This window comes from Stenotrophomonas sp. YIM B06876 (assembly GCF_030711595.1).
Taxonomy (GTDB): Bacteria; Pseudomonadota; Gammaproteobacteria; order Xanthomonadales; family Xanthomonadaceae; genus Stenotrophomonas.
In genome coordinates, this window is the sequence record NZ_JAUJUJ010000011.1 from 1 (window position 1) to 57,671 (window position 57,671).

49 protein-coding genes and 1 pseudogene (1 of these 50 running past the window's edge) are annotated in these 57,671 nt (G+C 63.4%); 16 read left to right on the plus strand and 34 right to left on the minus strand.

Annotated features, from left to right (window positions below):
- The 10 genes from QZH66_RS06540 to QZH66_RS06585 form a co-directional block, all read right to left on the minus strand.
- Window positions 1-350: rod-binding protein (locus QZH66_RS06540; RefSeq protein ID WP_305805155.1), on the minus strand; the 350-nt coding region annotated here is incomplete at its 3' end.
- A 1-nt stretch (window position 351) separates the two neighbouring features.
- Window positions 352-1,470 (minus strand): flagellar basal body P-ring protein FlgI, encoded by a 1,119-nt coding sequence (locus QZH66_RS06545; RefSeq protein WP_305805156.1) that lies wholly within the window; start codon window positions 1,468-1,470, stop codon window positions 352-354.
- Window positions 1,471-1,478: 8 nt separating this feature from the next.
- Complete coding sequence (flgH, locus tag QZH66_RS06550) at window positions 1,479-2,171, minus strand: flagellar basal body L-ring protein FlgH (protein ID WP_305805157.1); 693 nt, start codon at window positions 2,169-2,171, stop codon at window positions 1,479-1,481.
- Window positions 2,172-2,194: 23 nt separating this feature from the next.
- Window positions 2,195-2,980 (minus strand): flagellar basal-body rod protein FlgG, encoded by a 786-nt coding sequence (flgG, locus tag QZH66_RS06555; protein WP_305805158.1) that lies wholly within the window; start codon window positions 2,978-2,980, stop codon window positions 2,195-2,197.
- A 99-nt stretch (window positions 2,981-3,079) separates the two neighbouring features.
- The gene (locus QZH66_RS06560; RefSeq protein WP_305805159.1) at window positions 3,080-3,829 is read right to left on the minus strand and encodes a flagellar basal body rod protein FlgF; all 750 of its coding nucleotides are present in this window, start codon (window positions 3,827-3,829) and stop codon (window positions 3,080-3,082) included.
- Between the two features lie 34 nt (window positions 3,830-3,863).
- Entirely contained in the window at window positions 3,864-5,087 is a 1,224-nt protein-coding gene (flgE, locus tag QZH66_RS06565; RefSeq protein WP_305805160.1) for a flagellar hook protein FlgE, read from the minus strand.
- Window positions 5,088-5,119: 32 nt separating this feature from the next.
- Window positions 5,120-5,791: a flagellar hook capping FlgD N-terminal domain-containing protein gene (locus QZH66_RS06570; RefSeq protein ID WP_305805161.1), complete on the minus strand. Its 672-nt coding sequence runs from the start codon at window positions 5,789-5,791 to the stop codon at window positions 5,120-5,122.
- Window positions 5,792-5,817: 26 nt separating this feature from the next.
- The gene (gene flgC, locus QZH66_RS06575; protein ID WP_305805162.1) at window positions 5,818-6,225 is read right to left on the minus strand and encodes a flagellar basal body rod protein FlgC; all 408 of its coding nucleotides are present in this window, start codon (window positions 6,223-6,225) and stop codon (window positions 5,818-5,820) included.
- Window positions 6,226-6,228: 3 nt separating this feature from the next.
- A complete protein-coding gene (flgB, locus tag QZH66_RS06580) occupies window positions 6,229-6,627 on the minus strand; it encodes a flagellar basal body rod protein FlgB (protein ID WP_305805163.1) in 399 nt (132 codons plus the stop codon).
- 218 nt (window positions 6,628-6,845) lie between these two features.
- Entirely contained in the window at window positions 6,846-7,790 is a 945-nt protein-coding gene (locus QZH66_RS06585; RefSeq protein ID WP_305805164.1) for a chemotaxis protein, read from the minus strand.
- 124 nt (window positions 7,791-7,914) lie between these two features.
- On the opposite strand from QZH66_RS06585, the gene flgA reads away from it, so the two are divergent.
- The 4 genes from flgA (at window position 7,915) to QZH66_RS06605 (ending at window position 10,581) form a co-directional block, all read left to right on the plus strand.
- Window positions 7,915-8,559 carry a flagellar basal body P-ring formation chaperone FlgA gene (gene flgA, locus QZH66_RS06590; protein WP_305805219.1) on the plus strand — a complete coding sequence of 215 codons (645 nt, stop codon included), beginning with the start codon at window positions 7,915-7,917 and terminating at the stop codon, window positions 8,557-8,559.
- Window positions 8,560-8,623: 64 nt separating this feature from the next.
- Window positions 8,624-8,929 (plus strand): flagellar biosynthesis anti-sigma factor FlgM, encoded by a 306-nt coding sequence (flgM, locus tag QZH66_RS06595; protein WP_305805165.1) that lies wholly within the window; start codon window positions 8,624-8,626, stop codon window positions 8,927-8,929.
- Between the two features lie 2 nt (window positions 8,930-8,931).
- Window positions 8,932-9,264: a flagellar protein FlgN gene (locus tag QZH66_RS06600; protein WP_305805220.1), complete on the plus strand. Its 333-nt coding sequence runs from the start codon at window positions 8,932-8,934 to the stop codon at window positions 9,262-9,264.
- A 165-nt stretch (window positions 9,265-9,429) separates the two neighbouring features.
- A complete protein-coding gene (locus tag QZH66_RS06605) occupies window positions 9,430-10,581 on the plus strand; it encodes an ATP-binding protein (protein ID WP_305805221.1) in 1,152 nt (383 codons plus the stop codon).
- Between the two features lie 8 nt (window positions 10,582-10,589).
- On the opposite strand, the gene QZH66_RS06610 is transcribed toward QZH66_RS06605, so the two are convergent.
- Complete coding sequence (locus QZH66_RS06610; protein ID WP_305805166.1) at window positions 10,590-12,314, minus strand: EAL domain-containing protein; 1,725 nt, start codon at window positions 12,312-12,314, stop codon at window positions 10,590-10,592.
- A 4-nt stretch (window positions 12,315-12,318) separates the two neighbouring features.
- The gene (locus tag QZH66_RS06615; protein WP_305805167.1) at window positions 12,319-14,361 is read right to left on the minus strand and encodes a PAS domain S-box protein; all 2,043 of its coding nucleotides are present in this window, start codon (window positions 14,359-14,361) and stop codon (window positions 12,319-12,321) included.
- 195 nt (window positions 14,362-14,556) lie between these two features.
- On the opposite strand from QZH66_RS06615, the gene QZH66_RS06620 reads away from it, so the two are divergent.
- Window positions 14,557-17,352 (plus strand): EAL domain-containing protein, encoded by a 2,796-nt coding sequence (locus QZH66_RS06620; protein WP_305805222.1) that lies wholly within the window; start codon window positions 14,557-14,559, stop codon window positions 17,350-17,352.
- A 694-nt stretch (window positions 17,353-18,046) separates the two neighbouring features.
- Here the strand turns inward: QZH66_RS06620 and QZH66_RS06625 are convergent.
- The 6 genes from QZH66_RS06625 to QZH66_RS06650 form a co-directional block, all read right to left on the minus strand.
- The gene (locus tag QZH66_RS06625) at window positions 18,047-18,325 is read right to left on the minus strand and encodes a hypothetical protein (protein ID WP_305805168.1); all 279 of its coding nucleotides are present in this window, start codon (window positions 18,323-18,325) and stop codon (window positions 18,047-18,049) included.
- Between the two features lie 82 nt (window positions 18,326-18,407).
- Window positions 18,408-19,598, minus strand: coding sequence for a methyl-accepting chemotaxis protein (locus tag QZH66_RS06630; RefSeq protein WP_305805169.1), 1,191 nt, complete (start codon window positions 19,596-19,598; stop codon window positions 18,408-18,410).
- Window positions 19,599-19,711: 113 nt separating this feature from the next.
- Window positions 19,712-20,326 carry a high frequency lysogenization protein HflD gene (gene hflD, locus QZH66_RS06635; RefSeq protein WP_305805170.1) on the minus strand — a complete coding sequence of 205 codons (615 nt, stop codon included), beginning with the start codon at window positions 20,324-20,326 and terminating at the stop codon, window positions 19,712-19,714.
- 14 nt (window positions 20,327-20,340) lie between these two features.
- Window positions 20,341-21,462, minus strand: coding sequence for a tRNA 2-thiouridine(34) synthase MnmA (mnmA, locus tag QZH66_RS06640; protein ID WP_305805171.1), 1,122 nt, complete (start codon window positions 21,460-21,462; stop codon window positions 20,341-20,343).
- Entirely contained in the window at window positions 21,459-21,920 is a 462-nt protein-coding gene (locus tag QZH66_RS06645) for an NUDIX hydrolase (RefSeq protein ID WP_305805172.1), read from the minus strand. Before QZH66_RS06645 ends, mnmA begins: the two co-directional genes overlap by 4 nt.
- A 1-nt stretch (window position 21,921) precedes the next feature.
- A complete protein-coding gene (locus QZH66_RS06650) occupies window positions 21,922-22,395 on the minus strand; it encodes a YbjN domain-containing protein (protein WP_305805173.1) in 474 nt (157 codons plus the stop codon).
- A 96-nt stretch (window positions 22,396-22,491) separates the two neighbouring features.
- Here QZH66_RS06650 and clpS point away from each other — a divergent pair, with 96 nt between their 5' ends.
- Both clpS and clpA read left to right on the plus strand, forming a co-directional pair.
- Complete coding sequence (gene clpS, locus QZH66_RS06655) at window positions 22,492-22,812, plus strand: ATP-dependent Clp protease adapter ClpS (RefSeq protein WP_305805174.1); 321 nt, start codon at window positions 22,492-22,494, stop codon at window positions 22,810-22,812.
- A gap of 566 nt (window positions 22,813-23,378) precedes the next feature.
- Window positions 23,379-25,658 (plus strand): ATP-dependent Clp protease ATP-binding subunit ClpA, encoded by a 2,280-nt coding sequence (gene clpA / locus QZH66_RS06660; protein WP_305805175.1) that lies wholly within the window; start codon window positions 23,379-23,381, stop codon window positions 25,656-25,658.
- Between the two features lie 235 nt (window positions 25,659-25,893).
- Here the strand turns inward: clpA and infA are convergent, their stop codons facing one another.
- From infA to trxB, 4 genes are all read right to left on the minus strand, one after another.
- Window positions 25,894-26,112: a translation initiation factor IF-1 gene (infA, locus tag QZH66_RS06665; RefSeq protein WP_005409596.1), complete on the minus strand. Its 219-nt coding sequence runs from the start codon at window positions 26,110-26,112 to the stop codon at window positions 25,894-25,896.
- Window positions 26,113-26,197: 85 nt separating this feature from the next.
- The gene (gene aat, locus QZH66_RS06670; RefSeq protein WP_305805176.1) at window positions 26,198-26,947 is read right to left on the minus strand and encodes a leucyl/phenylalanyl-tRNA--protein transferase; all 750 of its coding nucleotides are present in this window, start codon (window positions 26,945-26,947) and stop codon (window positions 26,198-26,200) included.
- Window positions 26,944-28,080, minus strand: coding sequence for a GNAT family N-acetyltransferase (locus QZH66_RS06675; RefSeq protein WP_305805177.1), 1,137 nt, complete (start codon window positions 28,078-28,080; stop codon window positions 26,944-26,946). The genes aat and QZH66_RS06675 overlap by 4 nt, the downstream gene beginning before the upstream one ends.
- 69 nt (window positions 28,081-28,149) lie before the next feature.
- A complete protein-coding gene (trxB, locus tag QZH66_RS06680) occupies window positions 28,150-29,115 on the minus strand; it encodes a thioredoxin-disulfide reductase (RefSeq protein WP_305805178.1) in 966 nt (321 codons plus the stop codon).
- A gap of 287 nt (window positions 29,116-29,402) precedes the next feature.
- Between trxB and QZH66_RS06685 the strand changes: the two genes are divergently transcribed.
- The 9 genes and pseudogenes from QZH66_RS06685 to QZH66_RS06725 all read left to right on the plus strand — a co-directional run.
- A complete protein-coding gene (locus QZH66_RS06685) occupies window positions 29,403-31,766 on the plus strand; it encodes a DNA translocase FtsK (RefSeq protein ID WP_305805179.1) in 2,364 nt (787 codons plus the stop codon).
- A 188-nt stretch (window positions 31,767-31,954) separates the two neighbouring features.
- Entirely contained in the window at window positions 31,955-32,596 is a 642-nt protein-coding gene (gene lolA, locus QZH66_RS06690; RefSeq protein ID WP_305805180.1) for an outer membrane lipoprotein chaperone LolA, read from the plus strand.
- 120 nt (window positions 32,597-32,716) lie between these two features.
- Window positions 32,717-34,018 (plus strand): replication-associated recombination protein A, encoded by a 1,302-nt coding sequence (locus QZH66_RS06695; RefSeq protein ID WP_305805181.1) that lies wholly within the window; start codon window positions 32,717-32,719, stop codon window positions 34,016-34,018.
- Between the two features lie 89 nt (window positions 34,019-34,107).
- Window positions 34,108-34,512: a fluoride efflux transporter CrcB gene (crcB, locus tag QZH66_RS06700; RefSeq protein ID WP_305805223.1), complete on the plus strand. Its 405-nt coding sequence runs from the start codon at window positions 34,108-34,110 to the stop codon at window positions 34,510-34,512.
- A gap of 246 nt (window positions 34,513-34,758) precedes the next feature.
- Window positions 34,759-35,871 (plus strand): site-specific integrase, encoded by a 1,113-nt coding sequence (locus tag QZH66_RS06705; protein WP_305805182.1) that lies wholly within the window; start codon window positions 34,759-34,761, stop codon window positions 35,869-35,871.
- A gap of 19 nt (window positions 35,872-35,890) precedes the next feature.
- On the plus strand, window positions 35,891-37,402 hold the full coding sequence (locus QZH66_RS06710; protein ID WP_305805183.1) for a site-specific integrase: 1,512 nt from the start codon (window positions 35,891-35,893) through the stop codon (window positions 37,400-37,402).
- Window positions 37,399-39,732, plus strand: coding sequence for a hypothetical protein (locus QZH66_RS06715; protein ID WP_305805184.1), 2,334 nt, complete (start codon window positions 37,399-37,401; stop codon window positions 39,730-39,732). Before QZH66_RS06710 ends, QZH66_RS06715 begins: the two co-directional genes overlap by 4 nt.
- Window positions 39,725-40,204 (plus strand): hypothetical protein, encoded by a 480-nt coding sequence (locus tag QZH66_RS06720; protein WP_305805185.1) that lies wholly within the window; start codon window positions 39,725-39,727, stop codon window positions 40,202-40,204. The genes QZH66_RS06715 and QZH66_RS06720 overlap by 8 nt, the downstream gene beginning before the upstream one ends.
- 192 nt (window positions 40,205-40,396) lie before the next feature.
- Window positions 40,397-40,639: pseudogene (locus tag QZH66_RS06725) on the plus strand (integrase core domain-containing protein); the annotation flags it as partial.
- A gap of 61 nt (window positions 40,640-40,700) precedes the next feature.
- Here the strand turns inward: QZH66_RS06725 and QZH66_RS06730 are convergent.
- The 12 genes from QZH66_RS06730 to QZH66_RS06785 form a co-directional block, all read right to left on the minus strand.
- Window positions 40,701-41,810, minus strand: a complete 1,110-nt coding sequence (locus QZH66_RS06730; protein WP_305805186.1) for an SIR2 family protein — start codon at window positions 41,808-41,810, stop codon at window positions 40,701-40,703.
- Window positions 41,791-43,434 (minus strand): restriction endonuclease subunit S, encoded by a 1,644-nt coding sequence (locus QZH66_RS06735; protein ID WP_305805187.1) that lies wholly within the window; start codon window positions 43,432-43,434, stop codon window positions 41,791-41,793. The genes QZH66_RS06730 and QZH66_RS06735 overlap by 20 nt, the downstream gene beginning before the upstream one ends.
- Window positions 43,431-44,906, minus strand: coding sequence for a class I SAM-dependent DNA methyltransferase (locus tag QZH66_RS06740; RefSeq protein ID WP_305805188.1), 1,476 nt, complete (start codon window positions 44,904-44,906; stop codon window positions 43,431-43,433). Before QZH66_RS06740 ends, QZH66_RS06735 begins: the two co-directional genes overlap by 4 nt.
- 3 nt (window positions 44,907-44,909) lie before the next feature.
- The gene (locus tag QZH66_RS06745; RefSeq protein ID WP_305805189.1) at window positions 44,910-47,273 is read right to left on the minus strand and encodes a DEAD/DEAH box helicase family protein; all 2,364 of its coding nucleotides are present in this window, start codon (window positions 47,271-47,273) and stop codon (window positions 44,910-44,912) included.
- A gap of 53 nt (window positions 47,274-47,326) precedes the next feature.
- Window positions 47,327-47,575 carry a DUF2188 domain-containing protein gene (locus tag QZH66_RS06750; RefSeq protein WP_305805190.1) on the minus strand — a complete coding sequence of 83 codons (249 nt, stop codon included), beginning with the start codon at window positions 47,573-47,575 and terminating at the stop codon, window positions 47,327-47,329.
- A 26-nt stretch (window positions 47,576-47,601) separates the two neighbouring features.
- On the minus strand, window positions 47,602-48,738 hold the full coding sequence (locus QZH66_RS06755) for an XRE family transcriptional regulator (protein ID WP_305805191.1): 1,137 nt from the start codon (window positions 48,736-48,738) through the stop codon (window positions 47,602-47,604).
- Window positions 48,701-49,339, minus strand: a complete 639-nt coding sequence (locus QZH66_RS06760) for a hypothetical protein (protein ID WP_305805192.1) — start codon at window positions 49,337-49,339, stop codon at window positions 48,701-48,703. The genes QZH66_RS06755 and QZH66_RS06760 overlap by 38 nt, the downstream gene beginning before the upstream one ends.
- Before the next feature lie 303 nt (window positions 49,340-49,642).
- Entirely contained in the window at window positions 49,643-50,323 is a 681-nt protein-coding gene (locus QZH66_RS06765) for a hypothetical protein (protein WP_305805193.1), read from the minus strand.
- Window positions 50,324-50,481: 158 nt separating this feature from the next.
- Entirely contained in the window at window positions 50,482-50,751 is a 270-nt protein-coding gene (locus tag QZH66_RS06770) for a hypothetical protein (protein ID WP_305805224.1), read from the minus strand.
- 554 nt (window positions 50,752-51,305) lie between these two features.
- Window positions 51,306-52,727 (minus strand): efflux transporter outer membrane subunit, encoded by a 1,422-nt coding sequence (locus QZH66_RS06775; RefSeq protein WP_305805194.1) that lies wholly within the window; start codon window positions 52,725-52,727, stop codon window positions 51,306-51,308.
- Window positions 52,724-55,939 (minus strand): efflux RND transporter permease subunit, encoded by a 3,216-nt coding sequence (locus QZH66_RS06780; RefSeq protein ID WP_305805195.1) that lies wholly within the window; start codon window positions 55,937-55,939, stop codon window positions 52,724-52,726. The genes QZH66_RS06775 and QZH66_RS06780 overlap by 4 nt, the downstream gene beginning before the upstream one ends.
- Window positions 55,936-57,671 carry the 3' portion of an efflux RND transporter permease subunit gene (locus tag QZH66_RS06785; RefSeq protein WP_305805196.1) on the minus strand. Its footprint extends 1,348 nt past the window's final position, so the window shows 1,736 of its 3,084 coding nt (coding positions 1,349-3,084); its start codon lies beyond the right edge, outside the window — the gene reads right to left on this strand; its stop codon occupies window positions 55,936-55,938. The genes QZH66_RS06780 and QZH66_RS06785 overlap by 4 nt, the downstream gene beginning before the upstream one ends.

Below are 57,671 nucleotides of genomic sequence, written 5' to 3' on the forward strand. Positions count from 1 at the left end.
GGGGCCGGCGACGCCAGGCGATAGGCGCGAGCCGCGGCAGCCGGACGCACCAGCGAGGGGTCGGTTGCCGGGGTGCTGGCGGACGCATCGCCGCCGAGCTGGCGCGCGATCATGCTCGACAGGCCCAGCCCGCGGCCTTTGGTCATCGCCTCGGCCAATTGCTTGTCGTACATCTCGCGGAACATCTGGTTCTCGCCGGTGAACAGCGAGTCGCCGAAGCTGGCATCGCGCATGCTCTTGATCAACATCTGCGCGAACTGGCCTTCCAGCTGGCGCGCGACCTTGTCGATCTTGGCCGGGTCGGTGGCGGTAGCCGGGTTCAGCTCCAGTGGCGAGGCGGAAATGCGCATGTCAGATGACCTCGAGCTCGGCGCTCAGCGCGCCGGCCTGCTTGAGGGCTTCCAGGATGGCGATCAGATCGCCCGGTGCGGCGCCGACTTCGTTCACCGCACGCACGATTTCATCCAGCGTGGCGCCGCCGTCGAAACGGAACATGCGGCTGCCTTCGTTGCTGGCGGTGATGGTGGACTGCGGTGCGACCACGGTCTGGCCAGCACCGAATGCATTGGGCTGGCTGATGCTGCTCGATTCGCTCACGGTCACCGTCAGCGAGCCGTGCGCGATCGCCGCCGGACTGACGTGGACGTGCGAACCGATCACCACGGTGCCGGTGCGCGAGTTCACCACCACCTTGGCCGGCGCGCTGCCGGGGGACAGTTCGATGTTTTCAATGCGCGCCAGCAGGCCGATACGGGCGCCGGGATCGGTGGGTGATTGCACGGCAACGGTCACACCATCCACCGCCCGCGCCGCGCCTGCACCGAACGCGTTGTTCAGCGCGGCGACCATGCGCGAGACGGTGGTGAAATCGTTCTTGTGCAGGTTCAGGGTGATCTCGCCGCCAGCCCCGAACACGTCGGGCAGCGCACGTTCCACGGTCGCGCCGTTGGGAATGCGGCCGACACTGGGAATGTTGACCGACATCCGCGAGCCGTCCTTGCCCTGCGCACCGAAGCCGCCCACGATCAGGTTGCCCTGGGCGATGGCATAGACCTCGCCGTCGGCGCCCTTGAGCGGCGCCATCAGCAGCGAGCCGCCGCGCAGCGAGACCGCGTTGCCGATCGAGGACACGGTGATATCGATCGGCTGGCCGGGTTTGGCGAACGGCGGCAGTTCGGCATGGATCGCCACGGCGGCCACATTCTTCAGCTGCGGATTGACGTTGGCCGGAACATTGACGCCCAGCTCACCGAGCAGGTTTTTCAGGCTCTGCACGGTGAACGGCGCCTGGCTGGTGCGGTCACCGCTGCCGTCCAGGCCGACCACCAGGCCGTAACCGACCAGCGCGTTGCCGCGCACACCACCGACCTGGGCCAGGTCCTTGATGCGTTCGGCATGGGCCGGTGCGATGACGCTGGCCGCAAGCAGGAACGCGGCGGCGATGCGCAAAGAGAGGGAGGACAGGTTCATGTCGTGGCTCAGAACGGCGTCAGCGCCGAGTTGAAGAAGCGTCCCAGCCAGCCGATGGCATTGGACTGCGCGACCGGGCCGCGACCGCCATAGGCGATGCGCGCGTCGGCAACCTTGCTGGAGGGAATGGTGTTGTCCGGCGCGATGTCGGCGGCGCGGACGATGCCCTGGATCTGCACCATCTCGTCACCCTGGTTCAGGCGCAGGTTCTTCTGCCCCTGCACCACCAGATTGCCGTTGGGCAGACGCTGGATCACGGTGACGGTGACGCTGCCCTGCAGGCGGTTGCTCTGCGCGCTGTTGCCCTTGCCCTTGAAGTCGCGCTCGGCGCTGGCTTCGGCGCTGAGGATGTCCTTGCCGCCGAGCGTGACCGGCGCGCCGAACAGGGTCGGGGTACCGATGCCGACCTGCGACTGCTTGCTGATCGCGGTGGTGGCGGTGGTGGTGGCGGTGGTGTTCTCGGTCAGGGTGATGGTCAGCAGATCGCCGACCTCACGCGCACGCCGATCGCCATACAGGTTCAAAGCGGGGCCGGCGGCGTAGATCGCGCCAGCGCTGGGCGCGGCGGCCGCTGCCATCACCGGCACCACCGGCGCCATCAGCGGGTAGGGCCGTACGTCGCCGGCGACCACGCAACCGCCCAGCAGCACGAGGCTGCTGGCGGCAATGGACAGGCGGAACAGGGAGCACAAGCGCGACATGGCGGTATCCGGAATCAACGCGGTCAGACGTTGTTGTTGAGGTAGCCGAGCATCGAGTCGGTAGTGGAGATGGCCTTGGCGTTCATCTCGTAGGCGCGCTGGGTCTCGATCATGCTGACCAGCTCTTCGACCACGTTGACGTTGCTGCCCTCCAGCGCGCCCTGGACGATGCTGCCCACGCCATTGAGGCCGGGGGTGCCGTTCTGCGCCGGACCGGACGCGGTGGTTTCCAGGTAGAGGTTGCCGCCCTTGGACTGCAGGCCGGCCGGATTGATGAAGTCGGTCAGCGTCAGCGAACCGACTTCCACCGAGGCCGCTTCACCGGCCATCTGCACGCTGACGGTGCCGTCGCTGCCGATGGTCAGCGACTGCGCGCCCTCGGGAATCTGGATGCCCGGCTGCACCGGATGACCGCTGTTGGTGACCAGCTCGCCCTGGGCATTGATCTGGAAGGTGCCGTCGCGGGTATAGGCCGAGGAACCGTCGGGCATCATCACTTCGAAAAAGCCGCGACCGTTGACCATCACGTCCAGCGCGCGGCCGGTCTGCTGCTGGCTGCCCTGCTGGAAATTCTTGGAGGTAGCCACCACGCGTACACCGGTGCCCAGTTGCAGGCCGGTGGGCAGCTGCGTCTGCGCCGAGGTGGAACCGCCGGGCTGGCGCACCTGTTGGTACAGCAGGTCCTCGAAGCTGGCGCGGTCCTGCTTGAAACCGGTGGTGTTGGTGTTGGCCAGGTTGTTGGAAACAACCGACATGCGCATCTGCTGCGCATCCAGTCCGGTCTTGGCGACCCACAATGCCTGATTCATGGAACGGTTCCTCTGCTGATACCGGCCGCGGCGGGCGGCGTTCAAACGGGTAGATGCATGGCGCGTGCCAAAACGGCGCCGGATTGCTGACGGGCGGCCTCAGCCGTTGAGACGCAGCAGGCTGTTGGCGCTGCGCGCGTTCTCGTCGCCGTGCTTGATCACCTTCACCTGCATCTCGAACTGCCGCTGCAGCTGGATCATCTGCACCAGGGCGCCGGCGGCATCGACGTTGCTGCCTTCCAGCTGGCCGCTGTCCAGCGCCTTGCCGGTGGCTTGCGCGAACGGCTGCTGCGGATCGGTATTGCGCATCAGGCCGTCGAGCCGCCGTTCCAGCTGTGCATCGGGTGCCTGCACCACGCGCAGGCGGCCGATCATCGCCATCGTCTGCGGGCCTTCGCCCTGCGGAATGATCGAAATGGTGCCGTCGCTGCCGATCTCGATGGCCTGGTGTGGTGGGATCGCCATCGGATTGCCGTTGTCGTCCAGCACCGCATTGCCTTCGGCGGTGACCAGTTGGCCATTGGGCGTGAGCGCCAACGCACCGCCGCGGGTATAGGCCTCGCCGCCCTCGGGCACCTGCACTGCCAGCCAGTTGCCGGGCTGCAGCGACAGGTCCAGCGCGTTGCCGGTGACCAGTTGCGCGCCGACGCGGCGGTTAAAGCCGGCGTCGACATGCAGGGCATCCACACGCGAGGGATAGCCCGGGCCCTGGATGCGGAACGCCTCGGTATTGGCCAGCGCTTGCTTGAAGCCCGGCGTATCGGCGTTGGCGAGATTGTGCGAGACCGTACCCTGCGCCTGCAGCGAGGCGCGGGCGCCGGTCATGGCGACGTAAAGGGCCTTGTCCATCAGTGGTTTTCCGTGATGTGGTCAGCAGCCGTCATCAACGGATGTTGATGATGGCCTGGGTGATCTGGTCCTGGGTCGAGAGCATCTGCGAGTTCGCCTGGAAGTTGCGCTGCGCGGTGATCATGTTGACCAGCTGTTCGGTCAGATCGACGGTGGAGGCTTCCAGCGAGCCGGCCTGGATCTGGCCGAAGTCGGAGCTGTCCGGTGTGCCGGTACGCGGCGTGCCGGAGGTGTAGGTTTCCGACCAAAGGTTGCTGCCCTGGTTCTTCAGCCCTTGCGGGTTGTTGAAGTTGGTCAGTGCGACCTGTCCCAGACCCACATCCACGCCATTGGAATAGCGTGCATACACCACGCCTTCTTCGGAGATGCTGACTTCATTGAGCTTGCCGGAGGCATACCCGTCCTGGGCGGTGTTGCGCAGCGAAAATTTCTCGCCGTACTGGGTCGAACCCGTGATGTTCAGCGACATGGTCAACATGCCGGCCCCGGTGCTGGGGGTGAACGGGTCCATCATGATCTTGCCGTCGGCCGGAGCGGTCAATACGCCGTTGTTGGAGAACTCCAGCGTGGTCGGCGCGCCAGCGGCGACGCCATCGACGTAGTTGTAGACCTGCCACTCGTTGGGGTTGGCGGTCTTGACGAAGTAGGACGTCTGGGTGTGACTGACACCCAGCGAGTCGTATACGGTGACGCCGCCGCTGGACTGGCTGTAGCTGTTGGAGTCAGCCGGATCGAACGGGGTCACTGTCGGCACTTTGGCATTGGCCGGCAGGGTGAAGGCCAGTTCGACATTGCTGGTCGGGCGCGGCGGGCTATCGGTGGTCAACAGGCGCAGATCGATCAGTTGTCCTGTCTCGAAACCGGTGCCGTCGCCATTGGGGGCGAACACCTGCAGGCGTGCACCCTGCGGGTTGACCACGTAGCCATTGCTGTCGGTCTGGAAGTTGCCCGCGCGCGAATACACGCGCGAGCCGTTCATGCTCAGGGTAAAGAAGCCCTCGCCGGCGACAGCCAGATCCAGGCTGCGGCCGGTGGTATCGATATTGCCCTGCGAGAACTGCTGGGCCACGTTGGTGACGCGCGTGCCCGAACCGACGGCGGTGGAGGACAACCCGTAGCTGGTGGAGTTGAACAGATCGGCGAACTCGGCGCGCGATTCCTTGAAGCCGGTGGTGTTGACGTTGGCGATGTTGTTCGCCGTTACGTTGAGATGCGCGTTGGCGGCATTGATACCGGACAGCGAGATATTGAAGCCCATTGGAATGTCCCTTCTGGTGTCGGTGGGGCGGCTCAGCTGATGCGGAGCACGTAGTCGAGCGGGGCCGTGCCCAGGCCCTTGAGGTTGAGGTAGAGCCCGTCGGAACCGACGGTCACGCTCTCCACGGCGGCCTGTACGTAGGTGTTGAGCTTGCTTTGCTCACCGCTGCTGCCGGTGTGGTGGGCGGTGATGCTGTAGCTGCCTGCGGGCATGCGCTTGCCATCGGCGTCGGTGCCGTCCCACTGGAACGCGACTTCGCCGGCGGCGCCGGCGTCAACGCTGATCTGGTTGACCTTGAGGCCGTTGGCATCGGTGATGTCCACGGTGACAAACCCCGGTCCGGGCGCTGCCACCGTACCGCTGACCGCGCCGCTCTCCTCGAGCGCAAGCTTGCTGGACGGCACCAGTACTTCATGGCCGACAAGGGCCGCGCCGCGCAGGATCTGGTCGCCGGACATGGATTGCTGGAATCCCTGCACCGAGGCGTTCAACTGGTTGATGCCCTGGACCGTGGACAGCTGCGCCATCTGCGCCACCATCTGGCTGTTGTCCATCGGCTTGAGCGGATCCTGGTGCTGCAGCTGGGTGGTCATCAGCCGCATGAAGTCGGCCTGGTCCAGCACGTCCTTCTTTCTGGTCTGGGGGCTGGCCGGGTTGCTCAGGCCAAGCGAGCCATAGATATCGGTATTGACGGTGGTGCTCATAACGGGAATATCCGGAGGCGAGGGGGTCAGCGACCCATGGTCAGCGTGGCCAGCGCCAGTTCCTTGGCGGTATTGAGCATCTCCACGCCGGCCTGGTAATTGCGCGAGGTGGAGATCAGGTTGACCATCTGCGCGACCGGATCGACATCGGGCGAGTAGACGTAGCCGTCGCCGTCGGCCAGCGGATGGTTGGGCTCATAACGCTTGATCGGCGCAGCGTCGCTCTGGTGGATTTGCTTGACCTGCACCGAGGTCAGGTTGGGGTCCTGGCGGCTGGTGACGGCCTGGAAGATCGGCTCCAGCGGCTTGTAGACGGCCTCGGCCGAACCGGCCACGGAGTCGGCATTGGACAGGTTGGAGGCAATAGTGCTCATGCGCACCGACTGCGCCTGCAGCGCGGAGCCGGCGATATCGAAGATCGGCAGATTGCTCATCGCTTATTGCCCCGTGATCGCGGTGAGCAGGGTGCGCACCTTGGATTCGACGAAACTCAGCGAGGCGCGATACTCCAGCGCGGCGCGGCCGTAGGCGGCGCGCTCGATATCCGGATCGACGGTGTTGCCGTCCAGACTGGGCTGGTTGCCCGGACGCAGGATCTGGAACGGATTGAGGCCGTCACCGCCAATCTGGTAGTGCTGCTCGGCGGTCGTGGCCAGCCCGCCGTTGCCATTGCCGCCTTGCGCGTGGCGCAGCGCGGCGTCGAAGTCCAGATCCTTGGCCTGGTAGCCGGGGGTGTCGGCATTGCCCAGGTTGCTGGCAATCAGCTTCATCCGCTGCTCGCGCAACGGCATGGCCTGGGCATGGACACCCAGATAGTTGGAAATCAGATTGGGCATGGCGCGCTTCCCGCGGAACGATGCCGGGGTACAGGCAAGCGGCGTGCCAGAACGGTGGGCCGGGACGGGCAGGGTGGCTCAAAGCCGGAGCGGCCACGGACGATTGCCGTGGCGGCCGGTATCCGCCCGCTGCAGGAGTGACGTGAGTCGCGATGTGGCCTTGCTGTATTGCCGGGTCGCGACTCACGTCGCTCCATTAAGGCCCGCGCGGCGGCGGATCAGGCCGCGGCGGCGACCTGTTTCAAGCGGTGCAGCACGAAGTCGGCCAGTTCATGCGGGCTGTATTTGGCGACAAAGGCATTGGCACCGACGCGCTCGACCATGGCGTTGTTGAACACGCCCGACAGCGAGGTGTGCAGCAGCACGTAGAGCCCGGAAAGCCCGGCGTGGCGCCGGATTTCCGTCGTCAGCGTATAGCCGTCCATGGCCGGCATCTCGATGTCGGAGATCACCATCGCATAGCGGTCAGCCGGGTTTTCCCCGGAGGCATGGATCTGCAGCAGGTGATCCAGCGCCTGCCTGCCGTCGGACAGCAGGGTGGCGGTCACCCCGAGCTGGTCGAGCACGTTGCGGATCTGCTGGCGTGCGACCCGCGAGTCATCCACCACCAGTACCTGCATCGGCGGCGCGTCGGCCGGCAACGCCATCGACGGGTCGAGCACGGCTTCGCCGCGGATCTGGGCGATGTCGGCCAGCACGCTTTCCACGTCGATGACCTGGATCAGTTCGCCCTGGAAGCGGGTGACCGCGGTCAGGTAGCTGGATTCGGCTCCCAGTTCCGGCGGCGGATGGATGTCTTCCACGGCGATATTGACGATCCGCTCCACCCCACTGACCAGAAACCCCTGGATCGAGCGGTTGAACTCGGTCACCACCAGATAGCCCGGGGCGGTATCGGCGTCCGGTTCGCGTTCGGGATGGCCGATCGCCAGGCCCAGGTCGAGCACCGGCACCGATCGGCCGCGCACGTCGGCGACCCCGGCGAACTGCGAAGGCAGCCCCGGCACCTGAAACAGTGCCGGCCGGCGCAGCACTTCCTGCACCTTGAATACGTTCACGCCAAAAAGCTGACGCCCGCCGAGCCGGAACAGCAGCAGGGCCAGACGATTGTGGCCGGCCAGGCGCGTGCGCTGGTCGATGCGATTGAGCAGGTCATGGGACATGCACCCGGTATCGGCGAGTGGGCGGCGGAACTTGAGGCCCGTTATAAAACAGGGCGCGGCGTTTGCGGCACGCCACTTGCATCGAAGGCCGGACCTGACGTTGCTGGAGTTGCCGATGCGCCCGATGCGCCCGATGCTGATGTTGTGCCTGCTGCTGGCCGCTCCGGTCTGGGCCGCAGGCTGGCAGCCGGTGGAGTCGATCCGCAGCGCCGCACTGGCCACACTCGATGCCGGCACCGACGCCGAGGCGACGCTGGACGCCGGTTTGCGCCTTCCGGCCTGTCCGGTCGCGCTGGAGGCGCGTGCCACCGCCAATACCACGGTGGAGGTGAGCTGCCCGCAGGCGGGCGGCTGGCGCCTGTTTGTCCCGCTCAAGATCCGCCGCGAACAGGCGGTGCTGGTGCTCAATCGCGGGTTGGCGGCAGGCGAAATCCTGGGCCCGGCCGATATCGGGTCGGTCAAACGTGACACCGCCCGCATTGCCGGGGCGGTATTGACCGATCCGCAGCAGGCCATCGGCCGCGTCGCCCGGCGTACATTGGCCGCGGGCAGTCTGCTTTCCGCCACCGACCTGGTGTCGCCGCGACTGGTGCGGCGCGGCGACAATGTGTCGCTGGTGTCCCGTCGCGGCGGGATCGAGGTGCGGGTGGCGGGCCGGGCGCTGGGCGATGCCGGCGAAAATGACCGGGTGTCGGTGGAAAACCTCTCCTCGCGGCGCGTGGTGCAGGGCGTGGTCGCGGCCGGCGGCGACGTGCTGGTTTCACGATAATTGCCGCTAAAGATCCCCGGCCCAGCGCCGTTAACTTTTACGAACCGAATCCAGGATGCCTTCCATGAGCCATAAAATCGACGGCGGTATCGCAGCCAGCGCCCAGTTGCGCCCGGTTGCAACCACCGGCAAGGCTGCCGCTCCCGTCGGCGAAGCCCGTACCCAGCCCGTACAGGCGGCCGACAGCGTGCGCCTGACCGGCGAGGCCACCAACCTGCAGGCGTTGCAGCGTCAGCTTTCTGCCGCGCCGGCGATCGACAGCGCCCGGGTCGACGCGGTACGCGAATCACTGCAGAACGGCAGCTACCGGATCAATCCGCAAGCCATTGCCGCACGCATGCTTGATCTGGACCAGCAGCTCGGCGGATGAGGCTGGTGATGAACGACCCGATGCAGCAGCTCAGTGATGCCCTGGACAGCGAGCGTCAGGCGCTGGTGGAGCATGATGTGCAGGCGTTGATCCGCGCCACCGGCGAAAAGCTGGAGGCGTTGCGGGCGCTGGAGATCCGGCCGCCGATGGACAACGCCGAACGGCTGCAGGAACTGGCCGAGCGCAACCGTGCCAATGGCGTGCTGCTGGCACGCCGTCGCCGTGAGGTGGGCTGGGCGCTGCGGCAACTGGGGCGCAGCGAAAATGCCTCGGCTTACGATGCCAAGGGCCAGTCGCAGATGCTGCATACCCGCCGGCCGCTGGCGATCGCCTGAGCCCGCCCGCGGCAACACGCCTGCGTGCAAAACCAGTCGTGCGGGGGTTGCGGGTATATTGGGCGGCCTGCCCGCTGCCCGCGATGTAACGTGACTACCGCCAAATCCCCACCGCCTGCCGTTCCGCTGCCTTCGGCCGATGCGCTGCTTGGCCTGATCAAGCGTATGCGCGAGGGCATCCTGCTGTTTCGCGAGGATGGCGCCGTGGCGCTGGCCAATGACGTGGTGCGCGAGATGTTCGGCGGAGCCGATATCGATATCGCGCCGCTGGGGCAACGCCTGATCGAGCTGCTGCCGCCGCACGCGCTGTCCCAGGCCAGGGAAACCGGCGCCTGGAATGGCAGCCTGCCGGTCGGCGAGCGGGTGCTGATCGCCCATGTCTATCACCACCCCGAGAATGCCGACGGCCACTATCTGGCGATGTTCCACAGCATTGAGGGCAGGGAAGACTACGAGCGCGAGCTGCAGCAACGCCATGCCGAGTTGCGGCAGGCCTACCTGCGCCTCAACGGCACCCAGGAAAAACTGCTGCAATCGGAAAAAATGGCGTCCATCGGCCAGCTCGCCGCCGGTGTGGCCCATGAGATCAACAATCCGATCGGCTACGTGCACTCCAACCTGGGCAGCCTGCAGGAATACCTGCGCAGCCTGTTCACCGTGATCGAAGCCTATGAGCGCGCGTTGCGGGCGCCGGATCCGAAGGCGCTGATCCCGGAAATCGATGACATCCGCCAGCGTTTCGACATCGATTTCATCAGTCGCGATCTGCCGCAGCTGATGGCCGAATCGCGCGAGGGCATCGAGCGGGTGACCCGCATCGTGCGCGACCTGAAGGATTTCTCCTATTCCGGCCGCGACGAGTCGTGGAAGCTGGTGGACCTGCACGCGGGGCTGGAATCCACCATCAACATCATCTGGAACGAGCTCAAGTACAAGGCGACGCTGGAGCGGCGCTACGGCGAGTTGCCGATGATCGAATGCCTGCCGTCGGAGTTGAACCAGGTCTACATGAACCTGCTGCTCAACGCCGGCCACGCGATTGCCGAGCGCGGCAACATCGTGGTCACCACCGGCGTGGATGGCGATGAGGTGTTCGTGGAATTCGAGGACAACGGCGCCGGCATTTCACCGGAATTGCGCCAGCGCATCTTCGATCCGTTCTTCACCACCAAGCCGGTCGGCAGCGGCACCGGGCTGGGGTTGTCGATCTCCTACGGCATCATCAACAAGCACCACGGCCGCATCGACCTGGACAGCACGCCTGGCGAGGGTTCGCGCTTCCGGATCGTGCTGCCGGTGCGGCAGCCGAAAAACTGACGCGGTACTCAGGTGCCGCTGTCGCGGCGTTTTTCGTCGTGGGTGCGGAAGGCCTGGCGGATGTGCTCGCGCAGCTCGTCGTCGTTCCACGGTTTGGTCAGGAAGCGGTAGATCGAACCACGGTTGATCGCATCGGTCACCGTGTTCAGATCGGTATAGCCGGACAGCACCAGGCGGATGGTGTCGGGGTAGAGCATCTTCACCCGGCCGAGGAATTCGGTGCCGCTCATGTCGCTCATGCGCTGGTCGGACAGGATGACCTGCACATCGTTGATCGCCAGCAGGTCGAACGCGTCGCGCACGTTGCCGGCGGCCAGGATCCGGTAGCCGTCGCGGCGGAACAGCCGCACCAGCGAGCGCAGCACGTTTTCCTCGTCATCCAGCAGCAGCAGGGTGCGGTCGGGCCGGGTTTCGGCAAACGCTTCGGGCCGCAGATAGCGCCGGCGCAGGGTCATGCCGGCTGCCTCGGCCGACATCGGTTCGCCAAACAGGTAGCCCTGGAACACGTCGCAGTCGTTGCGACGCAGGAAACCGAGCTGTGCCTGGGTTTCCACCCCGTTGGCGATCACGGTCATGCCCAGCTGGTGGCCCATGGCGATGATGGCGCGGGCGATCGCGGCCTCGCGGTTGGCGGTGGGCGCACTTTTGATGAAACTCCGGTCGATCTTGAGCTTGTCCACCGGGTAGCGCACCAGCGCGGTCAGGCTGGAGTCGCCGGTGCCGAAGTTGTCCAGGCTCAGGCTGATGCCTTCGTTGCGCAGGTTGGCCAGGGTTTCGTGGACGAAGTTGACGTTGTTGGTCAGCGCGCTTTCGTTGATTTCCAGGGTGAGCATGCGTGCCGGCACGCCAGCGGCCTGCAGTTGCGCCACCACTTCGCTGAAGAAGTTGGGGCGCAGCAGCTGCAGGGTGGAGACATTGACCGCCACGTTGAAATCATCGAAACCCTGGTCGCGCCAGAGCCGCGCCTGGCGCAGGGCGACTTCCAGCACCCACGCACCGATCTGGACGATGATGCCCAGCCGCTCGGCGGTGCGCATGAACCGTTCGGGTACCAGCATGCCCAGCGTCGGCGATTGCCAGCGCAGCAGCGCCTCCATTCCCACCACGTGACCGTCGCGGGCGCTGACCAGCGGCTGGTAGCGCAGCCGCAGCTCACCATTGGGAATGGCGTCGATCAGCTGTCGTGAAATGATGCTTTCACTGTAGGCACTGCCGGGTTTGTCCAGCGTATGGATATGCACGGTGTTGCCGCCTTCGCGGGCGGCCTGGTGCAGTGCGTCTTCCGCCAGATCCAGCAGCCGGCTGGTGCCGGTGGCATGTTCCGGGCACAGGCTCACGCCGATCTTGCCGGTCATGAACAAGGTGTAGGGCAACACCGACAAAGGCAGCTCCATCTGCTGGCGGATTTGCTCGGCGAACTCCTCCGGCGCCGGGGTGCCGGGCACGCGCGGAATGGCAATGAGGAATTCATCGCTGCCGTGGCGCCACAGCTGGCCACGCCCCTGCAGGTGGTCGCGCAGCCGGTTCGCAATCAATACCAGCGCGTGATCGCCCACTTCGGCGCTCATGTTCTCGTTGACCGAGGCGAAATGGTCGATATCCAGATGCATCAGCATCAGCGGCGTGCCACCGGCTGCGGCGGTGCCCACCATCGCCAGAAGCTCGGGATTGCCGGCACCGAGCCGGTGCGGCGCCGCTTCGTCGTGACCCAGGGGCAGGGGAGAGTTCCACATCGGGTCAGTGTCCTGCCATTGCGGGGGTGTCGTGCGCGACGTTCCGGTAGGGAAGCCGCAGGTCGATATGGGTGCCGGCACCGGGCGCGGAGTGGATTTCCACGGTGCCGCCAGCGGTCTGAGCGCGCTCGCGCATCACGATCAGACCCAGGCCGCGGGGGCCTCGCAGGTCGAAACCTTCGCCGTCATCGATCACCTGCAGGCGCAGGAAACGCCCCTCCTGGTCATCCAGCAGCAGCCGCACCTGGCTGGCATTGGCGTGGCGCAGGGCGTTGGTGAGGCTCTCCTGGGCAATGCGGAAGCAGGCCTGTTCGATCTCGCCACTGGGCCGCTGCGGAAGCGCATTGACCGCCGCAGCCAGCTCCACCGGCGAAGACCGGAACAGCATGCCGGCCTGCCAGCGCAACGCCGCCTCCAGCCCCAGCGCGTCCAGCTGTGGCGGACGCAACAGCATCGACAGGTTGCGCAACTTGACGACGGTGACATCGGCCAGGCCGGTGATCTGCTGCAGATCCTCGCGACGGCGCTGCGGATCGCTTTCATCCAGCGCGGCGTGGGCGGAGAGCTTCATCGCGGTGATGGCCTGGCCGATGTCGTCGTGCAGGTCGCGCGAAATGGCGCGGCGTTCGTCTTCCTGCAACGAGAACAGCCGCCCGGCCATTGCCTGCAATTCGCGGTTGCTCACTTCCAGTGCGTGGCGATCGCGCTCGGACTGGGTCAGGTCGCGGATGACCAGCAACTTGCAGTCGCGGCCGCCGTAACGGACATCACCCACTGCCAGGCTGGCGCGGAAACGACTGCCATCGCGGCGGCGCATGCGCGGGGCCAGCGTGGCAAGCGTGCTGCGGTAGCGCTGGGGAATCAGCAGATAGTCGCGGACGCGGGAAAGATCGGCGCTGTCGACCAGATTCTCCAGGGTTTCGCCCAGCAGGTTTTCGCTGCTGCCGGCAAACTGCGCGGCGCCGGCCGAGTTGACATACAGCACCTGGCCGGCCGCCAGGATGAGTACGGCATCGGGAAGCACGCGCACTAGCTCGCCGAATTGCTCCTCGCGCTCGCTGAGCAGGCGGCGGGCCTGTTCGCGTTCGGTCACGTCCTGCAGCGTGCCATGGAGGATGCGGGGAATCTCCGCGGTACCCGCGTTGTTCTGCGTGCGCAGGTGGATGGTAAGAGCGCGGCCATCCATGGACATCAGCGGGATCAGCACATCGATCTGGCGGCTGCGGCCCGCACACAGGTCCGCAATCAGCCGCGCGGTATGGGCACCGGCATCGGGGTCTATTCCAGCCAGCAGGTCCTCGACCCGGCGCCAGCGCGGTTGCGAGGGCGGGCGTCGACCCAGCAGGCGATAGGCCTGGTCGGAAAACAGGCCCAGGCCGGTGTCCGGGTCCAGTTCCCAGGCGCCGATGCGGGCGATGTCGTGCGCTTCCTGCAGGCGGGCCAGGGCCTGCTGCTTGCGTTCGCGGGCCTGCATCTCGGGGCTGCGGTCGGTGGCGATGACCAGCCGCGCGGTGCGCCCGCGGTGGGTGATTGAATTCCCGCGTACCTCCATCAACCGCCGGCTGCCATCCTTGAGCACGAGCTGGTCGGTGATGGCGCAGTACCGGTTTGGATCGACACGGATCCGGGCGATCGCCTGCTCAAGTTTCTCATCCAGACCATCGGGCCACAGCGCGTCTACGGTCAATGAAACAAATTCGGCGTGCGACCAGCCGAAGAACTCCACGGCCGCGGGATTGGCATCCAGTATCTGCAGCGATTCCAGGTCATAGACCAGCATCAACCCGGCATTGCGGTCGAACATTTGCCGGTAATGGCTGGCCGTATCCCCGAGCTGCGCGTGGGCACGTCGGGCACGGCGCGCCTGTGGCAGCCACAACAGGGCCAGCATCAGCGCGCTGAGCACGACGAAGGTCACGCTTTCCCAGTCCCGGCTGACGGCATCGACGCTCCCTGTGCTACCCAGCAGCGCCCATCCCAGCCCCAGCAGCAGATACAGGAACAGGCCCCGCCCGACGCTGAGCGCGGGCGCTGGCGGGGAGGGCATGCCCAGGGTGGCCGGGGAATCGACAGAACGGGGAGCGGTTCGCATAGTGCGGGGCAGGACATTGCGCCGGTTGAAGCCTGGCGCCATCTTACCGGCTGGGTCATCGAGGCGCTGACGCAGTCCTCAATTATTGGCGCGATCCGCCGCTACCTATCAAGTTCCCGGGTATCGGGTATGTCACTGGAGCTCCAACGCGTGGACCAGGGTGTGATCGCAAGTCTGTTGAAGCATCCGCTGGGTGCCGCCGTGGTGATCCTCGATCGCCTCGGCCGCCCGCTCGCGGCCAATCCGGCGGCGCGGGAACACGGCCTGCCTGAAACCCTGTCCAGCTACGCCGCCTCGCTGGAAGGGCTGCGCGCCCGTGCCTTCGATGACATGGTGGCCTGCACGCTGCCGGCCGAGGCGGCGGGTCGGCATGACGGCTGGCTGAGTGCGGTGCGCGATGAAGATGGCGCAGTGCTGGCCTATGTCTTCAGCATTCCGGAATTGCCGGGCAACAATGGCAGCCGCTGGGAAGTGGCGCTGGAAAGCGCCGGGCATGGCCTGTGGGACTGGGATATTCCCAGTGACAGGGTGTTTCGCTCCCAGCGCTGGCATGGCCTGCCCGGCGAACTCAAACCGCTGCCTGCACCCAGTCGACGCGAACTGCTGTCGCGGGTGCATCCCGACGACCAGCAGCAATTCCGCGCCACCATCCAGGCCCATCTGGAAGGAGAGAGCGAGAGCTACTCGTGCCAGTTCCGCATCCGCCAGGACGACGGCAGCTGGCGCTGGGTGCTGGATCGCGGCCGCATCGTGGCGCGCAATGCCGATGGCCGGCCGCTGCGGATGATCGGCACCCATACCGACATCGAGCAGCAGAAATCGCTGGAAACCCGCCTGCGCGAGCAGCAGCTGCTGCTCCGCCATGCCCAGTGTGTCGCCGAGATGGGGAGCTGGTCATGGGAGCGGGCCAGTGGTGAGTTCTGGTGGTCGCCGGAACTGCATGCCGCGCTGCGGGTACCGGAAGGCGCACTTGCCGCAGGCCGGATCTGGTGGCGTGGATTGCGCCGCTGCGCCCGGGTGCAGCTGCTGGCGGCATGGCGGCGGATGCATCACGACGGCCAGCCGTGCACGTTCGAGCTGGAGCTTGGCAGCGACGGCGACGCCGGCATGCACCTGCGGGTGTGGATGCAACCCTTGCTGGATGACGGCGGCAACATCACATCGATCACCGGGCAGGCGCAGAACGTCAGCGAGCAGCGTCAGACCGATGCGCTGATCCGCTGGCGTACCGAGCTGCTGAACCGGGTTTCCGCCCTCGGCCGGATCGGCGGTTGCGAGATCGAGGTGACCACCCGCCACATGCAATGGACCGAGGAGTGCTATCGCATCCACGGTTTGCGCAAGGAGCCGGTTTCGCTGGACCAGGCGTTGGCGCTGTACACCCAGGACTCGCGCGACAGCTTTGAAGCGGCGCTGGGGCGGATCGGCGACGGCGGACTCCCCGAGCAGCTGGACCTGTGCTTCTACCGGCATTCCGGGCAGCGCGTGTGGGTGCAGGTGTTGATCGAGCTGGATCGCCGTGACGGCCTGCCCGAGCGTTTTGTCGTGCTGTTCCGCGATATCACCCGCGAACGCGAGGCGAACGAACGGATCGAGCTGCTGGCCCATTACGACCTGCTGACCGGGCTGCCCAACCGCATGCTGCTGCGCGAGCAGGCCAATGAAGCGATGATCGAAGCCCGCGAGCGCGGCGCGACGCTGGCGATGCTGTTCATCGACCTGGATGGTTTCAAGAGCATCAACGACACCTTCGGCCACGCGACCGGCGACATGCTGCTCAAGGCGGCGGCGTCGCGCCTGCACCAGAATCTGCGCAATGCCGATCTGTTTGGCCGCTTCAGTGGCGACGAGTTCATCGTCATCCTGCGTGATCTGGCCGAGCCGGAGGATGCCGGTCACGTCGCGCGCAAATTGATCGCCTCGCTGGCCGAGCCGTTGTACCGCGGGGACTCGACCCTGAAGGTCGGTGCCAGCGTCGGCATCGCGCTGCTGGAGGAGGGCCGGCAGGACTTCGAGTCGCTGCTGCGGGCGGCCGATGCGGCGATGTACGCGGCCAAAGAGGCCGGCCGGAACACCTATCAGTACTACAGCCAGGATGCGCTGGTCCGCATCCAGCGCAAACTTGAGATCGAACACGCCCTGCATGGCGCGCTGGATCGCGACGAATTCACGCTGGTCTACCAGCCACTGGTCAACACCGCCAGTGGACAGGCGCCAGCCATCGAGGCGTTGTTGCGCTGGAACCGCCCCGGGATGGGACCATGCAATCCGGCCGAGTTCATCCCGATCGCGGAAAAATGCGGCGAGATTGTCGCCATCGGCGACTGGGTGCTGGGTGAGGCCTGCCGTCAGGCCGCCGCATGGCAGCAGGCAGGGTTGGAGTTCGACCGCATCGCGGTCAACGTCTCGGCAATGCAGCTGCGCGAACGCGGCTTTGCCGAGCGGGTGATCGAGATCTGCGGGGCCCGCGGCTGGTCGCCACAGCGGCTGGAACTGGAGCTGACCGAATCGGCGCTGATCCGCGATACAGAGGCGTTGCGCCAGTGTTTTGAAACGTTCGAGCAGCATGGTGTGCCGTTGGCGGTGGATGATTTCGGCACCGGCTTCTCCAATCTGCACTACCTCAACCGGTTCCCCGTGCAGCGGCTCAAGATCGACCGCAGTTTCGTGCAGGGCATGCTGCATGATGCCGGCACCGCGGAAGTGACCCAGGCCATCGTGCATCTGGGCCACGCGCTGGGCATGGAAGTGGTTGCCGAGGGCGTGGAAACCGAGCAGGAAGACGCCATGCTGAGGCGCCAGGGCTGCGATGAAATCCAGGGCTACCTGTATTCGCGTCCGCTTCCGCCGCGCGAGCTGGCGCAATGGCTGCGGCAGACGCACGCCTTGCCGCTGCCGGCTGGCGCGGCAACGGCGCCGGATCCGGTCGACGTCGTCCGCGTTTAAGCCGCACCGGAGCGGCGGGCCGACGCTGCCGGTATGCAGGCAGGGCTGATTGCAGCGATGCACCAAGGCCGTGGCGCTGCGCCGACCGCCTTCCGGGTGCGGTCCCGGTCACAAGCGCCGCGCTGTCCGCAGGCCGATCAGCGTCCTGCGGACACGGCATGGTTTTTTTCTGGAATACCCACAGGCAGGCGCGTGCCTGCTTTTTTCACTTTCGCAGGGTGCAACACTGCAATTGTGGCGCGCACCGGCTTGCCGCTTCGCGGGCATTGGTGGCCCTGCCCAGGTGCAGGGAAAAACGCATGGTGCGAACGAAGCAAGTCCGCACGGTCCCGCGCCGGCCCTGGCACCTCTGCGCAGGCGTCTTTTCCCGCTGATCAGCGGAAGTGCGGTGTGCGACGTCCTGGCGGGATACCGCGCACGGACGGTTGATCCCGTAGGAAGCCGTTCGCCCGTGGGGGCTGGATTCCGGCCGGCATCGGTTTTGCACCGTGCTTCGATGGATCTTGGCCGTAGGCACCACCGGCAGTTGCCAGGGTCTGTGGCAGGGCAACTATGCACGTCGCTGCTACCGACTGCATCACTGCGCTTGTGGCTCGCTTGTGATGGCATTGCCGCCGCACTTCCAGCACATTGCTGTGGAACTTTGCGGAGCTGCCGGGATTGCCCGGCTGGCCCGCCGGGATACCGCAATGACTCAGTCGTTCCGCGCTGCCGGCGGCAGCAGGGCCAGTCCCAGATCCCACGCGATCGTCGCGCCCAACCAGTCGTCTGCGCCGGTAGCGCTGATGCTGCGGGTCTGCAAGGCCTTCAACTCGTTGCGGGCAATGGCCTCAAGGCGGGGCAGGGCCGTCAGGCTGTTGTGCCTGCCGGGGGACGGCGGGGATACCGTCGCCGTTGGCACACAGCCATGGTTGCGCCCGGAAGGCGGATTGACCGGCACAGGGCATTCGGCGGCGGTGTCGACAGAAAGCATGCAGTAGATTACATCGCAATAGCGTCGGAACAGGCAAAGCCCCGGACCATGCCGGGGCTTCGGGGTGCAGCAAAGTGCTGGGTCAGAACAGTTCCACGGTGCCTGCGCCCATGCTTTGCTGGGTCACCGGCTTGTGCGGCGGGCGCTCCCATTCGCTGCGCATTTCCCGCAGGCGGCTGCCCGCCCGCTGCAGTGCGCCGACCATCTCGCTGTCGAAGATGCCGCCATTGCGTTGCAGCAATTCCTGCAGGGCCACCGCTTCGCGGTTGATGGTGTTCAGCCGGTCCAGATGCGTGTGCACACCGCCCAGAGCCTGGGTGGCGATGTCCTCGAACTGCAACGCGCGTACGGCTTCAGCCACACTGCTGTCGATGGAGCGGCCGCACTCGGAGATTTCACGCATGCCTTCACCCAGCGAGGCGTTGATGGCGGCCACGTTCTCCAACATGGTTGCCGCCTCCTGGCGCGCTTCACGTGAGCGGTCCATGTCGCGCGAGGCCATGTGCGAAACCGTCTCGCGGACCTTGGCGATGGCGTCCTTGGAGCTGTGCGCGAGCTTGCGGATCTGTTCGTTGAAGGTGGTGGAACGCTCGGAGAGGTTGCGCACCTCATCGGCGACCACGGCAAAACCACGCCCGGCCTCACCGGCGCGGGCGGCCTCGATGGCCGCGTTGAGCGCCAGCAGGTTGGTCTGGTCGGCGATCGACTTGACATCCTCCAGCAGCGCGAAGATGCCATCCAGGTGCTGGGCCATCTGGTCGATGTGCTGCACGGTGGTGGTGCTCTGGCCGCTGACCTGTTCCAGCGCCTCAACGAGCTGCTCCATGCGATGGCTGGCATGCTGGGCGAAGCGGGCCACATCGACGCCGGAACCGCCGTCTTCCCCTGCGCGATCAACGATCCGGGCCAGCGCCTGGTTCTGCTGGCGCGACTTGCGGTTCATCGCATCGAAGCTGCCGCCCAGGCCGGCCACGGCCTGGCGGATCAGCTCGCGGGCGCGCTCGATTTCGTTGCGCGAGCCGTCGATCTCATTGCCGACAAAATGGCGCAGCTCGTTGAGCAGCTGATCCTGTTCGCGCAGGATGCGGGCCTGCTCCGGGGAGCGCTGCGACTGCGAGCGGACGCTCCAGTACGCGAACCCCAGCCAGCTCAGCACCATGGTGGTGAGAATGGCCCAGACCACTGCGGTCGGCCAGGCAAAGGCTGCCGCGATGGGGAGCAGGAAGGTCATGGCCAGGGGGGCGGCCAGGCGGATTGCAATGCGTGGGTACATGGACGTTCTCGGGAGTGTCACGAATGCAGTATCGGCAGTCGTGGCCCGGTCTTTAGCCGGGCATGCGTCCATTCGCCGCGCATGTGCGCTGCGTCGCACACGCCAGGCCTGCCTCAGCGCAGCGCGCGGTCCACCGCCTCGGCCATGCGCCGCCGCGAAAGCAGCAGTCCCCGGTAGTTGCCACCCAATTGGCGCCAAAGTACCGCTGCACGCACCGCAGCCAGCAGCAGGGCGCGGATCTCCGACACCACGCCCGCCTGGCCAAGGTAATGCGGGTTGCCCTGGATCATGATCCGCGGCTTCAGCTGGCTGATGGTGTCGGCATACAGGCCGCCCATCGCGGCCAGTACGTCGGGGTGGCTGCTGTCGCCGGTCTGGCGTGCGCGCACGCTCGCCTGCCCGATGCCGGTGGCGACCTTGGCCACGGTGGCGCTGTCGCGGGCGAAACGGCGCTCCAGCTGCAGCACCGCCAGTGCCAGGCGCGGCAGCATTTCATCTTTGCCCTGGTTGCGGAAGTAGTCACGCAGCAGCCGCAAGCCCGGCTCCAGCCGTTGCCGGCCGCCGAACACTTCAGCCGGGGAGTCGGCGTCGACCCGCATCAGGCTGTCCATTGCCGCGCCAACGATGGCCGCTTCGGAATGGCCGGTTTCGGCGATACGGCGCACCTGTTGCAGCGCCTGGGCGATGCCGGCCAATGCCAGTACGCGGTCGTCGATGGAAAAGCTCATGTAGCAGGTACCTTTCAGGAAGAGGTGGATGCGCCCAGCCGCTGTTCCAGCGGCGCATCGGTCGTGGCGATCACCGCGCCGCCCAGACATTGCTGGCCGTCATACAACACCAGCGATTGCCCCGGGGTGACCGCCCGTTGCGGGCGCTCGAAGCGCACCTGCAGGCTGCCATCATCGCCGACCTTGACCGTGCAGGGCTCATCGGGCTGGCGGTAGCGGGTCTGGGCGGTGCACTGGAACTCCGCGGCCGGTGCCGTGCCGGCAATCCAGTGCATGGTTTCCGAGCGCAGCCGGGTGGATTGCAACCACGGACTGTCGTGGGACTGGTCGACATAGAGGATGTTGTTGGCCACGTCCTTGCCGACCACGTACCACGGCGCCGCCGGGCGCCCGCGGACGCCGCCGATATTCAGCCCCTCGCGTTGCCCGAGGGTGAAGTAGAAAACCCCCGGGTGGGTGGCGATGACGTTGCCTTCGGGGTCATGGATCTCCCCGCTGCGGGCCGGCAGATACTGGCCGAGGAATTCACGGAAATCACGTTCGCCGATAAAGCAGATGCCGGTCGAATCCTTCTTCGCGTGCGTGGCCAGGCCGGCCTCGCGGGCGATCCGGCGCAGGTCGCTTTTCTGCAGTTCACCGATCGGGAACAGGGTGGCCGCCAGCTGCGCCTGGCCGAGCTGGTGCAGGAAATAGCTCTGGTCCTTGCCACGGTCGGCGCCGCGCAGCAGTCGCCACCGGCCCCGCTGCTGGTCGATGCGGGCGTAATGGCCCGTGGCGATGCGTTCGGCTCCCAGTTCGCGGGCGGCCTCCAGGAAGTGCTTGAACTTGACTTCGCGGTTGCAGAGCACATCGGGATTGGGCGTGCGCCCGGCCGCGTACTCGGCCAGGAAATGCTCGAACACGCCTTGCCAGTATTCGTTGGAAAAATCACGGAAATGAAACGGGATACCCAGCCGGCCGCACACCGCCACGGCGTCGCGGCGGTCTTCCTCGGCGCGGCAGTGGCCGCTGCCGTCGTCGGCCCAGTTCTGCATGAACAGTCCGGCCACCGGTAACCCCTGCTGTACCAGCGTCAATGCAGCGACCGACGAATCGACCCCGCCGGACACACCGACCACGATTTGCGGCGTACTCATGGCAGCTGTTTCAGCAGTGACAGCGGATAGCGTTGCCCGCCCAGCCAGTCTTTGACCACCTGCCACACCAGCGGGCTGCGCAGGCGTGCGGACTGGGCCTGCAGCGCAACCGGGTCCAGCCACAGGGCCTGCACGATGCCCTTGTCCAGCGGCTGCGCGGGATGGTGGCGGAGCGGCTCCCCGGCGAAAGCAAAACGCAGGAACGGCGTGCCGTCGGACGCGGTCCACTGGTAGCTGCCGATAAGGCTGGTCAGCTGCACCTCCCAGCCGGTCTCTTCGAGGGTTTCACGCATTGCCGCCTGGGCCAGGGTTTCCCCCGGCTCCAGGTGGCCCGCCGGCTGGTTCAGTAGCCGGCGGCCGCCTATTTCTTCTTCCACCAGCAGCAATTGCCCGGCGCGTGAGACGACGGTGGCCACGGTCACATGCGGCGCCCAACGCCGGGACTGCACTGCGTTCACGTCAAAACTCGTCCTTGGAAGTCAGTTCCAGCTCCATCGCATCGGCGCTGCGGATGGCGGCATCGATCGCGTCGCTGAGCACCTCGGCGCTGGCGTCGGCATCGATCTTCACCACGAACATGGCGGTTTCGCCCTGTTTCACCCAGCCGCCGAGCTTGCTGGTATTGGCGTCCTCCAGCAGCCGGTTGGCCACCGGGGCAGGGAATTGCGGACCGGGAGAACGGTACGCGGGCGACCATACTTCACGGATATGGTGGTTGCCGAAGGTTTCCACGGACGAACGGACGAATACCAGCTGGGTGCGGCCCTCACCCACCGCGTAGACCAGCTTGTAGTCGCCATCTTCATCGACTTCATACTCGTATTTGAGCGCATCCAGCAGGCGGCCCACGACGCGATCGGGCGTGTTGGCGCTGGCAACGCCGGCGGCACCCCATAGGGAGGCCAGTGCGAGCCCGAGTGCGATTTTTTTCATGCGTCCCCTGCAGGAAGGTGGATTACCGGTGAATTGTGCGGGGGCAGGGGGGCGCGCGTCCAATGCCCGCTACTGCGGAGCCGGTATAATTGACGGATGCCTCATAAGACCCAACAAGACATCGAACACGGTGTGCTGGTTGCCCCCGGCAAGCCGGAAGTCGCGCCACCGCCGCTGTACCAGGTCATTTTGCTCAATGACGACTACACCCCGATGGATTTCGTGGTGCTGGTGTTGCAGAACTTCTTCTCCATGGATCTGGAACAGGCCACGCAGGTGATGCTGCACGTGCATACCCGCGGCCGCGGGATCTGCGGGGTGTATACCCGCGAAGTGGCCGAGACCAAGGTGGCCCAGGTCAACGAATTCTCACGGATGAACCAGCATCCGCTGCTGTGCACGATGGAAAAGGCCTGAGCGCAGGCGGTCAGGCCGTGGTGAGGGCGCGGCCGCGATCAGACGCCGGCCCTGGCATGCAGGCATCGTGCATTTGCCATCATCCGGCACCGGCGATGACGTGGTGCACAGGGGGGGTCCCGCAGCTGGCAGGTGACCGTCGTGCCACGTCCAGCCGCAGGAATACCGACGTCCAGCGAACACACCTGCTCCGGCCATCATGCGGCCTTTCAGGTAACCACTTGCGCAGGCTTGCCGGCCATCCCAGGGCGCGAGCGTTTCCATCAACATGATGTTGTGGGAATTGATCTGCTGTGTTCCAGCAGTGCCGCCCAGCCGACGGCGCTTGGGCGCCCGTAGGCAAGCCGTTCCGTCAGCGGCCTTCCGCGGCGCGGATGGCCGCCGACGCACGGCGACCGTCTGAAAAGGGCCCTTGGCTCGGGCTTTGGAATAATTCCGGCAACCCCAATGACAGGGGGAAGGCAAAGTGTCGGTTGCTAACGCCGCCTAAACGCGCCTATCCGGTAGGGTGATGGAAATTGTGAACTCAGGCCTCATATTGTTGGCAACCGCCGTCGGAGCAATCCATGTTCAGTAAAGATCTCGAGCAAACCATCGGCCAGTGCTACAAGCGCGCCCGTGAGGCTCGTCATGAGTTCATGACGGTCGAGCACCTGTTGCTTGCCCTGCTGGAAAACCCGTCTGCGCAGGCTGTGCTGAAGGCCTGCGGAGCCGATCTGGACCGCCTGCGGCATGATCTCGAACAGGCGGTGGAAACCTCGGTTTCGCGTCTGGCCGACGATGACGGCCGCGACACCCAGCCCACCCTCGGGTTCCAGCGGGTGTTGCAGCGGGCCGTGTATCACGTCCAGTCTTCCGGCAAGAAGGAGGTTACCGGCGCCAATGTGCTGGTGGCCATCTTCGGCGAGAAGGACTCGCATGCCGCCTATTACCTCAACCAGCAGGATGTGACCCGGCTGGATATCGTCAATTATCTTTCCCATGGCATCGCCAAGCTGGGCGAGGACGGCGAAGTGCCGCCGGCTGCCGATGTGGAAAACCATGCCGAAGCCGGCGAGGGCGAGTCCAAGGGCGACGCGCTGGCCGATTACGCCAGCAATCTCAACGAACTGGCGCGGGCCGGGCGGATCGATCCGCTGGTGGGTCGCCGCGATGAAATCGAACGCACCATCCAGGTGTTGTGCCGTCGCCGCAAGAACAACCCGCTCTATGTCGGCGAGGCCGGAGTGGGCAAGACCGCCATCGCCGAGGGCCTGGCCAAGCGCATCGTTGATGGCAGCGTGCCGGAAGTGCTGGCCGATGCGGTGATCTATTCGCTGGACCTGGGCGCGCTGGTGGCCGGCACCAAATACCGCGGTGATTTCGAGAAGCGCCTGAAGGGCGTGATCAGCGCGCTGAAGAAAATCCCGGGCGCGGTGCTGTTCATCGATGAGATCCACACCATCATCGGTGCGGGTTCGGCCTCGGGCGGCACCATGGATGCGTCCAATCTGATCAAGCCGGCGCTGGCCTCGGGCGAACTGCGCTGCATCGGTTCGACCACGTTCCAGGAATACCGCGGCATCTTCGAAAAAGACCGGGCGCTGGCACGACGCTTCCAGAAGATCGACATCGTCGAACCGACCGTGGGCGAAACCTACGAAATCCTGCAGGGACTCAAGCCCAAGTATGAGGCGCATCACAGCGTCACCTACGCCGACGAAGCGTTGCAGGCGGCGGTGGACCTGTCGGTCAAGCACATCGGCGACCGGCTGCTGCCGGACAAGGCGATCGACGTGATCGACGAGGCCGGCGCACGCCAGCGGTTGTTGCCGGAGGACCAGCGCAAGGCGCTGATCGACGTCGAGGAAATAGAGATCATCGTCGCCAAGATGGCGCGCATTCCAGCCAAGCAGGTCAGCGCCACCGACAAGGATGTGCTCAGGCACCTGGAGCGCAACCTCAAGATGGTTATTTTCGGCCAGGATGCGGCCATCGAGACGCTGTCCTCGGCGATCAAGCTGGCGCGTTCGGGGCTGGCCAATCCGGAAAAGCCGATCGGCAACTTCCTGTTCTCGGGGCCCACCGGTGTCGGCAAGACCGAAGTGACCAAGCAGCTGGCGCTGCAACTGGGCATCGAGCTGGTGCGGTTCGACATGTCCGAATACATGGAGCCGCATTCGATCAGCCGCCTGATCGGCGCGCCTCCGGGCTATGTCGGCTTCGACCAGGGCGGCTTGTTGACCGAAAAGATCGTCAAGACGCCGCATTGCGTGCTGCTGCTTGACGAGGTGGAAAAGGCGCATCCGGACATCTTCAACATCCTGTTGCAGGTCATGGATCGCGGCATCCTCACCGATACGAACGGGCGCGAGGCGAATTTCAAGAATGTGATCCTGGTGATGACCACCAATGCGGGGGCGGCGCAGGCCGCACGCCGTTCGATCGGGTTCACCCGTCAGGACCATGCCACCGATGCGATGGAGGTGATCCGCAAGAGTTTCACTCCGGAATTCCGCAACCGCCTCGATGCTGTGGTGCAGTTCCAGCCGCTGGGTTTCGAACACATCCTGCGGGTGGTGGACAAGTTCCTGATCGAGCTGGAGATGGTGCTGCAGGAGAAGCATGTGAGCCTGTCGGCAACGCCGCAGGCCCGCGATTGGCTGGCCCAGCACGGCTTCGACCCGCTGATGGGCGCGCGCCCGATGGCGCGGGTGATCCAGGACAAGGTCAAGCGTCCGCTGGCCGACGAGCTGCTGTTCGGCAAACTGGTGGGCGGCGGCAAGGTCAGTATCGACGTGCGCGACGGCGAACTGGTGGTGGAAACCGAAGCGGAGCCGGAGCGGTTGCTGCCGGCAACGGTCTGACCTGCGCCATGGCAATACGGGAACGGCGGCTTCGGCCGCCGTTTTTCTTTGGCGGCAACCGTGAGTGCTCCTGCGACATCGCCGCGCTCTGCATGGCCGCGACTTGGCGTTGCCCATTGCAGGGCGGCGGGCGGCAGTTGTGTCAAAAAAACCGCGATCCGCAGCCGGCGGAAGTATTCCGCGCACGCAAAAAAGCCAGCGCTAGGCTGGCTTTTTTTGAGTCACCCGATACCGCTTACTTCATGCGGTAGGTGATCCGCCCCTTGGTCAGGTCGTACGGCGTCATTTCAACTTTGACGCGGTCGCCTGTCAGGATGCGGATGTAGTTCTTGCGCATACGGCCGGAGATATGGGCAATGATTTCATGCCCGTTTTCCAGTCGTACCCGGAAGGTGGTGTTGGGCAACGTCTCGCTGACGGTGCCTTCGAACTCAATGGAGTCGTCTTTCGACATGTAGTCCTGTGCGGTTCTGCGGACGGCCGTTGGGCCTTAAGAGCGCATATTTTACGCGTCTTGGCGCGGGGATGCAAAGTTTACGTTAACCGGCGGCGGCATCGGCCAGCCGCGCGGCCGGAAATTCGCCAAAGCGGGAGGTCCACCGCGCAGGTGTCTCCGGCAGGCGCACCAGCCGCCCGACCTCATCCAGGAAGCGGTCGCGGGGCCAGTGGGTGGCACCCATTCGCAACAGGTGGGCGTTTTCGACCTGGGCATCGATCAGCGGCCAGCCCCATTGCCGCAGGCGCAGCGCCAAGGCGGCCAGCGCCACTTTCGAGCCACCGCTGGCGCGGCTGAACATGCTCTCGCCGAAGAACATCCGGCCGATGGCCACACCGTAGATGCCGCCAACCAGGCGCTCGCCCGCGAATACTTCGACTGAATGCGCGTGCCCAAGATGATGCAGGGCGGCGTAGGCCTGCAGCATCTGCGGTGTGATCCACGTCCCCAGCTGGTCTGGCCGTGGCGAGTCGGCACAGGCCTGCATCACCTCGACAAAGGCGGTATCCGCGCGCACCTGCCAGGGACTGGAGCGCAGGCTGCGGCGGAACCGCGAGGACAGGTGGACGGCGTCGGTCCGGAACAGCATCCGCGGGTCCGGCGACCACCACAGCAGCGGCTGTCCTTGCGAATACCACGGGAAAATGCCGCCGGCATAGGCATTGAGCAGGCGCACCGGGTCCAGGTCGCCGCCGACGGCCAGCAGCCCATCCGGCTCACGCAGGGCCAACTCCGCCGGCGGGAATGGCGCGTCCGGCGCATCGCCCAGCCGGAACGGCAATCGCGAAGTCATGGCGACCGGTCCGCGCCGGTCTTGAAGGGCGAATGTTGTTGCAGGGTGGTGGCGTAACGTCGGATGTCGGCCACTTCCTGTTCGCACCATGGCGCCAGTGCGCGGCGGAAATCCGGGTGGGCGATCCAGTGGTGGCTGTGCACGAAGGTGGGCAGGAACCCGCGCGCCAGCTTGTGTTCGCCCTGGGCGCCCGGCTCGAAGCGGGTCAAACCCTCGCGCAGGCAGTATTCGATGCCCTGGTAATAGCAGGTCTCGAAATGCAGGCCGGGCAGGGCCGCCCCGCCCCAGTAGCGCCCGTACAGGGTGTCGCCGCCGCGCAGGCACAGCGCACCGGCGATCGGCAGGTCGTCCTGCATGGCCAGGAACAGCACCAGATTGCGCGGCATCGCTGTTGCCAGGTGGCGCAGGAACGGCAACGTCAGCGCCGGGGAATTGCCGTATTCGATGAAGGTCTGCAGGTAGAAGCGGTGCATCGCCTGCAGGTCCGCGTCGCTGGCCTCATCGCCGTGGACGATGCGGAAGTTGATGCCGCTGCCGGTGACCTTGGCCCGCTCCTGGCGGATGTTCTTGCGGTGCTTGTGGTCCATCGCAGCGAGGAACGCGTCGAAGCTTTTCCAGCCGGCGTGGTTGTGCCAATGGAACTGCACGTCCGTGCGCGCCAGCCATTCAACGCCGAAATCGGCAGTCTCCGCGCCGGTGTGGAAATTGATGTGGGCCGATGACAGCCCCTGTTGTGTGGCCTGTTCGATGATCGCGGCCAGCAGCTGTCCGCGATCGGCCGGGGTACGCGCCAGTAGACGCGGGCCCGTGACCGGCGAGTAGGGCACCGCGCCGAGCCACTTCGGAAAATAGTCCAGGCCGTGGCGGGCATAGGCGTTGGCCCAGGCGTGATCGAACACGAACTCGCCATGCGAGTTGGTCTTCAGATAACCGGGAGCCGCGGCCACCGGTTCACCGTTGCGCATGATCAGCAGATGCCGTGGAGTCCAGCCCCATTCGGTCCGCAGGCAGCCATGCCGCTCCAGCCCGGTCAGGAACGCATGGCTGATGAAAGGCTGGCTGCCGTCGTGCAGGGAATCCCACGCATGCGACGGCACTTGATCCAGCGAGTCCAGCCAGCGGATGGAGCTCATCCGGGCATACCCGATGCGCGATGGCAGAAGAATGCGCCCGGAAAGGATCCCTTCATGGCCGCGTCGGCCTCAGCCCTGTTCGTCGAGAAAGCGTTCCGCATCCAGTGCGGCCATGCAGCCGAAGCCGGCCGAGGTGATGGCCTGGCGGTAGTGCTGGTCGGCCACGTCGCCGGCGGCGTATACGCCTTCAACCGAGGTCATGGTGGCGTTGCCGCCCAGGCCCGAACGGATTTCCAGGTAGCCGTTGTTCATCGCCAGCTGGCCGTCGAACAGGCTGGTGTTCGGGTGGTGGCCGATGGCGACGAAGAAGCCGTGCGCCTCGATGTCGCGGGTGCTGCCGTCCAGCGTGGACTTCACGCGCACGCCGGTGACGCCCATGTCGTTGCCCAGCACCTCGTCCACCTGGTGGTGCCAGACGGTCTCGATCTTGCCGGCCTCGACCTTGGCGAACAGTTTGTCCTGCATGATCTTTTCCGCCTTCAGCGTGTCGCGGCGGTGCACCAGGTAGACCTTGCGGGCGATGTTGGACAGGTAAAGCGCCTCTTCCACGGCGGTATTGCCGCCGCCGACCACGACCACGTCCTGGTCTTTGTAGAAGAAGCCGTCACAGGTGGCGCAGGCCGAGACGCCGCGACCCTTGAAGGTCTCTTCCGACGGAATGCCCAGGTATTTGGCGGTGGCGCCGGTGGCGATGATCAGCGCGTCGCAGGTGTACTGGGCGCTGTCACCGGTCAGGGTGAACGGGCGCTTGGACAGGTCGGCGGTGTGGATGTGGTCGAACACCACTTCGGTTTCAAAGCGCTCGGCATGGGCCTGCATGCGCGTCATCAGGTCCGGCCCCATCAGGCCGTGGGCGTCACCCGGCCAGTTGTCCACTTCGGTGGTGGTCATCAGCTGGCCGCCCTGCTGCAGTCCGGTGACGACCAGTGGCTTGAGATTCGCGCGGGCGGCGTAGACCGCGGCGGTCCAACCGGCGGGGCCGGAGCCCAGGATCAGCAGGCGGGTGTGCTTGGTCGGGAGGCTGGAAGTGCTCATGTATACTCGCGAAAGTCGGGATTGGCGGCACGATCGGGGAGTTCCGCAACCGTCCGGGCAGCCATTAGAGTGGCGGTCGGATCAGGGCGAATCAAGGCGCATGAATGGAACTGCGCGGGCCGTCGGCTTGCGTGCCCTGCGTTGGCACCGTCTCGTTGCTGTTGTCCGGCGGGTTTTTGACGATCGTGCGCTCCGTGCAGTGCCTTGGCTGTCGAAAGCGGATGAAACCCGGCGATCTGTCGTTTAATATCAACCACTAACCGTGCATTTTTAAGGTCTGGTCAAAGGTGGCGAAACAGGTCCCGGAACGTGGCAAAACCCCCAACGCCAGCGCCTCGGTGCGCAAGTCGGCTGCGGCGGGAACTGACAACTCCAACCGGCAGCGTCTGTGGCGCGACCTGGCGCTGATCGCCATCGCGCCCTTGCTGCTGTACCTGCTGGCCAGTCTGGTCACCTATTCGGCCAATGATCCCGGCTGGTCGCAGACCGGCAGCGTGGTCGCGCCGGTCAACAACATGGGCGGGCGGGTCGGCGCGTGGCTGGCCGATGTGCTGCTGCAACTGTTCGGCTACGTGGCGTTCCTGTTGCCGCTGGTGCTGGGTGCGCTCACCTGGCTCGCCCTGTTCGGGCTCAACCGCGATGACCGCGGCGACAATGATCTGGCGCCCGCCTTGCGACTGGTCGGTATTGTCGGTTTCCTGATCGCGGCTACCGGCTTCCTGCACCTGCGCTTTTTCACGGCCGATGTGGCCAGTGCCGGCGGTATTCTCGGCCGCCTGGTCGGGCGCTCGTTGACCGTCGGCTTCGGTCCGCTGGGCAGCAACCTGTTCGTGCTGGTGCTGCTGCTGGCGTCGATCACGCTGGCCACCGGGCTGTCCTGGTTCGCGGTGATGGAACGCATCGGCAAGGGCGTGCTGGCGCTGGGCCCGTTGCTCAACAAGAAGAAGGAACAGGCCAGCGAGTGGCAGCAGACCCGCGCCCTGCGCGAGGAACGCGAAGAAGTGCGCAAGGTCGATGCCGTGGTGCGCGCCAAACGCGAGCCGGTGAAGATCGAACCGCGCCCGGAGCCGGTGATCGAAAAGAGCGATCGCGCCAAGCGCGAGACCCAGATCCCGATGTTCCAGGGCGTCAATGGCGATGGCTCGGACGTGCCGCCGCTGGCGCTGCTGGATGATCCCAAGCCGCAGGCCAAGGGCTATTCGGCAGAGACGCTGGAAACCCTGTCGCGGCAGATCGAATTCAAGCTCAAGGACTTCCGCATCGACGCGGTGGTGGTCGGTGCCTATCCGGGCCCGGTGATCACGCGCTTCGAGATCGAGCCGGCACCGGGCGTGAAAGTCAGCCAGATCAGTTCGCTGGACAAGGACATCGCCCGCGGGCTGTCGGTCAAATCCGTGCGCGTGGTCGACGTGATCCCGGGCAAATCGGTGATCGGTCTGGAAATCCCCAACGTCAGCCGCGAGATGATCTTCCTGTCCGAGCTGCTGCGCTCGAAGGAATACGACAAGTCGGCCAGCGTGCTGACCCTGGCGCTGGGCAAGGACATCGCCGGCCGCCCGACGGTGGCCGACCTGGCGCGCATGCCGCACCTGCTGGTGGCCGGTACCACCGGCTCGGGCAAGTCGGTGGCGGTCAATGCGATGGTATTGAGCCTGCTGTACAAGGCCAGCCCGAAAGAACTGCGGATGCTGATGATCGACCCGAAGATGCTCGAGCTGAGCGTCTACCAGGGTATCCCGCACCTGCTGGCGCCGGTGGTCACCGACATGAAGGAGGCCGGCAATGGCCTGCGCTGGTGCGTGGCCGAGATGGAACGCCGCTACAAGCTGATGAGCGCGGTGGGCGTGCGCAACCTGGCCGGCTTCAACAAGAAGGTGAAGGACGCCATCGACGCCGGCCAGCCGATGATGGACCCGCTGTTCAAGCCGAATGCGGAAATGGGCGAGGCGCCGCGGCCGCTGGAGACGCTGCCGTTCATCGTCATTTTCATCGACGAATTCGCCGACATGATGATGATCGTCGGCAAGAAGGTCGAAGAACTGATCGCGCGGCTGGCGCAGAAGGCGCGTGCGGCCGGCATCCACCTGATCCTGGCCACCCAGCGCCCCTCGGTGGACGTGATCACCGGCCTGATCAAGGCCAACATCCCGACCCGGATCGCCTTCCAGGTCAGCTCCAAGATCGACTCGCGCACCATCCTCGACCAGTCCGGCGCCGAGGCGTTGCTGGGCAACGGCGACATGCTCTATCTGCCGCCCGGCACCGCGCTGCCTGATCGTGTGCATGGCGCGTTCGTCTCGGATGAAGAAGTGCACCGCGTGGTCGAGCACCTGAAGGCCAGCGGCCCGGTCGATTACATCCCCGGCGTGCTGGACGAGGTGCAGATGATGGGCGACGGCACCGTCGTCGGCGCCACCGGCCTGCCGGAAAGCAGCAGCGGCGGCGGGGATGAATCCGATCCGCTGTACGACGAGGCGCTGCGGATCGTCACCGAAACCCGTCGTGCCTCGATTTCCGGCGTGCAGCGTCGTTTGAAGATCGGCTACAACCGCGCCGCGCGTCTGATCGAGGCGATGGAAGCGGCCGGGGTGGTCAGCTCGCCCGAGCACAACGGCGACCGCACGGTGCTGGCACCGCCGCCACCGAAGTGATGTCCCGCGTGCCGGCCACGCGCGGGCGAGGGAAGGGCGGTGGTTTGAATCCGCATCCGTTCCCGGCAGCGTGCCGGGCTGCCGGGCTGCCGGGCATGGATTCACCCCCGCTTCCGTCTCCTTGTCACCCATTCAGTTTTACCCGGGCACACTTGTTGCCAGCCTTCGCTACCGGTTCTGCCAACGCCATGAACGCATTCCTCCGCCATAGCTTCATCGCCGCCACCTTTTTCGGCATCAGCCTGCTTTCCGGCACTGCCGCAGCCGGTGCACGCGACGACCTGAAAACCTTCACCACGGGCCTCAAAGGCCTCGATGGCCAGTTCTCGCAGCAGGTGTTCGATTCGCGCGGCAAACTCAAGGAAAGCTCCAGCGGCCGTGTCGCGCTGTCGGCGCCGCGCCTGTTCCGTTGGGAATACGTGCGCCCGCATCCGCAGTTGATCGTGGCCGATGGCAGCAAGGTCTGGGTGTACGAGCCGGACCTGGAGCAGGCGACCGTGCGGGCACAGGGCGAAGAAGAGCAGAACAGTCCACTGACCGCGCTGATCAATCCGGCATTGCTGGACCGCCAGTACGACGTCAGCGAAGAAGCCGTGGCCCGTGATGGCCTGCAGTGGTTGTCGCTGACGCCGAAGGTGAACACCGAAGCCAGCTTCGATTACGCCGCACTGGGCTTCAACCAGAGCGGGTTGGCGCGGATGGAGGTGGTCGACATCGTCGGCCAGCGCACCGTCATCAACTTCACCGGCTGGAAGCGCAATCCGGCGTTTGCCGCGGGCACCTTCCGCTATGCCCCGGGCAAGAATGTCGACGTGGTGGGCGAGCGCTGAGTAGGGCAGCGCGCCCGACGCCTGTAGCGCTGGCCGCCGCGATAGAATGCCGGGGTGGCCAGATCCAGAACCTCTTCATTTGACACGACGCCCGACCTGTTGAGCGTGGACCGGGAAAGCATGCGTCCGCTCGCCGAACGCATGCGGCCGCGCACGCTGGACGAGATGGTCGGGCAGAAACGCCTGCTCGCGCCTGATACCGCCTTGCGCCGCGCCGTGGAATCCGGGCGCGTGCATTCGATGATCCTGTGGGGCCCGCCGGGCTGCGGCAAGACCACGCTGGCGCTGCTGCTTGCACGCTATGCCGATGCCGAATTCCGCGCCATTTCCGCGGTGCTTTCCGGCTTGCCGGAAGTGCGGCAGGTGTTGGCCGAGGCCGCGCAACGATTTGCCGAAGGCCGGCGCACGGTGCTGTTCGTCGACGAAGTGCATCGCTTCAACAAGGCGCAGCAGGATGCGTTCCTGCCCCATATCGAACGCGGCACCATCGTCTTTGTCGGTGCCACGACTGAAAATCCCTCGTTCGAATTGAACTCGGCCTTGCTCTCGCGTTGCCGCGTGCATGTACTCGAGCCGGTGTCGGCGGCCGATATCGTCGAAGCGCTGCAACGTGCCCTGGACGATCGCGAGCGTGGATTGGGCGGGGAGGGCATCCGCGTTGACGATGCGTCGTTGCTGGAGATCGCCAGTGCCGCCGACGGCGATGTGCGGCGCGGACTGACGCTGCTGGAAATCGCCGCCGAACTGGCCACGGGCGAGGGCGGACAGATCACTTCGCAGACCTTGCAGCAGGTGCTGGCCGATCGCACCCGCCGCTTCGACAAGGGCGGCGAACAGTTCTACGACCAGATCTCGGCACTGCACAAGTCGGTGCGCAGCTCCAATCCCGATGCGGCGCTGTACTGGCTGACGCGCATGCTTGACGGCGGTTGTGATCCGGTTTATCTGGCACGGCGGCTGACGCGCATGGCGATTGAGGACATCGGCCTGGCCGATCCACGTGCGCAGACGATGGCGCTGGAAGCCTGGGACATCTACGAGCGCCTTGGCAGCCCGGAAGGTGAACTGGCGTTCGCGCAACTGGTGCTGTACCTGGCCAGCACCGCCAAATCCAACGCCGGCTACGCCGCGTTCAATCTGGCCAAGACAGAGGTGCGTGAAACCGGCACCCAGGAAGTTCCGTTACATCTGCGCAATGCGCCTACCCGGTTGATGAAGAACCTCGGTTACGGCAAGGACTACCAGTACGACCATGATGCCGAAGGCGGTATCGCGCTGGATCAGACCGGTTTTCCCGACGCCATGGGTGAGCGCATCTACTACCGTCCGGTGGAGCGCGGGCTGGAGATCAAACTCAAGGAAAAGCTGGATCGCCTGCGTAGCGCCCGTGACCAGGCGCGCGCGACGCTCCCGCCAAAGTGAATGTGCCTGCGGTTTCGCTGGCGACTTCATACCGCCAGCGAAACCGGTCATTCGCGCCCCGTGGTTTTCAAACAGGTAAAACGCAGACGATGAATCCCACGGCAACATTGCTGGAATGGCAGCAACTGGGGTTGGTGATGGCCGGTGGCGCGCTCGGCGCAGGGATCCGGTTCCTCGTCGGCAACTCGATGTTGCGCGGCTTGGGCGCCGGATTTCCATGGGGAACGCTCAGCGTGAACCTGGTCGGTTCCTTTGTGGCCGGTTTCCTGATGGTCTGGCTGCAATCACGCGGCAACGCGGGAATCTATCTGCGCGCGTTCTTGATCATCGGATTGGTGGGAGGGCTCACCACGTTCTCCACGTTGATGATGGAGACCCTGATATTCGCCAAGACCGCAAGGGGCGCTCTGGTGCCGACCTATCTGGGCATCACGCTGGCTGCCGGACTGTTGCTGGTGTGGTTGGGGTCCAGGGTGGCTGAAGTCATCAAGTAATTTACATAATATACATTATGCGAAAAAGTGGTACTTCCCTTGGTGTTGCGTGGAAGGCCGCTTTTAGCTCCTTTTGACCGCAACAGTAAGAATGATTAATGGTACAAATTAGGTTACTTGGTTTGTTAGGATCTGCCTGTGCTCTGCCTGCTTACAGATCCTCTGGTTCCAAGCTCGCTACGCGGTGCCTTGCTTATTGATGATGTTCAAAGGTTGCCACGCTACTGGGCTGGTGTTTGGGCTTTGATGGCCAACCACGACCTCGCCGCATCCAGCCAGATCAAAAAACTTCGGTACATCGAGAATCTGTACGGTCATGCCGACCGCCTGTTTGGCAGCCATGCGCTAGATGACGCGTTGGGCAGTCTGAACGATGCTGTGCTCGCCGACATCCTGGAGTCCTGGTTCATATCGATCCGAAATCAACCGTCCGTGGGCCCAGCGGATGAGTCGCGCTGGCGAGCTGGGCATGGATTCGTCGTATCGATCGTTACTTGGTTGTCCAAGACAACCCTCTCGACCGACCGCCTCCGACAGATCGAGGCCGGACTACATCGCTTGTCCCATCTGTACGGGCAACTGCACATCCGTCAAAGCAGGCACACGAACCAGGTCAGATCGCTGCCGGCGAGCGTAGTCCAGGCGTTATACGAAATCCTGGACCCATCATCTGCCAGCAATCCCTTTCCACGCAGGCATACCCGGTGGCTCGCCTTCGTGGCCTTCCTGTTGATGCTTCACCAAGGCCTTAGACGCGGCGAGTTACTGCTCCTTAGCGCGGACGTGATCAAAAATGCCTTTGACGAAAGACAGCAGCGATCCCGTTGCTGGTTGGACGTGCAAGAAAGCCAATATTCCGACGACGATGATGATCCGAGGTACTCCAAGCCCAGCATCAAGTCGGCGAGTTCGGTCCGTCAACTGCCGGTGAGTGACGCGATCGCTGGGCTGATCCAAACCTACGTCGAAAACTATCGAGGAAAGCCAGGTCACGCCTTCCTGCTGAACACACAGCAAAACAGACCGTTGTCGACAGAATCAGTGACGAAGATGTTTGCAAAGATATCCGCCTGCCTGCCGCCGTCGATCCGCCAAGAATTGAAGGATCGCAGCGGAAAATTGTCCGTCACACCCCATGACCTCCGCCACACGTGCGCCGTGGTGCGGCTGAATCAATTGCTCCAGCAAGGGGACTCGATGGACGAAGCCCTACAGAAGTTGCGCGCCTTCTTCGGTTGGTCTAGAGAGTCACAGATGCCAGTTCGCTACGCCCGAGCAGTTTTTGAAGATCGCCTCTCGTCAGTCTGGAACGATGCGCTAGATGAGAGAGTTGCCGTTCTAAGAGCGATCCCGTCCTAGGCCACGCTTGGAGCGCGACATGGCTAGAAGTGAAAGTGTTCAATGGCAGTTGAAAACTGGGGCTTACGAGGTAGTTGCTCAACTGCCGTTGTTGCCTACGGTGATTCGGTACTACGACGATTTCGACGATAAGCAACGATCAATTCGAGATCCAGCTACTGCCGAATGTTTTTCGGTCCATATCGATGGCCGCGTTGTGAAAGTTGGTTTTGATCATTTGCCGGAACAACTCGCCCTGTTGATAAAACATGTCTTCTTGTACCTCCTGGGTGAAGGACTGGCTCCATCATCGGCAAGCAAGTACACCCTTGGCAGCAAGGTAATCGGTGAGGCTGGAATCGTCAGTTTGTTGGGGGTGACACCAACAGAAATAAGATCGTTCTGGACTAATTTTTTTGCACGCGACCTTCCGACTGAAGCGTACGCGTGCGCGAAATCGATCCTGCGACTGCTATGCAAATATCGACTCAATCAATGGGCTGACTCCTACCACGGGGTTATATCCGCCCTCCCCCTCCCCTTCAAAGACAAATACGCTGTCGTTCGGTCTGGCGAAGCGTTCATCTCGGTGGACGATGAAGCGGCAGTGGTTCGATTCTTGGATGAAGCGGCGGTCCAGGCCGAAAAATCGTTGCTGTCTCTCGAGGGTGTGCAAGACGCGGTGATGTTGCTTTGTGCGTATCAGTTCGCAATGCGACCTATTCAGATTGCAATGCTCACATTTCGTGATGTAAACGTTCGTCGAGAAGATGTCGGCATGCTCGCGTCTGTCCACATCACATTCCGGATGGCGAAGCAGCGGAGTTCCAGTGCCGCCAAGCCGCTGCTTAGGCGCGTGAAACGCGAGTGGACCCCACTCTTCGTCGAGATCGATCGGCACTTTCAGGCCAGTGGCGATGATGCGGGCGCTAGGGTGTTCGGCGCCACATCCGCTAATGAAGCAAGTCGCCGCATCAGCTCTCTACTTCGCGATCTTCTCGAGCTCGGCGCGACTGCCGTCAATCTGCGGCACACAGCCGCTCAACGTCTCGTTGACGCCGGCGCAAGCCAAGAGGAACTGGCCGAGTTCCTTGGGCACTCGGATATAACTACTGCGCTCGTGTACTACGAAACATCGGCCAACCAGGCTGAGCGGGTGAACAAAGCACTGGGAATCTCCGAGATCTATCAGCGTGTGGCTCGCATTGCCCACGATCGGTTTATCAGTCCAGAAGAGCTGGCGCAATTGAAGGAGTCTCAGCAGATCGGCGGAGCGCCACATGGTGTTCCGATCGCGGGGATCGGTGGATGCACCTCCGGGCAGGCTGCGTGCCCCTACAATCCGATTTTGTCCTGCTATGGCTGTAGGAAGTTTATGCCGATTCACGACGTTCAGATGCACTCGAGAGTCCTAGCTGACTTTCGGGATGTGGTACGGTTCTTCCATGAATCATCTCGGGGCGACGCGGCTTCGCCAGCCTATCTACAGCTTGAACGGACAATCGCTGAAGTTCAGGCAGTGGTTCTCGAGCTCGAAGGTTCGCCGTCTTGAATCCTCACTTCTCAAGTTTCATCCAGCTTGGGAAAGAGCTCGCCGCGGCGCACGGAGTCGCCTGGGAAATTCCGCTGGATCAGAGCGGCACGGCGATCAATGGGCGTGAATGGGACCTCACTGCGCTAGCAGGAGGCGTTGCTCCCAAGCATCGCTTGCGCCACTTCAGTTCGGAACGCTCGGCACTTGCTGCGATCAACGCAACCCGCTCTTCCAACGGGCTGCCGGTTCTGTCTGCTCGCACTTTTTCGCCCGCATGGCAAGACCTCATTAAAGCTGCCGTCATGGAGCAGCTGTTTGTTCGCCGCAACTCGTTCGGTCACATCGCCAACAATGTGGCACGCCCCTTGCGCGTGATCGCTACATGCGCGGGAGACGCCGAGCCTTGGAGTGTCACTGTTGACGAGATGGCTCTCGCGGTTCGCATCGGCAACAGCATCCAGGCATCGGGCAAGCTTGGCGATTTGATCGCGGGGCTGACCAAGGTGTTGTTTGATACCAACCACTTGGCTGATGTGGGACCGCTCTACCCTACCCTCGCCGCCGCACGTCTCCAGCCCAGAGCCACTCGGCGGCCTAAATTTCTCAATTCTCAAGCGGAGATTCGGCACAACCTGGAAGATCGCAAACGCAACGAGCGCCTGCCCGAACGTCGCGCGTTCTGGGAGTTGGTCCGGATTGTCATGACCGAGCAGCCCCAGACCTTCATGGACGAACTGCGCTTTGCAGCCATTCGGATCATGATCTTGACGGGCTTCCGAATTGGAGAGGCCACGCTCCTTCCCGCTGAGTGGCGAACGGACCGGCACTACTACGACTCGAAGCAGCGACCTGCCGGGGAGCTAGGTGGGTATTCCCAATCGCTCATGATCCGGCACTTCGCCGAAAAGCAGCAGGCAAAGAACGCCGATAGCAAGGTGCTGATCGCCAAGACTCACTACGTTCCCCAGATGTTCGAGGAGATTGTGAGTGAGACCCTGACCCGTGCTGAGGCAATCACAAACCCGCTACGAAGAACGCTGAGGAAGCAGACTGAAACAGGGCGCGTTTTGCCCGACTTTGCGCTCAGTGAGCTCGTTCCGACCACGCAAATCTACACCCGCCTCTCCGGAAACGCCTTCTGGCTAGACCTGGCCGAGGACAAAAAGCAGTATTGGATGCAGAGGTGCCGTCAGAACTATTCTGCTGATTGCTTCGACGAGCTCCACAAGGTTCAAGAGAGCTTGAATGCGAGTTTTCAAGGTGAAATGAGTGCGACCGCTCGCATGTACTTTCGCCGGATGGCGGGATTCAAGGGCAAAGATGGTGGCGCATTGGTGCTAAGAGACGTTGAAGGCAGGGCGGTCTCACCCAACGGAAGGCGCGACATGAGCAAGGTCTTCGTGAGAATCGGAGATCTTGAAAATCACCTTCGTGTCGCGGCCGGCTCAAAGTTGCCGGACACCGAGCTTTTCAGTCTGACCGATCGCACCTTTGCTTCCTGGGAATTTCTTTTCCTGCATCCGAAACGATCCTTGGCTGAGGAGCGAAACAATGGGGTCTGCGATATCACCCGATACGTCTCCGTTGGTCGGCCCGATGCAAGCTTGGTCAGTCTTTCCCTTGGCGAGCAGAAGTCCCGCGACACGCTGTTCAAGCGGTATGGGCAATCTGACGACGACAAGGATCTGGTACTCACCTCCCACACCCTGCGTCACCTACAGAACACCGAGCTTTTCCGTCTCGGCGTGGCCGACACCATCATCTCCAAACGCTTCAATCGCCGCAGCGTGGCCCAAAGCTACGAGTACGATCATCGCAGCCTGGCGGAAGAGCTGGATCAACTCGAACTGCCTGTAGACGTGGAAATGGCGCTCGGCGAGAAAGCCAGCACTGTTGCGAAGATGATCCAATCCGGAAAAGCCAGCGGTCCGATCGTGGATGCGTTCAAGAAGATCCAGAGCACCGAGGGTGACACTGCCGCATTCGAGTTCCTGAAAGCCGAAGCCGACGGTTTTCACGCGACTCCCTATGGGCATTGCTTGAATAGCTTCACTGTCGATCCGTGTCCAAAGCATCTCGAGTGCTTTTCCGGCTGCCGCCATCTGTCGGCAACCAACTTGCCGGAGAACCGCCGTCACCTACAGACGCTCGAACTCAAGCTGATCGCGGCTGTCGAGACCGCGGAGGCCAAGCCATCAAAGAGTATAGGCCGCACAAACCAGATTCAACATGCCAAGGTCAGACTTGAAGGCGTGCGCACACTCCTGGCGACCAAGCTGGGCGAAAAGCCATTCCCCGATGGTCCCGACCTCTCTCTTCCTCGCCGCACCGGAGTCATGGATGGATAACGACAACTTGGAAGATGCCACATCCCATTCCGATCCGGAAATGCATCGAGTGCTGGAGGACCTGCTATCTCGCGACGAGGACATCACCGCGCGGGCGGTTGCCCGTTTGCATCCGCGAATCAATGCAGCGTCGTCGATCACCCGAAGCGTAGAGCGCAGCCGAATGCTTGCGAAGTATCAGGAGCGGCAAGCCGAATTCCGTCGTTGGCGAGGCAGGCCGGGGAAGCTCTCTGGTGATGCCGCGGCCAGCGCCCTGGCAGATCGCGATGTGCGCATCGCCGAGCTTGAATCGCAGGTCGCTCTGCTAACGGCATCCCACGTTGCGATGATCCGCGCAGTTGGCGAACTCGGCGGCTTCAGCAAGTGGGCACAGTTCTATGAATCGTACAGTGACTCAAGGGACCGGCTGGCGCAGTTGGGCGCGCTTCCAGGAGCTGAGGTAAATCCGATCCCACCACGTAAACCCAAGTAGCCGACACGAGTTCTAAACCTCATGGCAGCCTAGCAACATTCTGACGCTGCCGAAGGCTGTCCGCCCACACCGCTAGGCGTCGATCTCGGCCGTCAATGCTTCTGGCCTCGGTCGAGGACGGTTCAACGCAGCGGCGGCGCTGTGTAGCAGCTCGGAACAGCGACCAAATCCGTCGCGCATGGCCTCGCAGTCGGGAAGCCGAGGGTCATTCGCTGCGATAACGACCCCGAGTACATCAGTGGCGCGCTACTGGCTTGGGCACAGCGGCATGGCATCCGGATCGCGCACATCCAGCCGGGCAAGCCGCAACAGAACGCCTACGTCGAACGCTACAACCGCACCGTCCGCTACGCCTGGCTGGCCCAAACCCTGTTCGACACCATCGAACAGGTGCAGGACAAGGCCACGCGATGGCTCTGGACGTACAACCACGAGGGTAATCTTCCCATTTTTAGCTATGTAAGTACATCTGGTGCAGGTCGCGTGTCGAAGTCATTCAGACGCTCAGAAGCTCCAACATGGCTTCGATGTGCTGATACTCGCCCTCGGGGAACCAGATGGCGGAGATATGCGCGTCGGCGAGGCGTTGTTCAAGGTTGGCTTTCTTGGCTGTGTCGCTGGGACTGGCGAGGATGGCGTAGTGGTGCGGGAGGGAGTCGGCACCCATATCCTGGGCAATCTTGGCGAAGCTCTGGATGGTGCGGTCGTAGCTCAAGCTGCAGCCGAGAAAGAGGAAACTGAAGCTGGTATAGAGGCGTCTCAGGAGCTTGGGTAGAGGGAAATCGAAGTGGATGTTGCCATCGTTGCCATAGGCGGAGTCGTATTCCCCGCGATTCAGCACGCGCTCCGCGGCGTTATTGAGATTGCCGTGCAGTTTGAGCAGGTGCCGGTCGCCGGCGGGGATGGCCCGATAGAATGCATTGATGGAGCCAGCCGGAGCTCGGCCAGTGGTCTTTTCCACGAAGGCTTTCCCGCACTTCTCGTAGGCCATCTCCAGCACGCGGTCGAAGTTTGTGGTGATGACGCAATTGTCGAAGAGGTCGGGGAGCCTTAGGACGGCTCCAGCGAGGTCGCCCGGCGGCGTGAAATCGCGCTCGAAATCGAGATTGAACCGTGCTTCGCCCAGATTCGTCACGAGGTCGTGCATGACGCCCTCGTAGGCGCCGTGATCTTCTAGGCGATGACGCATCGTCGCTTCATCGAGTCCTGCCTCGGGACAGAGATTGAGCAGGTATTCCTTCCACTCGGGACATCCCGCGCTCTTGGACATGCCCGCGCCAACGAAGGGAATGACGAAACCGCGCTGGCAGGCGCGCTTCAGTTCGTCGAAGCGCCGCTCGTTCCGAGGGAACGTATCGGTATTGAGCGTTCGCTGCTTTCCGCCGAGGTCGTAGCGGCGCGCTTCCTCCGTGTAAAGGATTCTGTCGCCGAAATAGAAGGCACGGGCGGGATTGGCCAAAGGAATCTCGGTGCCGTCGGCGCGCTTACAGACGACCTGGATGGCATCGTCATCCTTGTCGTCCACCACGCTGTCGAAGGCCGCATGGCGGCCGATGCCGGCAATTTCCTCGACAGTGGCTTCGGGATCAAACTTCAACGATGGCATGGAGTCCCTTCCCGTTGATGAGTTCGGCGACGGCGGCGGAGACGAGGTTTGCGGCGGCGGTGCGGGAGGCAGCGAGCTGAGTTTCCAGCGCGTCCACCAAGGCCATCAGTTCGTCCACTTTCGCCACGATCCGGCGTTGTTCGGCTACGGGTGGGATGGGGATTGGTGTCTTTCCGAGTTTTTTCTGATTGATTGAGGCTTGGTTGACCGCTCGCTGCGCGATTGAAACGAAGTAGCCTGCGGCTCTCAACTCACGCAGCGCGATATTAAGGTAGCTGGAATCGATTCCAACGATTGGTCTGAGCAATAGTAAATTTACCCCGTGGACAAGGGTCGGGTCGTCAATCGTGCAGATTGCGGTCTTACCGAGATGGGGCTCACTGTTGATATGGCTAAGTAGGATGTCGCCTCTTAGCACGGCGTGTTTCGCGACAACATCATCCGGCAAGTCATCCGCATAACCGACACGAGCCAAATCGATGGTCTCACGGGCGATTGTCTCGATTCGCGTGACCTTGAATGAACCTGGGATTTTGCTCGGCTTGCCGTTGAAGCCGTTTTTTAGGACTGCTAAGAGCGACTCGAGACTTGCCCACAACCATGTGTCAGGTAATTGGAGTCGCGAAACCCATTCCGAATCTCCGGCCATCTGTCCGTCGCTCGGAATTGCGGGCAGCTCGTAGTTTTGGTCTTGGGGGACGAGTTTGCCTTGGACGGCGAGAGTGAGGATGGACTTGCGGAGGTCGGCGGTGAGAATGGCGTAGGATGGGTGAAAGAGGAATTGGAGGTTGGCCGGGGTGGGCGAGTCGGCGAAGCGAGTCAGCGACGCGCGGGCGAGCGCGGCGTGCCGCGTCTCCCGTTCCTGCTGCTGCGCCTCCATCCGATCACACAACGCCAACAACTCATCCACCTTCGCCACGATCCGCTTCTGCTCGGCGAGGGGCGGGAGGGGCACGGGAATGGAAAGCCACTTTCCCTTGTTCAGAATCGCAATCGTTGTGCTGCTCGATTTCTTCCGCGCTGCGTCTAGGAAGGAGCGAGAGCGGGCAGCTATCAGGAGATATCGCGAATCAACAGCAGCGACGGGCGTAAGTGAATTGATCTGCTGATTGAAGGCGCATTCCCGCTCGATCAGATTGCATTTCCCAATAGTTCCGATGCAGACCATGAGGAGGCTGCCACTCGGTGCGAGGCGACTACCATTTTCTGCCCCATGCCGAGTCAGGCTCTCGTTTGAGTAGTCGATCGCGTTAGGAAAGATATCCGCAGGTTTAATGAAAGGAATGTCGCCGTTAAATGCACCGTGATCGGCTTTGCTGGGGGTTGTTCCCGTTTGCGCCGCACCGATGTCAGCAAGCGCGATCCATCGCCAGTGGGATGGAACGTCGAAGGGTGGCTCTAGGTCTTCGACCACATGTTTCGGCGAGCGCAATCCGAGTGAGTTCGCGAGGGCTGCAGCACTTTCACGGAGCTCGATTGTGGAAGGGACTGTGCCATCGCTCGGAAGCGCGGATGTGAGTCTTCCTTGGATCGCAAGTTCCAGCACCAGCTCACGCATCTTTGCCACCGCATCGGGTCCGTCGGCGAACTGGTCGAACTTATCGAAAAACGTCTCCAACTTCATTCAGCGACCCCGGCGGTGGCGGTGAGGGCGCGCTGGAGTTCCTGTTTCAGCTCCGCGCGCGTCTGAGCCATCTGAGAGAGCAGTTTTTCGTATTCGGGCAGCAGGTGATCCACGTCGCCGGGAGCGGCATCGGGACTGTGCGGGTTCTTGAGGTCGAGGTTGAAGTTGCCGGCTTTAATTTGGTCGATGGAGACGCGCCAGGCGTATTCGTTTTCCACACGGGCCGCAAAGTCGTCGGCCTCGTCGCCCCACCAGGCTTTCTCTGGAGCGAATTCCTCGATGCGGATGGGCTTGCCCTTGTTGTAGCTCTTGGCGCCGGGCGGATACGGGTGCTCGTAGTACCAGACTTCCTTCGTTGGCGCGCCCTTCGTAAAGAAAAGCAGGTTGGTGCGGATGCCGGTGTAGGGATTGAAGACGCCATTGGGCAGGCGGACGATGGTGTGGAGGTTGCATTCGGTGAGCAGGGCTTCTTTGATGCGCGTCTTCACACCTTCGCCGAAGAGGGTGCCGTCGGGCAGCACAACGCCGGCGCGGCCGCCGGGCTTGAGCAGTTTCATTAGCAGCACGAGGAAGAGGTCCGCAGTCTCGCGGGTGCGGAACTCGGACGGGTAGTTGGCCTCGATGCCGTCCTCCTCCATGCCGCCGAAGGGCGGATTGGTGACAATGACGTCCACGCGCTCCTTCGGCCCCCAGTCGCGCAGCGGGCGGGCGAGCGTGTTGTCGTGGCGCACATTGGCGGGTACGTCGATGCCATGCAGGAGGAGATTGGTCATGCACAGGACGTGCGGCAGGTGCTTCTTCTCGATGCCCGCGAAGCACTCTTGGATGGTGCGCTCGTCGGCATCGGTATTCGCTTGCTTGCGCAGGTGCTCGATGGCGCAGACCAGGAAGCCGCCGGTGCCGCAAGCGGGGTCGAGCACTGTCTCGCCGAGGCGGGGATTGACCTGTTCGACGATGAACTGGGTGACGGCGCGCGGGGTGTAGAACTCGCCCGCATTACCTGCGGACTGGAGGTCCTTGAGGAGCTTTTCGTAGATGTCGCCGAACATGTGGCGGTCATCGGAGGCGTTAAAGTCGATGCCGTTGACCTTGTTGATGACCTGACGCATCAACGTGCCGTTCTTCATGTAGTTGTTGGCATCTTCGAACGCGGCGCGGATGAGGCCAGACACGCGGTCACCGCCGACGGCTAGGTTCTGCAGCTCGGGCAGGAGAGTGTTATTGACGAAGTCGAGGAGCTTGTCCCCGGTCATGCCCTCTTCATCCGCGGCCCAGTCCGACCAGCGCAGGTGCTGCGGGAGGGGGGATTTGTAATCGTCGCGCAGGAGTTCGAGTTCCTTCTCGCGGTCGTCAAAGATCTTGAGGAAAAACATCCAGCCAAGCTGCTCGAGGCGCTGCGCATCGCCGTAGGTTCCGGCGTCCTTGCGCATGATGTCCTGGATGGTTTTGACGAGGTTGGAGACGTTGGGCATTGATCAGGCAGCTTCTTGGTAAAGGGCAGATTCGAGTTCGCGGATCGCGGCAATATAGGCGCGCTTTCCACCAAAGAGATTGACGATTTCTGTCGGGGTGCCTAGGGACGGCAGCGGAGTAACTTTGAGAATGTCCATCGACTCCACGCTGGCGATGCCGCTGTCGGCATATTTCTGAAGCAAGGCATCGATGACAGCGCGGGCCTTCTCTCCGTACTTGCTGAAAAGATCGCGCTTTTTCACCTTTTCGGCGCGCGCCTTGCGCGTTAGCGGCGGTGCATCGAACGCTACGTGGCAGACGAGGTCAAAGGCGTCGTAATCGCGCCCTACCTGCTCGGCGAGTTCGTCGAGGAAAACGCCCTTGGCAGCGAGTTCTTCCAGCACGGCCTGCTTCTTCTCGGCATCGTTCCAGACGGTCAGAAATGCGTCGAGAGTGGCGTAGGCCGTGCGAACAGTCTTGCGGGTGTAATCGGTCAACGACTCTGTGATGAGACGGCCGCTTTCGTCCAGGTACTGGACGCGCTCTACGGCGACACTGACGGGCACGTTATTGATCACATAGCGACGGGGCGGCTCGGGCCCCTCCCCTCCTGGGCCGGGGCCAGGATCGGGTGGAAGGGTGGGCTCGGGTGACTCGCCACCAGGCGGTGGCTCCACGGGCGGCACTGGAGGATCATCCGGGCCCGGCTCGTAGATCTGCACGGGATCGCCGTCGAAGGTCGGATCGGCGAACAGGGCGGTCGCTCCGCGAAAGTCCATGATGGTGAAGAAGAGCTTCCCGTAGTCCTCGTTTATACGAGTGCCGCGCCCGATGATCTGCTTGAACTCCGTCATCGAGCCGATGCGTTTGTCGAGGACGATTAGCTGACAAGTTTGCGCATCCACGCCGGTGCTCATGAGTCGCGAGGTGCAGGCGACGACGGGATAGGTGGCCTCTGGGTCGATGAAGTTATCGAGCTGGGCCTTGCCCTCATCATCGTCGCCAGTTATCCGCATGACGTATTTGCTGTTGGCGGCGGCAAGGTCTGGATTGGCGTTGACCATGGCCTGCCGTATGCGATCAGCATGGTCGGTGGTTTCGCAGAAGATGATTGTCTTGGCGAAACGGTTGGTAGCACGAAGAAACTCGGTGACCTTGGCGGCGACGAGTTCGGTGCGCTTTTCAAGAATGAGGTTACGGTCGTAGTCGCTCAGATTGTATTCGCGGTCCTCTATGAGGTTGCCGTACTTGTCCAGCTGACCGAGCTCTGGCCGCCAGCCGAGAATGTCCTTGTCGAGGCCGATGCGAACCACTTTGTAGGGCGCGAGGAAGCCGTCGGCGATGCCCTGGCGCAGCGAATAGGTGTAGATCGGCTCACCGAAGTATTCGATGTTGGAAACGTCGTTGGTTTCCTTGGGCGTCGCGGTGAGGCCGATCTGCGTGGCGGACGCGAAGTACTCCAACACCTGCCGCCAAGCGGCATCATCGGCGGCGCTACCGCGATGACACTCATCGACAACCACTAGGTCGAAGAAATCGGGGGAGAACTGCTTGTAGATGTTCTTATCCTCTTCCGTGCCAGTTACGGCTTGGTAGAGGCAGAGATAGATTTCAAACGCCTTGTCCACCGTGCGGTTGACGATCTTCGTCATCGCTGCGCCGAAGGGCTTGAAATCGTTGGTCTTAGTCTGGTCGGCGAGGATGTTGCGATCCACAAGGAAAAGGACGCGCTTCTTCGCTCCGGACTTCCAAAGCCGCCAGATGACCTGGAAGGCAGTGTAGGTTTTTCCCGTACCCGTGGCCATCACGAGCAAAATGCGATTCTCTCCGCGAGCGATCGCTTCGACGGTGCGGTTGATCGCAATGAGCTGGTAGTAGCGCGGCGATTTTCGTGAACCGTCGTCGTAGTAGTCTTGGGTGGTGACGGCGATCTGTGGCTGAGTCAGCCCCTTGGCTGCACAAAGGCGTAACCATAGATCCCCTGGCGAGGGGAACTGATCGAGTGGGATTTCGCGAGTCACTGTGCCGCTGGTGGCGGTGCGGTCGTGCTCCAGGAATGCGTCGCCATTACAACTGTAGGCAAAAGGGACATCCAGAATCTCCGCGTATTCGAGCGCCTGCTGCATGCCGGAGCCGACGGCGTGATTGTTGTCCTTAGCCTCGATGACCGCGATGGGCAGGTTCGGCTTGTAATAGAGGAGGTAGTCGGCCTTCTTGGCCTCGCCCCGTTGAACGGTCTTCCCGCGCACAACGACTCGTCCCTTCGTGAAGTAAGCTTCTTCCTTGAGCTGGGTCATCAAATCCCAGCCAGCGCCATTCGGGCCGCAAAGCGCCGGCGTAATGAATTTCGAACGGATATCCGTCTCTGAAAGGAGTTTCTTGTTCATTTGCTTGGCAGGCTCGACTCGCAATAGCAATCCATGGTTACTTCCTGGCTGTCTCAGTGCTCGCGATCCTTGGGCGGAACCGGATCGCGCCCTGGGGAAATGGTGTCCTTGCTTCGGATCAAGCCATCACGGCCCTTGGTCGTCAGCTCGCCGCCACCCTGCCTGTTAAGCATTCCTCGCGCTGCGTCTTCCGCCGCCTTCTGGGTGGAGTGGACGCTGGACGCACGATCGGCATCATTGCGCTTGTTCGCCCACGAACCATCGTCGCGGCGGTATACGGTCCTGTCTCGGCCTTTGCTCATTGCGAGGCTCCTGTTGGGAAACGGGGCTATTTCACTAGCTGCAATATGGGCTTTACCCGCGGCGGATCGGCGAGCTCCGGACTGGCGGGCAAAATCTGAGCGAGTAGCGCAGGGTTTACATCCAGTTGCTTGGCCACCGCATCCCGACTGAGTTTGTGATGGACGCGAAGAACGTCCAGCGCCTTGGTTACGATCTCTGCCTCTTCCTTCTGGCAGAACGCATCCTCAGCCTCCTGAATCGCCTCGCCACGGTTCTTCAGGGTGATCACCGCGCCGCGGTACTGGTCGTCGTCGAGCAGCTCCAGGGACTTGGCGCGATACAGAATCGCCGCTTTGCTGACTTGAAATTCCAGCTTCAATGCACGGATGCCAGGCCAATCGATGCGACTCCCACGCTTGGGAAAGGCCTTCATGAAAGTCGATCGAGGCATGAGAAACGCCGAAGCAAATCTATTGGCCTCAGATTCTGTCTTTCGGTCCCCGGTGACATGCCCCTCGTGTAGTACCAAGTGTCCAAGCTCATGAGCAATATCGAAACGCATCCGGAACGGACTCGCCTTGGCATCGTTCCGGACAATCACGGGACGACGGGATGTGATCGACAGTGCATCGACTTCGGTCGAAGCATCCTTGAAGAATGCGACGACGGCGCCAGCGCGCTCGACCACGCGAACCATGTGAGCAATTGGACCTACACCAAGTGACCAGTGGCGCCGCACGCGTTCGGCAGCAAGCTCGATCTCCTCAGCCGTATGAGCGCCAGACTCATCCGGAAAATCGACATCAGGCAACTTCACCTTTGTGTCGATAAATTCCACAACCTGGTCGAAAATCGTCCCCATCGCCAGCACCCGTTGCCGAGTACTAGTCTTCGTGGTCGCCAACTTACGAAAGTGCGCCTGATCTTCTGACAATAAAGTACCGGCAGACTTGTAAAAGAATGCCGGCTTGACTTGAAGCGAATCCGCCAAAGAAAAGACTATCGGGTCATCTGATCGAGGTTTGGCTTTTCCGGTTTCAAGCTGCGAGACATACTGGCGGGTTTTTTCGATGCCGATCGCTACGTCATTAAGCGTCTTGCCCCAAAAGTGACGTGCAAGTCGAAGCTGTCCCCCGTTAAACGTCTCAGTCGCCAATGGCGCTGTTGGATGGGTTGGCTTCATAAGAATCACTAGATGTTGCTTCGTCGTCGTAGATGGGCGTCAAATAAATCGGCGGGAGTTCGGCTGCGGCCGGGATGTAATCGTCTACTGCGAAGAAGGTGCGAGCCGAGTCGGTGTATTGCCACTGAGCAACCACCTCTCTCACCCGGTTGTAGCCGACGAAAAAGACACGATGCTCATCATCCTCGGTGATCGCGCGTTCCACGATAAATCGCCACAGGTCCACCGTCCTGTCGCCACTCTCGGGCAGCAATTCCAATTGCTGCATCTCACTCTCGGTTGGATTCAGCACACGAATCTTTCGTGGGCTGAGGTGGTCATCCAAGAAGAAGCGCACCGGATGCGAGCCGATTCCAATCAACAAGTCGTTGCCGGCGTGTTTGATGCTGAGCCATGGATGGCGCCGTGACGAGACAAGCAGCTTCACCGCGTTGCGAATGCGCCCCCATGGGAGAGTTCCTTGGGTGTAGGCGCAGTCGTGTTCTGTGCTGGTATCGAGGAGCGCCTTGTGAAGCACTTCGAGCATGAGCTGGGCGATGATGCTCAAACGCTCCGGGGCCAACTCATCGGAGATTTCTGAGGGACTTGCCAGGTTTTCCACTTGTCTGTTCCCTACTCTGGTTCTGTCAAGTGGATAATTGTGCTGTTTTTGAGGTTTGTCAACCCCTGCACCGCAACATTTATCGAAGCTCTACCAGCCATGCCCCGCTAGGCTGTTGCGTTACATCTCCACCGGAGACGCAACATGGTCGCCTTCAAGTACGACGCAACGTATCTTTATGAAAAAGTTCTACAAAGACCAGAGTATTAAGACGAAATTTCTAAGCAACACAGATTATTTGTACCAAGATTGCGAAATCACGATGATGCACCGCCTTCGATGGGCTACGCGTCGGCGCGCACGTCAGTGGTGGGCGGGCCCCGCGTGTCCGTCATCGGAGCGCTGCGCAGTCGCTAGACTTTGCACGAACTCCGGGAAGGTTTCCGCTAGCGACGCCGTGTCCGGCAAGATGTAGAACACCCCCCCCTGCTCGAACGTCGGACGGACGATCTGCTCGTAGAATTCGGGCGATACGTTGATGCAGCCATGGGTGATGCGGTTATCGTCCGGCGAAGGCGATGCAAGGCGTTCGGCGCGTCTCTCGGCTGGGACGCCAGTCGCCGTAGGGTGCATGGATACCGAGGAATCGTAGTCCACCCACAGGACGCGCCCCGCATCGATTGACGGGCCGAAGCCGCCCACGAAGCGACCCGCAGGCGTCGTACGATCCTTGCCCGGAATTTCGCCAAGCGCGAGGCCGGCGATGCCCGGGGCCGAATGGTCGCCGACGGCGGAGCCAAAGAGTCCAGGCGCTGCGCCGCGAAGACGGCCGTCGGGGCCGAACACCAGGATCTGTGCAGCGGCCTTGTCCATGATCGCAAACGGGTAGCCTTCACTGTCCCTGGTTGCAACCACCCAGCCTGCGAGCTCAATCACCGTGTCGGAGACTTCTTGGCCTTGCGGAAGCTGGTCTACGGCGGCCACAGGTTGTGCTGGAGCCTCCTCGGCGCTGGCCACGTTGAAGCTCGCGAACGCCAGCGCCAACGCCAGCACGCCACAAGCGACCCGGATGGCGGGGTGTGCGGACGTATTGATGGGACACTTCCTTGGAACGAAGAACGGGTCAAGAAAAAAAACCGGTGGTCATCAAAGGCCACCGGGTCTCGAGTTCAAACCTTTCGTCACCACTTGCGCAACGGCGACTAACCGCGCGGTACGCGGTGCGGGGCCGCTTCAAGCTTCTGGACCCGGCTTTCAATCTGATCCAGACGCTGGTTGGCCTGCTGCGCGGACTGATTGGCGGATTCGGCGCTCTGGGCTGCGTTCTGCACCTTCACGTCGAGTTGATCGAGGCGTGAGTTGATCCTTGCAAAATCTTCTTTATAGGTGGCGCAACCGCCAAGACCCAAGGCGGCGACGAGCGCCACACCGAGCGTACGCGTGATCACCAGATTTTTCTTGGTCATAAGCATTTCAACACTCCTTCGCGGGGGACCTCGGAGATATAGCGGGCTTTTTACCGGATACATGATTACGCTGCAATACGTAGATGGATTGTGAAGGGGTAGCACCTCTCGTCGAGAAGCAGCAGGCGTGGCCGATGCAGCATCGACTGCGCAATTTCCAGGCGGCGGATCATGCCTCCCCAAATGGGTGGCGACCAGCTCACCTGCCGCCTCCTGCAGGTCCGTCACCGCCAAGGCCTCGGTGATGCGATGGGCACGCTCGGCGCGCGGATTGCCAGACAGCCGCCCGAATATCAGCAGGTTCTCGTAGCCGGTCAGTTCGCTATCGGCCGATAGCGCTTGTGGCACGTAGCCGACGGCGCCGCGCACCGTGGTTGCCTGGCTGACGATGCCCATTACCGCGATACGGGCGCTCCCCGAAGTCGCCGGATCACGTCGCCTGCCCCACGCACGCCCGGGCATCGAACGCTGGCGTGGGAAAGATCCCAACGGGCTTTGTATGCCGCACAGTTGGCGGGGAGGCCGTCCGACATACCCCTGCCTTTGAATCCGAGCGCTATTCATGGCGGGGTGAGGTCGGATCCATGAAACGGCCCAACACCCCCTCCCAGCGCCTGGATCAACGCCACTGCGGTGGTCTGCCGGGCGCCCTGCACCTTTGCCACTGCCTGACGTGCCGACAGCGCCACGGTCTGCGTGACCACGACATCGGTGTAGGCGATCAGACCGGCCTGGTACTGGTTGAGGCTGATACGTTCGGCTTCGTCAGCGGCGCGGGACGCCTCCATCAGCCGGGCTGCCTGCTGCTCCAGCAAACGGGTCGCGGCCAGCTGGTCTTCCACATTCTGGAATGCCGCCAGCGTGGTCTGCCGGTAGACCGCGACCGCCTGGTCATAGGCGGCCTTGGCGGCATCGACCCGGGCACGCCGTGCGCCACCGTCAAACACTACTTGTGCCAACGCCACGCCCAGTGACCAGAGGCTGGATTCGGCGTCAAACAGGTGGCGGACCTGGGACGCCCCCACACCGCGCGAACCGGTCAGGGTGATGGCCGGGAAGAACGCCGCTTCATTGACCCCGATCTGGGCATTGGCTGCGGCCATTCGCCGTTCCGCCCCGGCAATATCCGGCCGCCGTTGCAGCAGGGTTGATGGCAGTTCAAGCGGGATTTGCGGCACCTGCGCTGACCAGTGCGGGTCTTCGCCGAGGCTGAAATCCGCCGGCGCCTTGCCCACCAGTACCGCGATGGCATGTTCGAGCAGCGCCCGTTGCTGCTGCAACGCCAGTTCCGCCGCACGGGCATTGGCCAACTGCGTTTGCGCCTGCAGCACATCGCTGCGGGCATCGATCTTCATGGCATAGCGGTTGCGGGTGATTTCAAGCGCACGCTGGTAGGCACGAATGGTGGCCGCAACCAGGGCGATCTCAACGTCGGTCTCGCGCAATTGCAGGTAGTTGGCCGCCAATGCCCCCTGGATGGAAAGACGGACACCGGCAAGGTCGGCGGCACTGGCAGCGGCACTGGCGTCGGCCGCCTCCACCGCGCGGCGGACACTTCCCCACAGGTCCGGCTCCCAGCTGGCGCTGATGTCGGCCAGAAAGTTCTGGCCAACCCCTGCGGTACCGCTTCCGCTGCCAGCGCTGCGACTGCGCGCCCGTTGCCCGGAGGCATCCAGTTCAATGGTGGGGAAATAGCCGGCGCGTTGCTCACGGACCAGTGCACGGGCTTGGCGATAGGCCGCCTCCGACGCCGCCAGGGTCTGGTTCGACACGTGGATCTGGGCGGCCAACCGATCGAGCACGGGGTCGCCAAACACCTGCCACCATGGTCCGCGCGGTTGCTCGTCGGCCGGAACCGCTGTGACCCAGTTGCCGGCTTCCTTGTAGGCCGCTGGCACCACCGTGGCCGGACGGACGTAGTTCGGGCCGGCGGTGCATGCGCTCAAGCCGGCCAGCAGCAACATCGGATACAGGCGCTTCATGGCGGGCCCCCGTCCTGTTCGGGAACAGGCCGTAGCAGTGGGCCCTGTTCCAGCGGTTGCGGTCGCCTCCTTCGCCAGCCATCAAGCAACAGGAACACTACCGGCGTGGTGAACAGCGTCAGCACCTGGCTGCACAGCAAGCCACCGATGATCGCAACGCCCAGCGGCTGGCGCAGCTCGGCACCCTCGCCGAAACCGATGGCCAGTGGTACCGCGCCCATGGCCGCTGCCAGGGTGGTCATCAGGATCGGCCGAAAACGCAGTTTCGAGGCCTCGACAATCGCCTCCCGTGCCGCCAGCCCACGGCTTTGCATCGCATCCAGGGCGAAGTCGACGATGAGGATCGCGTTTTTCTTGACGATGCCGATCAGCAGGATCAAGCCGATCAGGGCGATGATCGAGAACTCCATCTTGAACAGCATCAATGCCAGCACCGCACCGATTCCCGCCGATGGCAGTGTGGACAGCACGGTCAGCGGATGGATCAGGCTTTCGTAGAGGACGCCGAGTACCACGTAGATCGCCAGGATGCCCGCGGCGATCAGCAGCGGCTGGTCGCGCAACGAATCCTGATAGGCCTTGGCGGTGCCCTGGAAGCTGCCGTGTACCGTCGCTGGCATGGCGCTGGCGCGTGCGGCCTGGTCAATCGCCTGCTGCGCCGCACTGAGTGGGATTCCGGGGGGCAGGTTGAATGAGATCGTGGCTGCAATCGCACTGTCCTGATGGTTGATCGCGGTGGGCGCACTGGCAAGGCCAAAGCTGGAAAACGCCGACAGCGGTACCATCGCCTGCACGGTCTGGCTGAGGGCGGCACTTTGCGAGGCGCCACGCACCGGCGACGCATTGGGTCCGGTGGTCGGCAGGTTGCTGCCTGCCGCCGGGGATGCGGGATTTCCGGCGGGCACAAACACCGCAGCCAGTGCCGAGGGATCACGTGAAAACGCGGGCGCCACTTCCATGACGACGTGATACTGGTTGAGGTGTTTGTAGATCGTCGACACCTGCCGCTGACCGAAGGCGTCATAGAGCACGTTGTCGATGTCGATCGCCGAGACGCCCAGGCGCGCTGCCGAGGCGCGATCGATGGTGACATAGCTTTCCACCCCGCTGCCCTGCACATCCGAGTTCACGTCCACCAGCGCCGGCAGGCGGGCCATCGCCCCGCTCATGCGTTCAACCGCGGTGGCAAGATCGGCCGCGTTGTCGCTTTGCAGGGTGTACTGGTAGGTGGCATTGCTTTGCCGTCCGCCCATGCGCACGTCCTGCACCGGATTGAGGAACAGACTGACCCCGCTGATGGCCGCCAGCTTCGGGCGCAGACGTGAAATGACGGTCTGGCTGCTGTCGGTCCGGCCCGGTTTGGGTTTGAGGGTAAGGAAAACGAAGCCGCCGCCGGCCCGCGAACCGCCGGTGAAGCCGACCACGTCCTGGACTGCCGGATCGGCGCCCAGCACCGCCAGGATCCGGGTCAGCTTGCCGCGCATGGCCTGGAACGAAATGCTCTGGTCGGCGCGTACCCCGCCGCTGATCTGGCCACTGTCCTGTTCGGGGAAAAACCCTTTGGGCACCACCCACAGCAGATAGACATTGAGCCCGACCACCGCGACCAGACAGGCCAGCATGATCCGCGAATGGTCCAGCGCCCAGACCAGGCCATGGCCGTAGCGCTCATTGACCCGGTTGAAGCCGCGCTCCAGGGCGGCGGCCAGCCGGCCGGGACGGTGCTCCGGCGTCCGGCTCTGCAGCAACCAGGCGCACATCATCGGCGTGGTGGTCAGCGAAATCAGCAACGACACCATCACCGCAGCTGACAAGGTCACCGCGAACTCGCGGAACAGCCGGCCGACGATGCCGCCCATGAACAGCAACGGGATGAAAACCGCGACCAGCGAAAGGCTGATCGAAAGCACGGTAAAGCCGACCTCGCGCGCGCCCAGCAGCGCCGCCTGTGCTCGCGCCATGCCGTTCTCGAGATGCCGGCTGGTGTTCTCCAGCACCACGATCGCATCATCGACGACGAATCCAGTGGCCACGGTCAGCGCCATCAGGCTGAGGTTGTTGAGGCTGAAACCCAGCAGATACATCACCGCCAGCGCACCGAGGATCGAGGTGCTGACCGCGATGGCGGGAATCCAGGTGGCGCGTACGCTGCGCAGGAACAGGCCGACCACCATGATGACCAGCACCAGGGCGATCAGCAGGGTCAGCTCGACCTCGCGCAGCGAGGCGCGGATGGTGCTGGTGCGGTCGGAGGCGACCTCCAGTTCGATGTCGGCCGGCAGCTGTGCACGCACTGCGGGCAATGCGGCGCGGATGCCATCCACGGTGCTGATGATGTTGGCACCGGGCTGGCGGCTCAGCACCACCACCACCGCCGGCCGGCCGTTGAACAATCCCAGGGTGTGGACGTCTTCGACCCCGTCGATCACCTCGGCGACATCGCGCAGGCGTACCGCCGAGCCGTTGCGCCAACCGAGGACGAGATCGCGGAAATCCGCGGCCACCTGCACGGTATCGTTGGTGTAGATCTGGAATGCGTGGCTGGCATCCTCGATCACGCCCTTGGGGCGGTTGGGATTGGCTGCCGAGATCGCGGCCCGGACGTTTTCCAGGCCGATGCCGTTGTTGGTCAGTGCCCCGGGAATGAGCTCCACTCTTACCGCCGGCAGCGAGCCGCCGCCCATTTCGACATTGCCCACGCCGGCGACCTGCGAGAGCGACTGCTGCACGATATTGGTGGCCACTTCGTAGATCTGCCCGGGGCTGCGCGTGGGTGAGCGCAGCGCCAGGATCATCACCGGCGCATCGGCAGGATTGACCTTGTTGTAGGTCGGATTGGCTTTCAACGTGGCCGGCAGATCGCTGCGGGCGGCATTGATGGCGGCCATCACGTCCCGCGCCGCGCCGTCGATGTCCCGGTCCAGATCGAACTGCAAGGTGATATGGCCGCGCCCGGTGACACTCACCGAGGTCATTTCGGTGACATCGGCGATCAGCCCGAGGCGGCGCTCCAGCGGCGTCACCACGGTGGAGGCCATCGTCTCCGGGCTGGCGCCGGGCAAGCTGGCGGTCACCGAAATGGTCGGGAAATCGACCTGCGGCAACGGCGAAACCGGCAGGTTGGCAAACGCCATCGCCCCGGCCAAGGCAATGCCCAGGGTCATCAAAATGGTGCCCACCGGGCGCCGTACGAAGGGCGCGGACAGGTTCATCCCGGCTTCCGCCCGGCGGCCGCGGGGGGGAGCCGGCGGCGCTGCGCCAGCCGGTCGAAGGCCAGATAGATCACCGGTGTGGTGAACAGCGTCAACGCCTGGCTGACCATCAAACCGCCGAAGATCGCGATTCCCAGGGGATGGCGCAACTCTGAGCCCTGCCCCCAGCCGAACATCAGCGGAATGGCCGCGAACATCGCCGCCAGCGTCGTCATCAGGATCGGACGCAGCCGCAGCAGCGCCGCCTGGTGAATGGCAACGCGTGCGGATTTTCCCTCGTTGCGTTCGGCGTCAAGCGCGAAGTCGATCATCATGATCGCGTTCTTCTTGACGATGCCGATCAGCAGGATGATGCCGATGATGCCGATCACTCCCAGGTCGCTGCCGCTGAGCATCAGCGCCAGCAACGCCCCTACCCCGGCCGATGGCAGCGTGGAAAGGATCGTCAACGGGTGGATGAAACTTTCATACAGGATGCCCAGCACGATATAGACACATACGACCGCGGCCAGGATCAGCCACAGTTCGTTCTGCAGCGAGGTTTCATAGGCGCTGGCGGCCCCGGTGAAACTGATTGATACCCCGGCCGGCAGCGGCAGCGAGCGGGCCGCATCATGGATGGCGCTGACGGCCTTGCCCAGGGACACGCCTGGCGCGGTATCGAAGCCGACCGATGCCGCCGGAAACTGGGCGACATGGTTGATCTGCAGCGGCGCCTGGCGCTGCTCGATCCGTGCCAAGGCGGTCAGCGGCGTCGGGGCGCCGGCGGTGGGGATATGCAGGCGACCAAGGTCGGCCGGGCGCGCCACCAGGGTCGGGTCGGCCTCCAGGATTACCCGGTATTGCGCGGCCTGGTCGAAGATCGTTGAAATGATCCGCTGCCCAAAAGCGCTGTAAAGGGTTTCATCCACGGTGGAGGTGGTGATGGCCAGGCGCGCCGCGGTATCGCGGTCCACCTCCACGTAGGCCGACAGCCCCTGCGCCCCGGCATCGCTGATCACATGCTGCAACGCGGGCAACGCCTGCAGCGCGGCGGTCAGTTTCAAGGCCGTGGCATCGACCACGCCCTGATCGGCGCCACGCAGCGAAAAACGGTTGCGGGTGGGCCCGGTGTCCACGTTGATGGTCAGGTCCTGTACCGGCTGGATGTACAGCTGCACCCCGGGCAAGGTGGCGATCCGTTCGCGCAACCGCTGCATGATCGCCTCCGGCGCGCGGCTCCGCACCGGCTTGAGGTTGATCATCATCCGGCCGACACCGAGCAGGCTGGTGTTGATGCCGTCGACCCCGATGAACGCCGTCAGCGACTGCACGTCGGGATCCTGCAGGATCAGCCGCGCCGCCGCCTGCTGGGTCTGCGCCATGCCGGCATAGGAAATCGTGCGTGCGGCGCGGATTTCCGCCTGCAGTTGGCCTGTGTCCTGGGTCGGGAACAGGCCTTTGGGGATCCACAGATAGAGCGCGAAGGTCAGCAGCAAGGTGGCGGCGGCCACCCACAGCATCGCCGCCTGCCGCTCCAGCACCCAGTCCAGGCTGCGGCCGTAGCCGTGCTGCAACCGCGCAAAGCCTTTTACTGTCCTCGATCCGGCCGGGTTCTGCGGCCGCGCCGACAGCCAGCGTGCCGACAGCATCGGCGTCAAGGTCAGCGACACCACCGCCGAAATCACGATGGTGATGGCCAGTGTCATCGCGAATTCGCGGAACAGCCGGCCCACCACATCGCCCATGAACA

Bases quoted from the DNA above. Each gene is read 5' to 3' on its own strand.
- QZH66_RS06545 (WP_305805156.1), bottom strand. From the start codon at position 1,470: ATGAACCTGTCCTCCCTCTCTTTGCGCATCGCCGCCGCGTTCCTGCTT.
- flgH (WP_305805157.1), bottom strand. From the start codon at position 2,171: ATGTCGCGCTTGTGCTCCCTGTTCCGCCTGTCCATTGCCGCCAGCAGC.
- flgG (WP_305805158.1), bottom strand. From the start codon at position 2,980: ATGAATCAGGCATTGTGGGTCGCCAAGACCGGACTGGATGCGCAGCAG.
- QZH66_RS06560 (WP_305805159.1), bottom strand. From the start codon at position 3,829: ATGGACAAGGCCCTTTACGTCGCCATGACCGGCGCCCGCGCCTCGCTG.
- flgE (WP_305805160.1), bottom strand. From the start codon at position 5,087: ATGGGCTTCAATATCTCGCTGTCCGGTATCAATGCCGCCAACGCGCAT.
- QZH66_RS06570 (WP_305805161.1), bottom strand. From the start codon at position 5,791: ATGAGCACCACCGTCAATACCGATATCTATGGCTCGCTTGGCCTGAGC.
- flgC (WP_305805162.1), bottom strand. From the start codon at position 6,225: ATGAGCAATCTGCCGATCTTCGATATCGCCGGCTCCGCGCTGCAGGCG.
- flgB (WP_305805163.1), bottom strand. From the start codon at position 6,627: ATGCCCAATCTGATTTCCAACTATCTGGGTGTCCATGCCCAGGCCATG.
- QZH66_RS06585 (WP_305805164.1), bottom strand. From the start codon at position 7,790: ATGTCCCATGACCTGCTCAATCGCATCGACCAGCGCACGCGCCTGGCC.
- flgA (WP_305805219.1), top strand. From the start codon at position 7,915: ATGCGCCCGATGCTGATGTTGTGCCTGCTGCTGGCCGCTCCGGTCTGG.
- flgM (WP_305805165.1), top strand. From the start codon at position 8,624: ATGAGCCATAAAATCGACGGCGGTATCGCAGCCAGCGCCCAGTTGCGC.
- QZH66_RS06605 (WP_305805221.1), top strand. From the start codon at position 9,430: ATGCGCGAGGGCATCCTGCTGTTTCGCGAGGATGGCGCCGTGGCGCTG.
- QZH66_RS06610 (WP_305805166.1), bottom strand. From the start codon at position 12,314: ATGTGGAACTCTCCCCTGCCCCTGGGTCACGACGAAGCGGCGCCGCAC.
- QZH66_RS06615 (WP_305805167.1), bottom strand. From the start codon at position 14,361: ATGCCCTCCCCGCCAGCGCCCGCGCTCAGCGTCGGGCGGGGCCTGTTC.
- QZH66_RS06625 (WP_305805168.1), bottom strand. From the start codon at position 18,325: ATGCTTTCTGTCGACACCGCCGCCGAATGCCCTGTGCCGGTCAATCCG.
- QZH66_RS06630 (WP_305805169.1), bottom strand. From the start codon at position 19,598: ATGTACCCACGCATTGCAATCCGCCTGGCCGCCCCCCTGGCCATGACC.
- hflD (WP_305805170.1), bottom strand. From the start codon at position 20,326: ATGAGCTTTTCCATCGACGACCGCGTACTGGCATTGGCCGGCATCGCC.
- mnmA (WP_305805171.1), bottom strand. From the start codon at position 21,462: ATGAGTACGCCGCAAATCGTGGTCGGTGTGTCCGGCGGGGTCGATTCG.
- QZH66_RS06650 (WP_305805173.1), bottom strand. From the start codon at position 22,395: ATGAAAAAAATCGCACTCGGGCTCGCACTGGCCTCCCTATGGGGTGCC.
- clpS (WP_305805174.1), top strand. From the start codon at position 22,492: ATGCCTCATAAGACCCAACAAGACATCGAACACGGTGTGCTGGTTGCC.
- clpA (WP_305805175.1), top strand. From the start codon at position 23,379: ATGTTCAGTAAAGATCTCGAGCAAACCATCGGCCAGTGCTACAAGCGC.
- infA (WP_005409596.1), bottom strand. From the start codon at position 26,112: ATGTCGAAAGACGACTCCATTGAGTTCGAAGGCACCGTCAGCGAGACG.
- aat (WP_305805176.1), bottom strand. From the start codon at position 26,947: ATGACTTCGCGATTGCCGTTCCGGCTGGGCGATGCGCCGGACGCGCCA.
- QZH66_RS06675 (WP_305805177.1), bottom strand. From the start codon at position 28,080: ATGAGCTCCATCCGCTGGCTGGACTCGCTGGATCAAGTGCCGTCGCAT.
- trxB (WP_305805178.1), bottom strand. From the start codon at position 29,115: ATGAGCACTTCCAGCCTCCCGACCAAGCACACCCGCCTGCTGATCCTG.
- lolA (WP_305805180.1), top strand. From the start codon at position 31,955: ATGAACGCATTCCTCCGCCATAGCTTCATCGCCGCCACCTTTTTCGGC.
- QZH66_RS06695 (WP_305805181.1), top strand. From the start codon at position 32,717: ATGCGTCCGCTCGCCGAACGCATGCGGCCGCGCACGCTGGACGAGATG.
- crcB (WP_305805223.1), top strand. From the start codon at position 34,108: ATGAATCCCACGGCAACATTGCTGGAATGGCAGCAACTGGGGTTGGTG.
- QZH66_RS06705 (WP_305805182.1), top strand. From the start codon at position 34,759: ATGGCCAACCACGACCTCGCCGCATCCAGCCAGATCAAAAAACTTCGG.
- QZH66_RS06710 (WP_305805183.1), top strand. From the start codon at position 35,891: ATGGCTAGAAGTGAAAGTGTTCAATGGCAGTTGAAAACTGGGGCTTAC.
- QZH66_RS06720 (WP_305805185.1), top strand. From the start codon at position 39,725: ATGGATAACGACAACTTGGAAGATGCCACATCCCATTCCGATCCGGAA.
- QZH66_RS06730 (WP_305805186.1), bottom strand. From the start codon at position 41,810: ATGCCATCGTTGAAGTTTGATCCCGAAGCCACTGTCGAGGAAATTGCC.
- QZH66_RS06735 (WP_305805187.1), bottom strand. From the start codon at position 43,434: ATGAAGTTGGAGACGTTTTTCGATAAGTTCGACCAGTTCGCCGACGGA.
- QZH66_RS06740 (WP_305805188.1), bottom strand. From the start codon at position 44,906: ATGCCCAACGTCTCCAACCTCGTCAAAACCATCCAGGACATCATGCGC.
- QZH66_RS06745 (WP_305805189.1), bottom strand. From the start codon at position 47,273: ATGAACAAGAAACTCCTTTCAGAGACGGATATCCGTTCGAAATTCATT.
- QZH66_RS06750 (WP_305805190.1), bottom strand. From the start codon at position 47,575: ATGAGCAAAGGCCGAGACAGGACCGTATACCGCCGCGACGATGGTTCG.
- QZH66_RS06755 (WP_305805191.1), bottom strand. From the start codon at position 48,738: ATGAAGCCAACCCATCCAACAGCGCCATTGGCGACTGAGACGTTTAAC.
- QZH66_RS06770 (WP_305805224.1), bottom strand. From the start codon at position 50,751: ATGCTTATGACCAAGAAAAATCTGGTGATCACGCGTACGCTCGGTGTG.
- QZH66_RS06775 (WP_305805194.1), bottom strand. From the start codon at position 52,727: ATGAAGCGCCTGTATCCGATGTTGCTGCTGGCCGGCTTGAGCGCATGC.
- QZH66_RS06780 (WP_305805195.1), bottom strand. From the start codon at position 55,939: ATGAACCTGTCCGCGCCCTTCGTACGGCGCCCGGTGGGCACCATTTTG.